The sequence below is a fragment of the Williamsia sterculiae genome (assembly GCF_900156495.1).
Classification (GTDB): domain Bacteria; phylum Actinomycetota; class Actinomycetes; order Mycobacteriales; family Mycobacteriaceae; genus Williamsia_B; species Williamsia_B sterculiae.
Genome location: NZ_FTNT01000006.1, coordinates 112,672 through 168,357, shown reverse-complemented (window position 1 = coordinate 168,357; position 55,686 = coordinate 112,672). Strand labels below are relative to the sequence as shown.

Here is a 55,686-nt window from a genome sequence, read left to right as displayed (position 1 = left end):
TCGGCCAGCAACACGAATTCTGGTTGGTGGTCGCCGATCTCGCTGGTGCTGATCGTATTGTTTGCTACTTGGAACCTCGGCTTACGGCAAGGTCGTACAGGGTCGTCAATTGGTAACAAGTGACTAAAGCCTCAGTCGACGCGAGACGCTACTACCGGTTGGGCGTGCCAAAGGCCTACTTAGAGTCATCATACATCCAGTCGATTTGATCTTTTTCGCTGGCGTAATCTGTGCCGTCATTGACGTTGAGAACCAAACGTTCACAGACGACTTGCTCAAAACAATTAAATTGAACCCTATTGACCTGGAGTGTTACCACTACAGGTCGTCTGCGGGACCTTCTTGAGCGGCATGTGGACTAGAGGTTGGTGCGGTAGTTCGGATAGGTCATTCGGCGCCGGTCCGCGCGAGCGCCGTGTCGGGCCCGTCGGTTGTGGGCTTGTTTGGTCCGGTGGTGCGGGCGCCACGCAGCACCGAGGCGAGCGCGGCGAGCATGGCGAGGGCGGCGGCGAACGCGAACACCACGACGAGTCCGGAGTGGAAAGGCCCGGAGATCAGGGCGGGGAAGAACTCACGGCCGGTGAGCGCGTGCTGCTGCGCTGCGGGCAGCTGGGCCAGGGTGGCGTGGCCGAGCAGGTGCTGGATGGGGTTGACGCCGAGTTGGGCGGCGAACAGTGAGGACACCGGTGGCAGTGAGCCGGCGTGCGCGGCGGCGGCGTGGGGGACGCCGTGTTCCTCGAGCCCGCGGGTGAGGGTTTGCGGCAGACTGCTGGCCAGCCCGGCGATCATCAGAGAGAAGAACACGGCGATCGACACCGCGGTGCCGCTGTTCTGAAAGGTGGCGCGCATGCCGGACGCGACCCCGCGCTGGTGGGCGGGGACGCTGCCCATGATCGACGATGAGTTTGGGGAGGCGAATATTCCGGACGCGGCACCGTTGAGCGCGATCAGCGCGGCGAAAACCCAGTAGGAGAAGTTGATCGGGACGAACACGAGGCCGAGGAAGCTGGCGCCGAACAGCAGCGCGCCGGCGGTGGACAGCCCACGGGAGCCGAACCGATCGGACAGGTATCCCGATACGGGGCCGGCGGCGAGGAACCCGGCGGTGAGCGGCAGCATGAAGATGCCGGCCCACAGCGGGGTGTCGCTATAGGCGTAGCCGCGCAACGGCAGCCAGATCCCTTGCAGCCAGATGATGAGCATGAATTGCATGCCACCGCGGCCGATAGAGATGGCCAGCCCCGCGAGATTGCCGGCGGTGAAGGCGCGCAGCCGGAACAGGCTGAGCTCGATCATCGGTGCCGCGACGCGGCGTTCGATCAGCACGAACGCCGCGAGCAGCGCCAGACCGGCCAGAAGCACGCCGACGACCAGCGGGCTGGTCCACCCCATGGTGTGACGCCCGTAGGGTTGCAAGCCGTAGGTGGTGGCGATCAGCACGGCGCTGAGCCCGACGGCGAAGGTGAGATTGCCCCACCAGTCGATGCGGGCGCGTTGCCGTTCGCCGGTCTCGCGCAGCGTCCGGTAAGCCCAGACGGTGAAGAACACGCCGACCGGGACGTTCACCCAGAACACCGAGCGCCAGTCCAGCGCGGCGAGCAACCCGCCGGCGACCAGGCCGATGAACTGCCCGGCCAGTCCGGCGACCTGGTTGACACCGAGTGCGAACCCGCGCTGCTCGGCCGGGAACGCGTCGGTCAGAATGGCAGCGGAGTTGGCTTGCAGCATCGACCCGCCGATGGCTTGCAGGAGTCGCCAGCCGATCAGCCACATCGCGGCGTGGCCGCCGTGGAGCGGGTCGAAGGACAGAAGGATCGAGGCCACGGTGAACACTGCGAACCCGGCGTTGTAGATCCGGACCCGGCCGAACATGTCCCCGAAACGGCCCACCGTCACCACGAGCACGGCCTGCACCAACCGGTATCCCATGATCATCCACAGCAGGTAAGCGATGTTGCCGGCTGCCAGCGGATCGAGACCGATGCCCTCGAAGATCGCCGGTAGAGCGATCAACACGATGGACCCGTCCAACGCCGACATGAACACCGCCGCCGTGGTGTTTGTCAACGCCGTCCACTTGTAACGGTCACCGCTACGGTGCGGCACCAACGCCTGCTCAGCGTCGGATGACGGCGGCGAGATGCTCATCGGAGCCGGTCCTTTCATGGGGACGATGGCGCCCGGTCTGCCTCAGGTGTCGGTGCGTGGCGGACGGTCAGGGCGTGGTGGGGATGCTGCGGCCCAGCCGCTCCAGCAATGGTGCCGCCGCAGCGAGCTGACGTATTTCCCGCTCGGTGAACTGCTCGGTTAATACGTGGGCCAACTGCTGGCCGCGGGTATGGCGTTTTGCATCCAGTAGGGCGAGACCGGCAGTGGTCACCGAAACGATCACTCGCCGACCGTCGCCGGGATCACGTCGCCGCTCGACCAAACCTTGCCCGACGAGACCGGCAACCGTCGCGCCCATGGACTGCGCAGTGATTTGCGCCGCCCTGGCCAACTCCGCGGAACTGGCCGGGCCGTCACGATCCAACCGCGACAACACCGACCGCTCCGGCATCGTCAGTCTGTCCTGCACCGGCAACTGACGCACCCGCCGAACCAACACGCCGACCCCGGAGAGCAGTGCCTCCGCCACCTCGTCGACATCAGGATCTTGACGCATGTGGGAAGGCTACCTGATAAGGCTGGCTTAGTATATGCTGTCAAGCCGTGACCCGCGGGAGTCAGAGCGCAGGCTGCGCCGAATGGCCCATCAGAGGTTCGAGAACCTCATCGCCCAGGGGCGAACAGTGGCCGGCGTTCCTGGCGGCGATCCGTGACCAGGGGAGCTGGTGCCCGTGCTCGCTACCCGCGACGAGTCGGGTCGGTTGGCTTGGCGCTTCGTTTCGCCACCGGTGACAAGACAGTCTGATCATGTTGCTTGAGAACGCAATCGACGATGACGGTTACTACGTCAAGGAAACGCAATGTTCGGCAAGTCAGCCACTTAATCGCGCTATCTCCGCGAACGTGTCACGTGCTACTTCTTGAGCCAGTGGCGTGTCCGGGATGGGCGGATGGCTGTCCGGCCCGTATTCTCGGGCTTTCAAGCTGATTCAGCAGCGTAACCGGTTGTCACAGGTGTGTTCCCGGCCCAGCGTCATGTGATCAGACACCCTGTGCGGCAGACGGAATCTGTGTCCTGCGTCCGATCGGCGTCGGCGAATGTCGCAGCTATGACCTCCGGGGTAATTGTCGAGCTCGATGGTGCGTGGTTGTCTTCGCAGAAATACTGCCGGACGTCGAAGGGAATTCGCACCCGTGACTGCTTACGCTATTGCGCACATGCACAACATCCATCCCGGCGAAGGTGTTGGTGAATATCTGGGGGCCATCGATGCAACCCTCGCGCCTTTCAGCGGCCGATTCATCGTCCACGGTGGACGTCAGAGAGTCGTCGAAGGGCCTGTGGATGGGATCGTGGTGGTCATCGAATTCCCGGACTTCGCGACCGTTCAACGCTGGTATGAATCTTCCGCGTATCAAGACATCGTCGGTCTTCGCGCCGCAAACACCTGCAGCGTCGCGGTGCTTGCAGAACGATGCGCGAGTGATCACCGCGCGACCGATGTCCTCGCCGAGCCCGATCATTATCGGTGAGAGCCGTACGCCGATGCGCTGCCGGGCGGCGATTCCCCGGGCGCGTCAGAGCGACGTTCCATTGCTCGAGTGAGGCTGACGTACTCCGCCGATCGGGCTCTCGTCGAGTTCGGCTACGACTCCGTGTATTTCGGGGCAACAACCCGGACAGGCGGTCGGGATCCGCGAGTGACTCTGGGTCGAGCTGGGGCGCGATCAGGAGGGCGCGGACGTGGTCCGACTGAATCTGCGGGGTTGGTGACGCGGTGCGGTGTCACAGTGCCCAGACGAGCGCGAGGCCGGTGAGGCAGGCTCCGATGGTGCAGGTGAGGGTGCCGATCGTATTGACGAGGGCCAGGAGTGGTCGCCGTTGTTCGAGGAGCCGGACGGTTTCGAAGCTGGCGGTGCTGAATGTTGTGTATCCGCCGCAGAACCCGGTTCCGAGGATTGCCTGCCATGCGGTGGGGTGGGCGTGGAACAGCACCAGCCCAGCCAGTACACCGAGGAACAGCGAGCCGGTGGTGTTGATGATGGCGGTGGCCCAAGGGAATACCGTTGTTCGGCGTGTCTTGAATGCGGCGTCGACGAGGAACCGCAGCACGGATCCCACGGCTCCGGCGAGGATGGTCAGCGCGGTGATCACGAGTCGCCCCATCGTCGGTGGATGGTGGTGGCGATCGTGATGCCCGCCCAGGCGGTGATGGTGCCGGTGACGACGGATGCCGCGGCGTAACCGATGGCGAATGCGTAATGACCGGCCCTACCGAGGAGGGATGTTTCCAGGGCCAGGGTGCTGTAGGTGGTGAACGCACCGCACACCCCGGTGCCGACGCACAGGCGGGTTCGTTGCCGCCAGCCGGAATCGTCGCCCATGCGGGTGAGCGCTTCGAGTAACGCACCCAACACGAAGGCACCACCGAGATTGATCAGGAACGTTGCCCATGGCCAGCTTCCTGTGCCAGCAGGTAGTAAAGCCTCGATGAAGTACCGGGCGGTGGTGCCGACGATGCCGCCGACGAACACAGCGACGATGGCTGTTGGGCGGTGATGCAAGGCCCGGGTGTCGGTGGGGAGGTCTGGGTCGATGGGCAACTCGGAATGACTGTCGCCGAAATTGATCGCACCAGAGGGCTCGGGGATGTCGTCGGTCATCACCGTGCTGCCTCCGCCTCGTCGCAGCGGGTGTCACCGCGAGCCGGTTGGGCGGGGTGGGGTGCGCAGCCCATGGGGTACCTACCTCGTTTGATCGACGAGTAGGAACTATCAGCCGAGAGGGCGGTTCGACCTCAGCTCAGATCAGCAAGGTCCGGCGAGATCCATCGCCAGAGACTGAGACTAGACCCCTGCGTTCCGCGATGGGACCGTGGGTCTCGGCCATGGCCCGATCAGCCGTACGTCCGCCCGTATGTGCGCTACGCTCAGCAGGTGCGGCGATGGATCTCGCCGGATTTCCTGTTCGGGAAATCGAACCGCCTCTCGGCTGATAGTTCCTGCTGATGACACCTTGTTGACAGTAGGAGTGATGATGTCGCATCAATGTTCCCGTCCGGTGGCGTGGCAGTCCGCGCCGTGCGCCCTCGGTTCCCTGCCCACCGCGTTCGCGCCCTCTGGCCGACACTGCCGCCTCGGTGAGGGAACGTCATGACTGCCGAGGTGATTCTCGTCCGCCACGGCGAGACCTCCCTGAACGCCGACGACTGTATTCGGAGATTGGCTGATCCACCATCGAACGAGACCGGCGGTCAGCGGGTTACCGCGTTCCGAGCCGCTCGATCAGCTACGGCCGCCCTCATGAGCACCGGCCGGCGCTGGGGTAGTGGCACCTCGAGGCGCGCGGCACACACCACGAAGGGACTCGAGAGATGAATGTCGTCATCGGATACGACGAGCACCCCGCGAGTCTCGCAGCTCTGCGCACCGGCGCTACGTTGGCGCGCGGGCAGGGAGCAACGATCTGGGTGGTGCATGTCGCAGACATCAACGACGAACCGGTGGATCCAGATTCGGCGGACTATGAGGGCGACACCGCAGACAGATTGGCGCACCATCGTGCCACCGTCTCCACCCTTCTCGACGCCGACCGCCACGACTGGTCCTACCAAGTCGTGCACGGGCCACCCGCTCCCGCGCTGATGCGCATTGCTGAAACCCTCGACGCCGCATTGTTGGTGGTGGGCCGACCGGAACACGGTCTGACCGCCCTCCTGGATCACACCATGAGCGGTGCGGTGTCCCGCGAACTACTTCGACACGCGACATGCCCCGTGCTCATCGTTCCCGAAAACCGCTCATGGCAGTGAGCGCACCGACTCGGCGCACACAGGTTCACCCAACAGCGAACGTGTTGATAGCGGACCCGTCATGCTCGAACATTGCATAGTCCTGTGGGCGACGGTCGACTCCACCCAAGTTGTGGCACAGTGCCACTGATACCTGCACCGCTCACCTGATGACGGCGAGAAGGCAGGTAGCGGTCTACTCGGTCGCCGTCACACTGCGCTCAATACGATCACGCGAATGATGCAAGAACAATGTGATGTCGCCTTCCGCTCCGTGGAGAAATCGTCTCATTTCCGATTACGCGAAAATGAGGCGGCGCGGTGATTCGGAGTGCTTTACGGGGCGTTTACCGTCTGGGTCAATCAGTGGTTGGTGGTATCGGGAGGCGCGCAAGAGTCCCCGAGACAGTCGCACTGCCGGCCACGCCGGATCCACCGAAGGATCGCGGTGATGAAGGGACCCAGCACAAGCATGGACGTGTCCATTCGCAGCCATTCCCGCCGCTGCGCCGCATGGACTCGGAACCTCCGTCCGGGACCAGCAAGGACCGAGAACCGGGTCCCGACCACCCATGTCGCGACCGCCCCGGCGAGGGTGGCGGCATCATCTTGAGTTGGTGATCGCTGCACTGCCATCGCGTCCTGGCTGGCAGAACTGGCCACGGTAACCCTCCCGTTTCGCGGCGTTAGTTGGTATACACATTAATTGTGATGGACGCGCGAGCGGTCGAGGGGGTGTGGCACAACGGCGGGACGTTTCATCTCCTGCGCCGAGTTCTGCAACGCCACAACGCGTTGTGGCGTCAACGGCTACCCGCGTTGACACCGGTGCAGTTCAGCGTGCTGTTGAGCGTGCACAACATGCCGGGTGCCGATCAGAAGGCCATCGGTACGGCGGCCGCGGTCGAACCGACCACGATGGCGAATCTGATGGGCCGCATGGAGCGGGCCGATTTGATCGAGCGGTCGACCGACCCCGACGATCGGCGTCGGCAGTCGGTGAACCTGACCCGACACGGGCGCAGGCAACTCCGTGCCGCAGCACCGATCGTGCGCTCGATCCGCGACGAGTGCCTCGGTGTCATCCCGACGCGCGACGCGCAACGCTTGCAACACCTGCTCGCCGCACTGGTCCGAGCCGGTGAGTTCAAGGAATCGTCTGACGAAGCAACCGATAAGGAGAACTGATTGTGACTGATCAGCACACCGGTGTCGATGCCACCGTGTCGAATGCGGCCGAGTTGGCGAAGGCGATTGCCGACGGCGCACATCGCATCGCGGTGGACGGCACCATCAGCGGCTCACCGATGATCACACTGCCCCCTGGGGTGAGCCTGCGCGGCGGCACTCTGCAGTTCGGAGCGAAGGGCGTGCGTCTCACCTCAGACAACACCTTGGAGGATCTCACGATTGAGACCGTCGAAGCTGAGGTCGCCATCTCGAACGACACCAGTGTGGAGGATTTGGGGACGCTGACACTGCGTAACCTCACGACCCGCGGACAGATACTCCTGCTGGGTGAAGACCGGGTGCGGGCCGGGCACGTCTCGGTGGACAATGTCCGAGTACTTGCCGCTGATGTCCGTGGCCGCTCAGACCGCCCGCACGGCTTCGGTGTGGACGCCCTGCAGGGCGCTTTCACCCTGTGGAACCGCCAGCCAGACCCGTCAAGTGAGCTCACCGCGCAACTGCTCGACATCTCCGCCGGGACCGCCGACGAGCCGGTCCGCGGTAGCGGTGTGTTCGTCGGCGGTCATGGTGACTGGGCCGGCAAGGCCGACGGCGGTACCGTGCGAGTGAACGAGCTACGCACCGGAGAGATACACAGCGACGGCGGGATCCCTGCCGGGACACCTGACCTGATCTCGGGTGGGGTGTTCGTGATCTCCGGTGCCACCGTCGACACGGTCACCGCGGCCGGCCCCACCACCACCTACGGCCAGAACGACATGGTGCTGGACAACTGGGGCGTCGTCACCACCTGGATCGCCACCGCACCGGTCACCTCCCACGGTCCCAGCGGTATAGGGTTCGTCCAGTTCGGCGATATACAAACCCTCGACGTCCAGGCCCCCATTGTCACCACCGGTAAGGGTGCGCGTGGATTCAATCTCTACGACGGCACTCTGCAGACCGCAAGCTTCGCCGGCATCGCCACCACCGGCGACGGATCCGTCGGCGTGCAGATCAGTAAACCGCTGGGTTCGCTGACCGTGCACGGCGACGTCACGACCACCGGCGGCGAAGGCCTCAGTCTGGTCAAGGGCGTCCAGGTCACCCTGCAGGCCATCGCGCTGAGCGTCAAGGGCGGCGGCGTGGTGGACACCGTCAACGTCGGAGGCAAGCTGGCCACCGCAGGCGACAACGTCGTCACCATGGAGATCGAAGGCCAGGTCGGAGAGTTGAACGTTGCCGGTGGGATTGAGGCCACCGGTCAGGACTCCGACGCGGTCCACGTCGGCAGTCGTGCGGCGGTCCCGACCCTGGATCACATCGCCGTGACGGCATCACACGGCGCTCCGATACGCGTGACGCCAACCGCATGACCCAGACCGCAGATCCCTTCGCATGGTGGGTCGACAGCGGACAATGAGAATCCTTCGAACTGCTACTCCCGCGGTCCGATCTCGTCGGCGGTGGCGTAGTAGGGGCCATGTCAGCGACCGATTGCTGCCGTTCTGCGATGTGCTGTGGGGATGGCTCCAGGGGTGGGCTGGTGCGCGTCGCATCGTCGTCGGGGATCAGCATCTCAGACGCTGTCGTCCGTGCGTGCTGGTTTCTGGACGAGGACTTCGCCCTCGAGCCCATCGGGATCGCGGAAGAACACGCTGAGCACGGCACCGAAGTCGTTGACCGCGCCATCGCTGGCCCCGCGTGCCACGAGTCGTTGTCGGATGGTCTCGAACGCCCCGGTGGTGGCCGCCTGCAACCCGAAATGATCTATTCGCCCACGCCCCCACATCGGGGTCTGCCGGTCCGGTTCATGATTGCCGTCGATGGTGACGACGTTGAGCTCGGTGTGCGGACCGATGGCGATGACGGTCATCGTTTCACCACCATCGTCACCATGTGGCTTCGTCGGACCCACCTCGGCGTCGAACACGCCGCGATAGAAGTCACCGAGCCTCTCGACGTCGCCCGAGATGAGGGCAAGATGATTGATTCCGTTCAACAGCATGCTCACTCCTGCAGTGGTGGGGAGGTGTCACCGTCCGGTGCGCCAACCGGTTCGGACTCACACGTCTGATTGTCACCGAGTGCCTCGGCGAGCTCCGCTGACAGAATGATCTTCATCATCAAGGCCCGAAAGGCACGCTGCTCCGTGGCAGTCAGGACGGAGAAGAACGACGCCTGGGATCGCGCCGCAGACGAGCTGACGTCCTCGACGAGCCGCCGGCCGGCGTCGTTGAGGGTCACCGTCACCCGACGCCGATCATTGACGTCGGGCGTCCGGGTCACCCACTCACGTCTCGCCAACGCCTCGACATAGGTACTGATGTGACTGCGGTCGGTGGCTAATCGGGTGGACAGTTCATGTGGCGCCAGCGGGCCGAAGTCCGACAAGGCCACCAACACCGCGAATTGCTGTAACGCCAAGCCGCGCTCCTTGAGCATGTCGACCAGCGGCTTGTTACCCAGCCGAGCGACGCTGCCTGCCAGATACGACGGCAATGCCAACAACGTCGGCGGTCGCAGTGACGCCGATGCATTCTCCGAGACGTGCATACTCTGATAATAGCACTGTGTATCTATTTGATGATCTCTGTGAAAGGTCGGCACCTGCGCGTTTCAAGCCTTCTGTCTCGGGTGATACGGAGATCACCACCGATCCGTCGTGTAGCGTTGTATCCACAGTGTAATTACGTACTGCCACTAGATGGCGGGTTGGAAAGGAGGAAGCCATGTCGAAGACGGTGCTCGTGGTTGGTGCGACCGGGAACCTGGGTAGTGAGATCGTTCGCAAGCTGGTCGATCGAGGTGCGGACGTGCGAACTCTGGTCCGGAAAGGCCGCGAGGACGGCGGGGAGAGGCTGCGCGATGAGGTCACATCGGGGTCGGTGACGGTGGTGGTCGGGGATCTCAACGACGACGTCCAGACTCTCGTACCTCACCTCGATGGTGTCGACGTCATCGTGTCTGCAGTCCAAGGCGGCCACCACGCGGTGACCGACGGTCAGGTGAATCTGATCCACGCCGCCGAGGTGGCCGGTGTACCGCGGATGATCCCCTCCGACTTCAGCGTCGACCTGCACTGCCTCGACTACGACGACAACGTGGCCCTGGATCTGCGGAAGAAGGCCGACGAGACGTTCGTCGGCAGTAGCGTACGGCCGACGTCCGTGCTGAACGGTGGGTTCATGGAGGTGATGTTCGCGCCGTTCATGGAGATCGTCGACCTCGATGCCGGCACCTTCTCCTACTGGGGCGACGGCGAGCAGCCCATGGACTTCACCACTATTCCCGATACCGCCGCGTATACCGCTGCCGCTGCGCTGGACGACAGCGCCATCGATCGGACGGTGCGCGTCGCCGGTGATGTTCTCACCCTCACACAGCTTCACACCGTCATCGAGAAAGCCACCGGACGCACCCTGCGCGTGCACGAACACGGATCCATCGCCGCGCTCGAAGCCGAGATCGATCGACGAAAGTCGACCGCCACCGGCCCCGGTGACTTCGTCGCCCTGCAATACCAGTGGGCCATGATCACCGGCAAAGCCAAACTGCGCGACCTCAACAACGGCGATTATCCGGACATCACGCCCACCTCAGTGGCCGAGTTCCTCGCCACCCGATGACCCGTCCTCTGTTACTGGGACCGGTGTACCCCACGATCGGTCTCTGCCGACAACTACGCGAAAGGGCGCCGCATGCCCGCTCTCACAGGTAAACGGGCATTGGTCACCGGTGGTGGACGAGGCATCGGTGCCGCCATCGTCCGTCGCCTCGCCGCCGACGGTGCACACGTCGCGATCAACTACCGCGCCGGCAAAGAAGCCGCTACCGCACTGGAGCAGGAGATTTCCTCCTGTGGAGGGACATCCGTGGCTCTCCAGGCAGATCTGAGTCAAGACGGTGCCGCTGCCGACCTGGTCGGGCGCACCGTCGATGTGCTCGGCGGGCTGGATATCCTCGTCAGCAATGCGGGAATCGAACACTTCGGGGCCCTGGAAACGATCACCCGCGCCGACGTCGACCGAGTGTTCGGTATCAACGTCGCCGCCCAGCTGTTCGTCACCCAAGCCGCGGCAGCGGTAATGGGGCAGGGCGGTCGAATCGTACTGACCTCATCGGTGAGTGCACGCATCGCCGTCCATCACCACACCCTCTATGCCGCCAGCAAGGCAGCAGTGTCGGCAATCGCGCTCAACCTCGCTCCGGAACTGGCCGGTCGCGCCATCACCATCAACGCCATCGCACCCGGTGGTACCAACACTGACATGGCCGCCGACAACGCGGTGCGGTACACCCGTCCACAACTCCGACACCTCCCGCAACAGACCCGAGCATCCCTCCTCGGTGCCATCGGACGACTGGCCGAGCCGTCCGAAATCGCTGCAGCAGTGGCGTTTCTCATCTCTCCGGACGCGTCCTACATCACCGGATCCACCCTCGCCATCGACGGTGGATGGATGTGAACCGGCAGGGTAGAGGCGAGTTGCGGAGCCACGCGTCGAGCATCTCGCGCCCAGTCCGGGCGCCCCCGTCGGATATCGATGTGTGCCACGGGGGCAGGCAGCCGCTCAGCGCACCGGCGGCGGCGTCCCGAAGGCCGAGTCCGTGAGCGTGGGGTCCCACTCGCAGGCTCCGCACGAGTACCGCAGTGCGCCACGCAGGAACTCCAGTGACGTCCGCTGCGGATCGTCGGAGGCCTCCACGTCGGACCACGGCAGCACGTACTCGCCGAGATCGTCGTGCCACGCCGCGGGCGACAACTGCGCGGCCGAGTAACCCGCAGGGGCGGGGTGGGCGTAGGCGTAGAACGCAGCCCTCGGATACCGCGCGTCACCGGGCCACCAACCGACGGCGACTTCCTGCGCGTCCATCGCGTTGCGCTCGATGAACCCCTCGCTCGACGGGTTCGCCGCTGCTCCGGAGAACAGGCTCACGGCGAGATCGAAACTGCCCCACCAGGCGTTCACCGGCGTCGACCGGCCGCGGTACGGGGCGCGGTAGATCGCCAGCGCCGTGGCAGCCCGGGTGGCAGCGTCGAAGTACCGCTCCACCGCGGCGACGTCATAAGTCGCATGCTCGTGATCCTTGTCGAGAGGAACCGACCAGGGAACCTCCTGTGCGGTGGTGTCGATCTGCACCTGCCCGGCAAAGCTCCCGACGCGGTCGAGAATGGCGGCCGTGACATCGGCGACGGACCGACCGGGGGTGAGCGGGAACGCCGCCAGCGCGCCGCTGCTGTGTTCCACCACGGCCTGATGAGAACGCAGATCGAGGAGCACACCGAACACACCGGAACCGTCGGGCGCGGGCAGCACCGGAGTCTCCCACCCGCGGACGGTCAACTGCAGCGCCGCATGTTGCAACTGCGGTTGTGGTGCAGCGAGTTTGACGGCGAGCTTCCCGAGTATCTGGGTGTACCCGTGCAGGGTGTCGCATGTCGCGGCCCAGTTCGGATAGTCGATCATCGAGGATGACGGGCGTGCGTCGACATCAGTCATGTGACCAGTGAACCAAGTGGTGGCGGCAACCACCAGGGGAATGGTCGAGCGGGCGCACGGTCGTGTACTCGTCTCAGCGTGACTCGTGGTGCCACCGGCGGATACGCATCGCGACGTCACGGGCCTGTCCCGAACCACGCTGAAACGCCGTGCGCCACGCCGTCGATGGCGGCACCGTCGCGTCGAGGAATTCCCGACCCTCCGGCCCGGGGCCGATGACGAGTGTCGCACCCGCGGTCATCACGGCGGACTCGGCGTGGGTCCGGATGTCAGGAACAACGCCCGCCAGTGGGCGCAGGACCAGCACGCGGTCAGTGTTCAGCGCGACATCGGCGTTGATGTCGGAGAACAGTCCGCCGTCGACGTGACGGTGTCGACAGAGTGCGACGGGCGGGAACGCGCCGGGAAAGGCATGACTGGCCGCCACCACCGACGCGACGGGGATATCGTCCGCCCGGGTCCACACGCGTCGATCCGTGGTCGTGAGATCGGTGCTGACGATGCGAAGGTCCGCGTCCGGCCATCGGCTCACGCCGATCAGCGCCTCGATGCGATCGAGCTGCCGATCGGTGGCGGATGCGACGTCGGCGACGAGCTGCGCGATGCGGCGAACGTGCTCGTGACCGTCCATCGATGGCGTGCCGAGAATGCGGATTGTCTCGCGTTGCATTCCCGGGTCGGGCGGCGGCGCGTCGGCGGTGCCGGGGGTTCGCGGGTCGTCACCCAGAGCGTCGATATCTCGTGCGCCGCCGGCCAGGATGACCGCGGCGAGCGCGCCCGCCGACGTCCCGATGATCACATCGGCATCGAGTAGACCGACGCCGTGCGAGGTCAACCCGGACGCGAGACCCAACAACCAGGCGGTGCCGCCGACGCCACCTCCGCCGAGGACCAGCGCGGTGGTGGGGTCGCCTACCAGTGCCACGCGTCGCCGCCGACGTTGGCGATGGTGCGCTGCAGTACCTCGATGGTGGTCACATAGTCGTCGTCGGAGATGCCGTGACGGCGTTCGTCGTTCAACTCGCGTTGGACGGTGGCCGCCGAGTGGAAACGTTCCGTACCCGTCGCGGTCAGCAGAATGCGGTCGTCATCACGGACGACCCAGCCCTTGTCGATGCTCGACGCGATGGCCTCGGTGATCGCCCCGTCGGACTCGTTGGGGCCGATCGTCGCGACGACGTCGACGTCGTGCGCGCCCGCGAGGTGCAGGGAGAGCTGATGCAACAACCACCATTCGGGTTGCGTCACATCCAGTTCCGCCAGGCGTCCGCGGGTCCGGGCGCGGATCGCCTGTCCTGCACGTGCGGTCCAGAACCCCAGCGGCTGCAGCGCGGCTGGTTGCATCTCTCGGGTCATGCTTCGAACGGTAGAACTGCAACCAATGTTGAGGTCAAGAGGACATGATCAGTCCACGCTCGTCAACGGGTGGACGGTGACGTCGGCCAGATTGTCGCTCTGCGATGCCAACGCTTCGGTGACGTGCGGCGACTTCATGTGCGCGTCGAGATCGGACTGATCCTTCCAGCGCTCGACCGTGACGAAGGTGCCGGAGGCGGACGCCGATTCGAACAGGTCGTAGGCGATGCAACCGGACTCGCCACGGGTGGCGGTGGCCAATGTGCGCAGTGCCGCGGCGACGTCCGTCTCGGTCCCGGGTTTGGCCGTCAGCGTCGCCACCACGTGCAGTTCGCTCATGCGTCAACTCTCCTCACCGCCTCGACGCCGGTCGTCGAGCGCTCGTCTGCGACGGTACTCGCGCCCGATGAGGCTCACCGTTGTTGTCCGAACTCCTCCGCAGCCTCGTCGCAGACCTTCCACGACTTGTCCTCCTCGCGGAAGAAGAGTGTTCCTTCTCCACCTGGCGTGCTGACCACACGCGCGGAAGCGACCTGACCCCGAATCTGGACGTTCTGCACGGTCACTCGATGTCGGGATCCGTTGTCGTTCCCCGTCTCGCTATCGCTGCCGGCACCTTCGGGCACCAGATTCTCCTGCAACGCATCGTCGCGCTGTGCGTCTGCCTCCGGGCCGCAGAGCAGGGAGACCACCGTCGCGTTGTCGCCGTTGCCGACCGCGGCGACGTACTTCTGCGCCGCGGCCGTGATGCGGTCGCTGTCCGAGGGATCGCGGTGCCAGAGCAACAGTGTGGCGGTGACCGCAACCGCGGCGATGACCGCGATCGCCGCCAGGATCACCACCGGTAACACCCACTTGGGGCGGTGCCGCGTGGGTGACGGGCCGCGGTGGTCGAAGGGCGGGGGAGGCGGGTTGGGTATGAACGGGACCTGGCCTTGTGGTGGCCACGGACCCGACGGGGCGGACCCCTGCTGCGGCCACGGCCCGGCCGGGGGCGGACCCTGTGGTGGCCACGGACCCGTCTGTGGTGGGCCCTGGTACGGCCAGGGGGGAGGGCCGGGCGGTGGGACATGAGGCGGTGGGAGATAGGGCGGGGTCTGAGGATACGGCGCAGCCTGCTGTGGTGGAACGGGTTGATGGGACGGCCCTGCTAGTGGCTCGGTGGGGCCCTGGGCCTGCCACGGCCGGGGATCCTGTGGGTACCCGTCGGGCGGAGGATTGGTCACCGGACGTTCCTGCCTCTCGCGTCGTGGGGGGTCGACGCCGTACCGACAGAGTTCGATCGTAGGCGCCGGCCGTGCAGTCGGGTGGTAGCGTAACCCGCGTTCGGGCGTACGACGCCCACCACGGGTACGTCAAGCGAGAGCGTCTGCGAGAGTGGGGCATATGGTCGAGGCGCCGGAGTCGCCTGCCTCCCGCCGGCGAATGGTCGGCGTGGTGATGTTGCTGTTGGCGCTGTTGTTGCCGCTGTCCACCGGTGTCTCTGCCGCAGCACCCGATGGGGACCAGCAGTTCGGGTTCTGCGCCGCGCAGCGACAACGGGTCGCCGAGGCAAGTCGCAAGACAGATGAGCACAACGCACGACCGCACGACTTCCTCTTGCCGGATCAGCAGGGCGCTTACGACGCCTACAACGCGGAAGCCGCTGCGGGTAACGCGGAGAACGCTGCGGCCCGATCCGCGCTCCTGAAGTGTCTCCAGGCCATCAGTCAACTGACCGGGCAAGGCACTTCGGGTTACGACGTCAGTCCGGTCAGCCCCGAGGCACGGCGGGTGATCACGTCCCTGCAACAACTCACGCCGGTTCCGGCCGGTTGGACTCCGCCCACGGTTCCTTCGGGTCAGCGATGGACTGTGCCCGGCAATTCGCCGGTCCGGCCCTATTACGACGTGTTGCGTCGGGGAAATCCTCCCACGACAACCGCGACGACGACGTTCCAAGGAATCCCACGCCCCCGCGCGGGCGACCCCGACCCCGCTTTTCCCGGCCGATCCATCGGTGGAACGTCCAGCCTGCCGAAAGTGTCAGCCGACCACATCGTTCCGCTGAGTGAGATCGTCAACCTGCCGGGATATGCGGCGTTGACCCCGACGGACATGTATGTGGTGTCGCGCGCACCGCTGAATCTCCAGTGGCTGTCACAGCGGGCGAATGTGGCCAAGAATTCGGGCTTGGCGCGCAGGGTGGTCGGCGCGGATGAGGCCTGGGTCGAGGAGCAGGATCGGCTGTACACATCGGTACGTGAGCAGCTCATCGCGCTCATCAGCCAACTGAACGGCTCGTAGGATCCACCTATGGTCTCGGTGTCATTCGATCGCGACAGAGTGCTCGCGGCCCTCACCTTCGTCGACACCGTCGAATGGTTCGACAGTCCTTCTGTGCCGGACGATCTCAGCGTGGCGTGGCGGCGACTGGCCGCGCAGTCCGACGCCGTAGGCCGCAAGGACCATGCGCTGTCGATGTGGGGCACCGACCTGCGGGCGCGGCTCCCGCGGTTCGGCGCGGTGTTGGAACATCACCTGCTCGACGTGGTTCCGGCGCGCCTACGGTTCGACGACGAGGGTCACCTCTACCTGCTCTACGTCACCGTCGATGGAACCCAACCCGACGATCCGTACGTCGTCTGGATGGGATCCGATCCGCGGACATCCGGAACGACCGAACCCGCGTCGTGGCCGCTGCTGCCGCGGGAACTGCAGACCTTCGAGCGCCGGGTCCACCCGAGTTGGGGGTGCAACCACAGCCCCACCGACTTCGGTCTGGTCCCTCCCGCGGAGCAGGTGGATCTGTTCCGCCGCGATGGGTTCGATGTCGATCCCGGTGGCTCTCCCGAGGAGTTCGTCGTCGGTGAATATCAGGGCAGGCCGGTCGATCTCTCCGAGCTGACCGAGATCTCCCACGGCGGCGGACAACACAGCCTCGCGGTGTCACCGCGGTTCGCGCCGGGTGAGGTGGTCTACCGGTACGAGGGAGACTTCGAGGTCGGCCCGGTCTGGCCGCACCTCGATCTGATGTTCGTATCCCCCTATTACGCAGCTGCCGACGTCGAGGCGGCGATCGCGGAGATCGCCGCCCGACGAGACAGTCGCTGAGTCCTCGTTTCAGCCGACCGGAGCGGGGTCGGAGCGTCGGAGATCCGCAGGCGTCGCGTCGTGATCGATGGGGATCTCGCGGATCTTCGACCCCTCGATGTCCACGTTCGGCAGGATCCTGTCCAGCCAGCGGGGGATCTGCCAGGCCCGGTCGCCCATCAGGGTGATCATCGCGGGTACCACCAGCATTCGTACGACGAATGCGTCGAAGAACACCGATGCCGCCAGCGCGAAACCCATCATCTTGGACGTGGTGTCCGGCGCCAGCATGAACGACGCGAACACCGAGATCATGATGATCGCCGCCGACGCGACCACACGGGCACCGTGTTTGTATCCGACGATCACCGCTTGCAGCGCCGTCCGGCCGTGTACGTACTCCTCCCGCATACGGGTGACCAGGAATACCTGATAGTCCATCGCGAGGCCGAAGACCACGCCGATCAGGAAGATCGGCAGGAACGAGATGATCGGCTGGGTATGACTGATGAGGCCGAACCATCCTTCCTGGAAGATCGCGACCGTGGCACCGAAGGTCGCGCACACCGAGAACAGGAACCCCAGGGTCGCCGTCAGCGGCACGAGCAGCGAACGGAAGACCACGGTGAGGATGATGAACGCCAACCCCACCACCAGCACCAGATACGGGATCAACGCACCACTCAGCTTCGAGGAGATATCCGACATGATCGCCGTCTGTCCACCGACGTGCAGACTCGCGCCCTCTTTCTCGGTGGTCGACGAGTAGTCGCGGATCTGCTCCATCAGACGATGCGTCTGCTGACCGCTCGGCGAGAACTGCGGGGTCACCGAGATCAGGGCAGAGGTCGCACCGGCTTTCGGATTCGCGGCGTCGGGTCCGTTGCCGACCCAGGTCAACTGGTCGGGGGTGGCCACCGCGTCGAGACCTCTGATGTGGCCGACGGCGTCGTCCGCGGCGCGCGCCACATCACCGTTGTCGCTGTGCAGCACCACCATCAACTGCCCGTTCACACCTTCGCCGAATCCGCGTTTGAGCAGGTCGGTCGCGGCGACCTCGGAGTCCGTGGTCGACGACAGTCCGAGCTCGAGCTTGGCCATCGGCAGGGCACAGACCGCGAGCAACACGAGTCCGGCGATGGTGACAACCCACGGTCGTCGGCCCACCACACCGGCCACACGCTGGCCGTTGGACACCTTCTCCTCGGGTTCATCCCCATGACGCAGCAGCGGGATCCGAGGTGAGAACGCGAACCTACCGAACACTCCCAGGAGAGCCGGGATGAGGGTCAGGGCGCCGAGGACCGCGATCAGCACGGCCAACGCGGCCGCCAGTCCCATCTGCGAGATGAACGGGATCCCGACCACCGACAGGGCTGCCACCGCCACCACCACGGTGAGTCCGGCGAACACCACGGCGGAGCCCGCGGTGCCGACTGCGCGTCCGGCCGCCGACTCACGCGAGCCGCCGAGGGCCAGCTCGCTGCGATAACGGCTGACGATGAACAGTGCGTAGTCGATGGACACCGCGATCCCGAGCATCGTGATGATGCCGGTGGCGCTCTCGTTGATGTTGAACACGCCGGCACCCAGCGTCACCAGCTGGATGGTGATCATCACGCCCAGGATGCCGGTGATGATCGGGATGAATGCCGCGACCAGCGCCGCGAAGGCCACGATCATCACGATGAATGCGACGGCGAAGCCGAGGAGTTCGGCGGTCCCACCCTGTTCCTGGACCTGCATCAGCGTGCCGGTGCCCTGTACATCGAGGCCTTGCGTTCGGAATTCGCCGAGCAGGTCGGTGAACCGTTCCTTGTCGGCGGGCTTCAGATCCTCGGGACTGACGTCCTGTCGAATCTGGATCAGGCCGACGGTGCCGTTGTCACCGAGGACTTTCGATGCCGCCTGCGGCACCAGTTTCGCAGCGGTCACCGGGTTGACGATGCTTGCGGCATCGGTGACCTTCGGCAGTTCCTTGGCCTTGGCCACGAGCTGGTCCAACTGGGCCGAGTGGTTGGCCACCCCGTCGTCGGCCGCGACCACGATGCTCGTCGATGCCTTCGACTGCTCGTCGTTGACGCGCGAGAAGTCACTCTGCAGGATCGACATCGCCTTATCCGAATCGGTACCGGGAAGCTCGAAGTCCTTGGAGAACTTGGGGTTCAGCGAGCCGACCAGACCCGCGACCACCACTGCGGCAGCGATCCAGGCGACGACGACCAACCACTTGTGTCGGAATGAGAACCGTCCGACTCGGTACAGGAACAGGGCCACCCTGATCACCTCCGTGAAGAGAACTTACGGGGCGAGCGGCCGGTGAGCATCAACCTTTTGGGGGATATCCCGCCCATCCTCACGATGGAGGCGCTGGGTCGGGTCACGGGCACTGCTGCGACACCGACGTCACAATCGGTGCAGCACCACCTCACACAACTCGTCGTCGCGGACGACGGCGGTCATGTAGGTGCAGTGCGGTTGCCTGCGTCGATCGGTGGGGGATCCGGGGTTCAACAACCGCAGTCCGGTGTCGGTGGTGGTGTCCCAGGGGATGTGGCTGTGCCCGAACACCAGCACGTCGGTCTCGGGGTACGCCCCCGACATGCGACGTTCCCTCCCCTGCGCGGCGCCCGTCTCGTGGGTCACGGTGAACCGCACACCGGCCACCGTCTCGTCGGCGCGCTCGGGCATCCGCTCGCGCAACTCCGGGCCGTCGTTGTTTCCCCAGCACGCGATCAGCCTCCGCGACCGAGCAGCAAGGGACTCGAAGGTGGCCAGATCCACCCAGTCACCCGCGTGGATCACGACGTCGGCCGCGTCGACCTCGGCGAGCACGTCGTCGGGTAACACCCCGGCCCGCTTCGGGATGTGGGTATCGCTGATCAACAGCAGTCGGAGAGTGGTTCTCGCCATCGCTCAGGCGAACCGAACGATACTGATCGCACCGGCGACGAGGCAGTAGACGACGAAGGGGTAGAGCGTGCGGGTGTGGAAGAACCGGGCCAGGAATCCCACCGCTCCCAACGCGGCCGCGAAAGCACATGCCGACCCGACGAGTGTCTGGCCGCCGATCCCGTGTCCGGCCGGGCCGAACAACTCGGGGAGCTTCAGCACGCCCGCGGCCAGGATCACGGGGGTGGCCAGCAGGAAGGCGAACTTGGCCGCATCCTCGTGGTCGAGGCCGCGCAGGATGCCGCCGGAGATGGTGGCACCCGACCTGGAGATCCCGGGTAGCAGGGCCAGGATCTGACAGGCGCCGACGATGGCCGCGCCGCGGTAACCGAGGCGAGTGGTGACGTCGGTGGCGACGGTGGTGTTGGCGACCGTATCCGGACTCGTGGAGGCGACGTGGTGTCGGCCCGCGCCGCCGACGGCCCGACGGCGGAGTCGTTCGGCGGCGAACAACAACCCGCCGTTGAGGAACAGGAAGATCGCGGCGGCCAATGGTGTGGCGAAGACCTCACGCAGCGGGTGCTCGGCCACGAGTCCGACGATGCCCACCGGCACCGTACCGATGATCAGCATCCAGGCCAATCGCTCGTCGGAGGTCTCGATCCTGCGGTTGCGGACGCTGCGGACGAAGCCGGTCACCACCCGTGCCCAGTCTCGCCGGTAGAAGAGGATCAGCGCCACTGCGGTTGCGACGTGCAGTGCCACGATGAACGCGAGAAAAGGGGTGTGACCTGCGCTGTTGGACTCGGTGACCAGCTTCTGCCAGCTGCCGCCGATCCAGGCCGGCACCAGCAGCGAGTGTCCGAGACTCGATACCGGGAACAGTTCGGTGACGCCCTGCAACAGGCCCATCACCACTGCCTGGGTGTAACTGAGATCGGCCACGGATCCTCCCCTGTCCGACGCCGGTAGCTCCGGCGTCGGACCACGCTAACCGAAAATCAGGCGACAGCCGATCGGTCCTCAGCGCACTCTCAGCTACAGGGCTGCAAGGGATTCGGGCGATGAGCTAGGCATTCACGGATCAGGCAGGGCGCAACCCGTCCAGCACGATGCTGATCAGCCGCCCGTTCACCTCGGGGGTGTCGTCGGGATTGCAGGCCATCGACAGCCCGCCGGCGATGCGTTGTAGTTCGATGGCGGTCACGTCGGTACGGAACAGTCCTTGCTCCTGACCCGCCGTGACGATGGCCTCCATCAGCTTGCGGCTGTTCTCGCGCGATTCGAGGAACACGGGGGCGTCACCTCCGGAGGCGGCGAGGATCGCCTCCTTCATCCCTCGTTTCGTCGCGGCCGAGCGCATGTAGCTCTCGATGACCCCGGCCAGCGCAGCGTCGGCGGGGCCGTTCTCGACCAATTGCCAACCTTGCGAGACGATCTCGGTGGCCTGCTCCCGGAAGGCGGCCTCGACGAGGGCGGTGCGGTTGGGGAAATGGCGGTACAACGTGCCGATCCCCACCCCGGCGGCCCCGGCCACCTTCTCCATCGCGACCTCGATGCCCTCGTCGGCATACAGCGCGCGGGCGGCGGCGATGAGCTTGTCGTAGTTGCGTGCGGCATCCGCCCGGGTGGGGCGACACGCGGCCTTGGGGGCGGACGCTCCCGCGGATCGAGCTGTCACCGCCGACGTATCCGCTGCCATCACGGCCTCCTGCTCGGTGTTCGTACTGCCCACGACTCGTGTTCGTCCTCTGCCCGTCGATGCGGTGCGCGCACCACGGCTTGCTAAGCGGAGGATTCCTCCGTATATTAACTGGAGGAAGCTTCCGTTTCTTCGCTGAGTGTACTCCGACTTCTAGGGAGACCGCACATGTCCAACTCTTCTGTGGCCGATCGCGCCGTGGTCACGGGCCGCATGCCCGATCTGCGCCGACGGCTGCCCCGGATCTCCGGTGGCGCGCTGGTGCTGTTCGCCGTGCTCGGGTGTCAGCTGATGGTGGTGGTCGATGCCACCATCGTCAACGTCGCACTTCCGAATATTCAACGTGCACTGGATTTCTCGCCGACAAATCTGTCGTGGGTGTTGAACGCCTACACGCTGACCTTTGGCGGGTTGCTGCTGTTGGGGGCGCGCCTGGGTGACATCCTGGGACGCCGACGCACCTTTATGGGCGGACTCGCGCTGTTCGTGGTGGCGTCGATGATCGGTGGCCTGGCCACCGACAGTCTGATGTTGCTGCTGGCCCGCGGACTGCAGGGGATCGGGGCCGCGGTCGCCGCACCCGCGGCGCTGGCCCTGCTGATGACACGTTTCGGCGAAGGTGCCGAACGTACTCGCGCCCTCGCGCTGTTCACCGCCGTCTCCATCGGCGGCTTCTCGCTCGGGCTGGTGCTGGGTGGCGGCCTGGTGCAGTGGCTCGACTGGCGGTGGGTGTTCTTCGTCAATGCCCCGATCGGGTTGGCGGTGCTGATCGCCGGATTCGTGTCCCTTCCCGCGGGCGTGCGCCACATCGGTCGATTCGACCTTCCGGGTGCGCTGACCTCGACACTCGGGGTCGGGGCCCTCGTCTACGGCCTGGTCGGCGCGGCCGAACACGGGTGGACGTCGGCGTCGGCGCTGACCGCGCTGGTGGTCGGCGGCGCTCTCCTCGCCGCCTTCGTGATGGTCGAGCGGCGCGCGGTGCAGCCGATCACCCCGCTTCGACTGTTCGCCAGCATGCCGCGTAGTGCCTCGTTCCTCGGTCGCCTGGTGGTGGTCGCCGGCTTCATGAGCACGATGTTCTTCCTGACGCAGTACATGCAGGACGTGTTGCACTATGGTCCGCTGGCCACTGGACTGGCGTATCTGCCGATGACCGCTGCGACGTTCGCGGGTTCGCAGTTCACCGCGCGCTGGGCGATGGGTCGGTACTCCAACCGGTCGCTGCTGGTGGTCGCGTTCGCGATCGCGGCATCGGGGCTGTTCTGGCTCAGCTCCATCGGGACCGGGTCGAGCTTCATCGACATGGTGGGTCCGCTGGTGCTGATCGGTTGGGGCGGCGGGATGTCATTCCTGTCGCTGACCACGGCGTCGCTGCGGGGTGTGCATCCCGACGACGCGGGTGCCGCGTCGGGTCTGGTGAACGCCGCTCAGCAACTCGGCGGCACCATCGGTCTGGCCGTGATGGTCGCGGTGTTCGGGGCGGCGGTCCCGGCATCCCAGCACGGGGTGCAGGCCTTCACCACCGGTGTCACCACCACCTTCCTGGTGGCCGCCGCTCTCATCACCGGTGGCATGGTGTTGATGGCGCTCACCCAGGGCGAACGCGAGACGCAGGGACCGGTCGCCCTGATCGGTGACCGATCCTGATCACTGACCGACCCGCGACTGCCGGCTCAGCCGGCGACGGGCGGGACCGCCGGTTCCGGCGTCGGTGACGGATCCGGCGGTGCCGGACTCGGCACCGGCTCGGGAGTCGGTGACGGAACGGGTGTGGGTACGGGTTCCGGATCCGGGATCGGTTCGGTGCCGGGTTGGCCAGGTGGCGGGGGTGTCGGGGGAGCGGGAACGGGTTGTCCCATGACGTCGGTCCCTTCGCTGATGGGCGGTCGCGCCGCGGCGATCACGCAACCGTTCGGCTCACGCTACCGCTGATGTGACGACGACCACCCCGGTGCGGCGCGATTCGTTGTCGCCGCACCGGGGTGGCCTATGTGTACGACCGGTCAGACGACACCGCCGGAGCGGACCGCGAGACCGCACCGCAGCACGCCGTCGGGGTCGTGGCGATCGGCCAGTTCGGCCAGGCGCGTACGGGTGTCGTCGTCGTAACTGCGTGCCACTCGGTCGGGGTCTGCGGCCGAACCGAAGTTCGGCAGCGCTCCACCGGTGGACCAGGGTGCCATCGCCTGCAGCACCGCCGTTCCGTGCACTCCGACGGCGTCGGCGATCGGCGGGGCGAGTACCCCGATGGCCAGCAGGCTGTACTCCGCGTCGCGGTGGCAGAACGCGCTGGGATGTGCCGTCGGACGGTTCAACGCCCCGCCCAGCAGTCGGAGTTCGACGATCACCTGGGGGGATTCGGCGCGCGGGCCGGCCACCTCCAGCAGGGTCTGCACGGTCTCCGGGGTCAGCTCGCGCAGCAGGGCGGTGTGCTCCCGGGTCGGCATCGGGTCCACCGGATCGGCGTGGATGGCTGCCATGGCCGCGTAGGGCATCATCCCGGCGGTGTCGATCAGCGCGGGTGCGACCGCGCGCATCGGCGCCAGGACGGCCGCGGCGGTCTCGGCGTCGGCGACCGATGCGAACCGCACCGCGACGGTGAACCGTCCGGCCAGCGGAGCGGGTACGTGCGGCAACGGCGGCAGTTGCAGCAGGGCGAGCGAGGTGCTCGCGTGGTGGGGCATCTCGGCGGTCCACCGGCGCCAGCCCTGCACCACCACATCCGCGTCGGCGCCGTCGAAGAACAGCGTTCCGGCGTAGAACTCGCTGATGGCCGGCATCGAGAACTCGACGGCGGTAACGATCCCCAGCGTCGACTTGCCGCCCCGCAGGCCCCAGAACAGCTCGGGTTGGGTGTCGGGGGTGACGTGCACCATCTCGCCGTTGCCGGTGACCAGATCGAAGGACAGGACATGGTCCGACGACAGGCCGTGGGTACGGACGAGCGGCCCGATACCGGCTCCGGTGAGGAAGCCGACCACACCGACGTCGGGGGACGATCCGGCCAGCGGTGCGAGACCGTGCGGGGTGGCCTCGTCCATCACTCGCTGCCATGTGACGCCCGCACCCACCCGCGCGGTGGCAGTGGCCGGGTCGACGACGCACTGGTCGAGATCCGCCGTGAGCACCAGGATGGTGTCGTCGGCGACCGGGGAGGCTCCGTGTCCCGTTGTCTGAACGGCCACCCGCAGACCGGCGGCACGGGCGAAACGCACGGTCTCCGCGACGTCGGTCGCGTTCGCGGCGGAGATGACCGCGGCCGGGGTGACCGGCACGGCGACGTTCCAGGGGGTGCAGCGGTCGTAACCGGGTTCACCGGGCAGGGCCACGGTTCCGGTGATGATGCCGGAGAGGACGGTGAGATCGGCGGCGAGGGGCTGGGCATTCGGGGCGATGGTCATCGTGGGTGTCCTTGTCGAAGGTGGTCGGGTTCTCGATTGCGAGAACAGTGCGCCACCGCACTGGGAGGACACTGGGAACGGCTTCCCAGGGGCTTGGAGCGGACCAAAAACCGGGTCGCCGTGCCCTTGGTGGACACGGCGACCCGGAAGTGCGCATCCCGTCGGTGGGATGGCTGGTCCGATCAGTCGAATGTACGGTCGGTTCAGCTGACCGGGGTCAGCCGTCGTGCTGGGGTGCGGGTCAGAGGTTGGCGCCGCACACCGGCCATGCGCCGGCTCCCTGGGTGGCCAGCACGTTCTCGGCCACGCGGATCTGCTCATCGCGCGATGCACCGGCGGGGCTTCCGGAACCTCCGTTGGCCGCCCAGGTGCTCTGGTCGAACTGCAGACCGCCGTAGTAGCCGTTGCCGGTGTCGATGCTCCAGTCGCCGCCGCTCTCGCACTGTGCGACCGCGTCCCAATCGTGGGTGTCGGCCGAGGCGGTGCCCGCCATCAAGCCGAGGGGGGCCATCGCGAGGGCACCGACGAAGGTGGTGCGGACGGCGAGCTTCTTCAGGTTCAGGTTGGTCATCGTGCTTACTCCTCACTCCATCCGGGGTATGCCAGATGGCCGATCGTGGACCGGTGGCGACCATACAAAAGGGTCACGGATAGGTCACGTCGGTTCGCTGACCTGCGCGATAGCTCGCCGGGCCGCCGACAACGTTCTGCGAACCCGCGAATACGCAGCGCACGACGGCGAGTCGGAAAAGTCCGAAGCCGGTGTCGCGACGACCGCGCTGTGACTCAGAACACCGGTCAGAAGTGACCCGGGACACCGCTCTGCGGCGACTGAAACGGGCTGCGGACAGCAGACGGGCGGGACATCGACCCCTCGTCGACATCCCGCCCATCGGTGGTGTTGGTTGTCAGCTCATTTCAGCTCGGCGCTGCTCTTGTCGAGCACACGACGGGCGATGATGAGCTGCTGGATCTGCTGGGTGCCCTCGAAGATGTCCAGGATCTTCGAGTCGCGAGCCCACTTCTCCAGCAGCAGCCGCTCCGAGTAACCCAATGTGCCGGTGAGCTCCACCGCCTTGGTGGTGGCATCCACCACGGTGCGTCCGGCCTTGGCCTTCGACATCGAGGCTTCCTTGGAGTTGGGCAGCTTGTTGTCGGCCATCCACGCCGCACGCAGCGTCAGCAGATAGGCGGACTCGAAGTCCGACTCCAGACGGAGGAACTCGGCCGCGGCCCCGGTCTGGGTGCTGATGGGCTTGTCGTAGTCGATCTCGACTCCGGCGTCGGTGAGTTGTGCACGCAGTTCCTCGAGCGCGGCTCGGGTGATCCCGATCGCCATCGCGGCGACCAGCGGGCGGGTGTTGTCGAAGGTCTGCATGACCCCGCCGAAACCCTTCTTGGTGTCCACCTCGGGTGAACCCAGCAGGTGGTCGCTGGACACCCGGCAGTTCTCGAAGCGGATGGCCGCGGTGTCGGAGGCCTTGATACCGAGCTTGTGCTCCAGTCGCTCGACGGTGACACCGGGGTGGTCGCGCGGGACGAGGAAGCTCTTGATCGCGGCCCGGCCCAGGCTCTTGTCCACGGTGGCCCACACCACGACGTGGTCGGCGCGGGCTCCGGCGGACACGAAGATCTTCTCGCCGTTGATGATGTAGTCGTCACCGTCGCGGGTGGCCGTGGTGGAGACCGCGGCCGAGTCGGAACCGAAGCCCGGCTCGGTGATGGCCATCGAGGCCCACACCTTGCCGAAGTGTTCGAGTTGCTCGTCGCTCGCCACGGCGGCGATCGCGGAGTTGCCCAGGCCCTGATAAGGGATGGACAGCATCAGACCGACGTCGCCCCAGGACGCTTCGATGGCGTTCACCACCGACTGCATGTTGCCGCCGTTCGCGATGACGCCCTCGGGCCGCTCCTTTGTGGCGGTCTTGCGACCGCCGTCGGCGCCTGCTCCCGCAGCGCCCGCCTCGCTCAGCCCGTCGAACAGGCTCGCGAGCGTGTCGAGCTCGACGGGGTAATCGTGTTCACGGAGGTCGTACTTCCGCGAGATGGGCCGGAAGATCTCCGCAGCCGCCTGATGGGCCTGGTCGACGGTGACCCGCAGCTTCTTCGGGAGTTCGAGATTGATGGGCATGGTGAGAGTCCTTTCTGGTCGGATGTCGGTCGTCAGAGGACGACGACGCCCTCGCCGATGCCTGCCGCGCGCAGATCGCGATACCAGCGCTCCACCGGGTGCTCCTTGGTGAAACCGTGTCCGCCGAGCAGTTGCACACCGTCCGACCCGATCTGCATGCCCTTGTCGATGGTGAGTTTGCGGGCCAGTGCCGCTTCGCGGGCGAACGAGAGACCCTGCTCGGCGCGCGCGGCGCCGCGCCAGGTGACCAGCCGGAGACCGTCGAGTTCGGTGGCGATGTTGGCGACCATGAAGGCGACCGCCTGTCGGTTGGAGATGGGCTCGCCGAAGGCCTCACGCTCGTTGACGTACGGGATCACGTAGTCGAGCACCGCGTGCGCGGTGCCCACCGCCAGCGCCGACCAGCCCAGCCGCGACAGCCGCACCACGTCGCGATAAGCCGCGATCGGGGCGTCGCCGCCCTCCTCGCCCAGCAGCGCCGACGTCGGCACCGTGACGTCGCTCAGCAGCAACCTGCCCATACCGGCGGCGCGGACGCCCATACCCGGATCGGCCTCCACGACCAGACCCTTGCTGTCGGATTCGACGATGAACAGCGCGGGGCGGCCGTCGAGCTGCGCCCCGACGATGAACAACTCGGAGGATCCGGCGGCGGGGACGAATGATTTGACGCCGTCCAGGCGGTAGCCGCTGGGTACCCGGGTGGCCTTGGTCCGCAACTGGAACGGGTCGAACAGGGCGCGCGGCTCGGCGACCACCACCGCCGCCTGCGGCACGTTGTCACCGGCGAAGTCGGGCAGGTAGGTCTGCTGCTGCGCCTCGGAGCCGAAGTCGGTCAGGGTCGCGGCGACACCGCTGGACGCGAGGAGTGGCAGGGCCAGGCCCATGTCGCCGTAGGCCATCGCCTCGGCGACCAGCGCGTTGGTCACCACACCGCGTTCGCCGGCCGCGCCGTCGAGTTCCTCGGGGACGTTGATCAGCGTGATGCCCAGCTCACCGGACCGGGTGCGGATGCTCTCCGGGGTGGCGGCCGCGGCGTCGGCGTCGTGGGCGGCCGGGCGGAGGATCTCCGTGGCGAACTCGCGCACCGTGTCGGCGATCAGCTGCTGATCGTCATCGGGGGTGAGGTTGAAGTAGTCCTTGGGGGTGGTGGCCAGTCGCGTGGCGCCTCCGCCCCCGCCCTGCACGGTCTTGAATGCGCGGCTGGCCGCGCCGAGGGTCTGGAAACCGGTCTTGGTGCCCTGATAGGCGACGCGGTTCAGCGGTTCGCGGAGGTTGTACTTCTCGGCGAACTCCGAGCCGGTGACTGTCGACAACAGCCGCATGGCGATGCCGATCGCGTTGCGGGGATGCGGGTTCTTGCCGACCGCAGACGTATCCCGGGGGGACGTATCGCGGGGTCGGGTGTCAGTGCTCATGGTCACCAGCCGTTCTGCTCATCGGTGTCATCGGACTGTCGAGGGTGGTCACACCGGCCGTCGCGGGCCGTCGCTCATGACCTTACTCAGCGGTAAGTTCGATATTACTGCGCAGTAAGAACAAAGTCATCAGAGCGATGAAGATCACAGCGGGTGAGGGTGATCACGACGAACGAGCTCAGGGGAGTTCGACGTCGTTCTCGTCGGGGAGCACGCGGAACTCGGTGCCCGCGGGCTTCATCTCGTCGAGGCGGGCATGGTGCACACCGACGCCCGCACCGGACAGCACGGCCTGGTGGATGGGCACCGCGACGGTCGGTGCCACCGCGCGCAGATAGTCGACGGACTCGCTGAGCCGCATCCACGGCGCGCTGGCGGGGAGCGCCAACACCTCCACCGGCGTGGTGGGGGCATAGAAGTTGTCACCCGGATGCAACAGCCGCGACGGGTGCTCGGCGTCGCCCAACATGTAGGCGACGTTGTCCACCACCGGGATCTCGGAATGGATCACCGCATGTTTGCCCCCACCCACGCGGGCCGTCACCGACCCGATCGCGAACTCGTCTCCCGACTGCGCGGCCACCCAGTCACCGCCCACGTTGTCGTCTCGCAGTTGAGCGCTGGTCTGCGGATCGGCCCGTAACAGGGCGTGCGGGTTGCCGGACAGCAGGTCGGGCAACCGCTCGACGTCCACGTGGTCGGGGTGCTGATGGGTGATCAGGATCGCATCGAGCCCGGTCAACCCCTCGAAGCCGTGCGACAACGTGCCGGGATCGAAAAGGATCCGGCTGCCGTCGATCTCGACCAGGATGCAGGAGTGTCCGAAGTGAGTGATGCGCATGAATCCGAGTATGCCCCGATGCGCATGGGTTGACGACGATCGAGCAGACGGTCCTCCGGCGTCAGCCCAACGCGGCGACGACGGCGGTGTGTAGGTGTCCGTTGCTCGCGACCGCGTCACCATGCTGTGGGCCAGGTGCGCCGTCGAGCCCGGTGAACCGCCCACCTGCCTCACGGACCAGGATGTCGAGGGCGGCCAGATCCCACAGCGACACCTCGGGTTCGGTCGCCACATCCACCGACCCCTGGGCGACCAGGCAGTAGCTGAAAAAATCGCCGTACCCGCGGACCCGCCACACGCTGTCGGTGAGATCGAGGAACTGTTCGCGGATCCCGCGCTCCTTCCACCCGTCGAGGCTGGAGAACGCCAGGCTGGCCTCGGCCAGATCGGTCACCCCCGACACCCGGATCGACCGCGGTGGCCCACCGAGCTCGGCGACGAACGCGCCGAGACCGTCGCCGGCCCACCAACGCCGGCTCAGCGCGGGGGCCGACACCACGCCGACCACCGGCACCCCGTCGACCAACAGTGCGATCAACGTGGCCCAGACGGGTACACCCCGGACGTAGTTCTTGGTGCCGTCGATCGGGTCGATCACCCATTGCCGGCCCGCGATCACCTGATCGCCGCCGAATTCCTCGCCGAGGATCGCGTCGTCGGGGCGAACGGTGGCGAGTTCGGCACGGACCGCACGTTCGGTGGCGAGGTCGGCATCGGACACCGGTGTGAGGTCCGGTTTCTGGTCGACGTGCAGATCCAGTGCACCGAAGCGCTCGGTGGTGATCGCGTCGGCGGCATCGGCGATTCGCAGCGCCAGCGCCAGGTCGTCGTCGAGGGAGAACGCGCTCTGCACCATGCCCGGTAGGCTACGGGTAGCTCTCGACACCGACCGACCTCGACCGATACGGATCATTCTCCCGATGCTGCTGACCCTGACCTTCGTCGTCATCCTGGCCGGATTGGCGGTGGCGATGATCGTCCGATGGCGGCAGGGCAGACAGGCCGGTGGTCCGCAACGGTTCGACCCGAGCCTGGTGCAGGGCACGTTGACGGTGACCGGGGTCAGCGACCGACCGGAGGTCGGCGACAAGAACGGTCAGATGTTCTGCACCATCTCCGGCACCGTGCTCGGACCGCAGACCGCACCCACCGACGTCTACCAACGCATGGTGCTGCCCGACGACCAGCCGTGGCCGCAGGTCGGTGACGATCTGCCGGTGGTCTATCGGGCGGGCAAGGTGGAGACGAGCTGGCGCATCGGAACCCTCGCCCCGCCGCCATCGGATGAGCCCCCGTCGCAGCTGCCCTGAGCACGCGTGTGGTGAATTCCCGTCGCGGAAGCCGGTAGCCTGGACCACCGTGCATCCGGATGTAAGTGCTGATCTGACCGACCTCGAGACGACGTTGACCACGGTCGAGAAGGTCCTCGACCTCGACGAGCTGCGTCGTCGCATCGACGAACTCGAACACCAGGCCTCCGATCCGGATCTGTGGAACGACCAGGCCAATGCCCAGCAGGTGACGAGCGAGTTGTCGCATGCCCAGGGTGAGCTGCGACGCGCCGAATCGCTGCGCCAGCGCCTCGAAGACATGCCCGTGCACTATGAGCTCGCCGAGGCCGAGGACGGCGAGACCCGGACCACGGCCCTGGCGGACGCGGACACCGAGCGCGTCTCTCTGCGCCACGACATCGAGGCGATGGAGGTCAAGACCATGCTCGCGGGGGAGTACGACGCCCGCGATGCCCTGGTCAACATCCGGTCGGGTGCCGGGGGCGTGGACGCCGCGGACTGGGCCCAGATGTTGATGCGCATGTACATCCGGTGGGCCGAGAAACACGACTACGGCGTCGAGGTCTACGACACCTCGTACGCCGAGGAGGCGGGTCTGAAGAGCGCCACCTTCGCGGTCAAGGCGCCGTACATGTACGGCACGTTGTCGGTGGAGATGGGCACCCACCGCCTGGTGCGCATCAGTCCCTTCGACAACCAGGGTCGTCGGCAGACGTCGTTCGCCGAGGTCGAGGTGCTGCCCGTGGTGGAGACGACCGACCACATCGACGTCGACGAGAACGACGTCCGCGTCGACGTGTACCGGTCGTCTGGTCCGGGTGGGCAGTCGGTGAACACCACCGACTCTGCGGTCCGATTGACCCATGTGCCGACCGGCATCGTCGTCACGTGTCAGAACGAGAAGAGCCAGTTGCAGAACAAGGCGGCCGCGATGCGCGTGCTGCAGGCGAAGTTGCTGGAGCGCAAGCGTCAGGAGGAGCGTGCCGAACTCGACGCACTCAAGGGTGACGGCGGCTCGAGCTGGGGCAATCAGATGCGTTCCTACGTGCTGCACCCCTATCAGATGGTCAAGGACCTGCGGACCGAGTTCGAGTCCAACAACCCGACCGCGGTGCTCGACGGCGAGATCGACGGATTCATCGAGTCGGGTATCCGCTGGCGGATGAACGAGGAGGGCGGGGTCGACTGACCCTGTCCTGATCCGGTGACCGCCGGATCTCACGGCGTCGTGACGACCTGACCGGCGCCGCTCGTCGACATCCAGGTGCGTCCGGTACACAGGGGTGCCGAGGAACCGACGACCGACAAACCATGTGAGGGGCAACCATGGTGACACGACTGGCCGCGTCGCCCGCGGGCGTCGACACGGCGCAACGCTGGCTCGCGCTCAACGGACTGAACATCGTGCTGTGGCTGCTGGGTGCGGCCCTGTTGATCCGGCTGATCAACTGGTCGACGGCACGCATCCTCAGGCGCATCGACCAGGGGTTCCAGGAGAGCGACGAATTGGTTCGCTCCGAGGCGACCAAACACCGGCATGCGCTGGCCCAGGTGTTCGCGTACGTGGCCATCGGCCTGGTCTGCATCATCGCCGCGTTCTACATCGTGCGCGCGATCGGTGTGCCCATCTCCGGTTTCGCGGCGCCGGCGACCGTACTGGGTGCTGGCCTCGGTTTCGGCGCGCAGCGGGTGGTGCAGGACTTCCTGGCCGGGTTCTTCGTCATCACGGAGAAGCAATACGGCTTCGGCGACGTGGTCGAGCTGGCGCTCACCGGCGGCACCGAAGCCGAGGGCACCGTGGAGGATGTGACATTGCGGGTCACCAAGTTGCGCAACACCGACGGCGAGGTCCTGACCATTCCCAACGGTCAGATCGTCAAGGCGACCAACCTGTCCAAGGACTGGGCGCGTGCAGTGGTGGACATCCCGCTGCCGGTCGGGTCGGACATCACCCGGGTGACCGAGGAACTGCAGAAGGTGGGTGCCGCCGCCTTTGCCGATCCACGGCTCGAACCACTGCTGCTCGACGAGCCGACCCCGATGGGTGTGACCGACGTCGGTATCGACTCGCTGACCATCCGCATCGTCGCCCGCACCCTGCCCGGCAAGCAGTTCGAGGTGGCGCGCAGCCTGCGCGCCCGCATCGTCCGCGACTTCGCCAGGGCTCGGATAGCGCTGGCGCCCAGCAGCACCATGGACACCACCGAACTCAACGCCGACGCCGAGGAGGTCACGCGATGAGCACCCCGCCCAACGACCCCGACGGCACCCCGACGCAGACGCCGTCGACCGCGGCCACCCAGCGGATCGAGCTCGGCCGGACCGGGCGCGGTGGTGCGCACCGCGAGCCTGCCACCTCGGAGGCGGCGCCGCCCGACTCGGGTCCCCTCGACACCGCGATCGAGTCCGCGGGTGCCCCCGCCGGTACGACCTCACCGACCACCGGTCCGAACCTGGTGCAGGAGTCGCACCCGGAGAAGACGTCACTGTGGCATCGGATTCCCCGGACGCTGTTCCGCGGACGGGTGCGGACCACCACGGCGGTGATGTTGCTGGCATTCGTCGGCTGCTTCCTGCTGTACGGGCAGACGTCGGCGCACTACCAGGAGGTGGATCGTGACCGTCAGGCCGCGGAGATCCAGCGGTCGGCCAACCTGCTGACCCCCACGTCCAAGACCCCCACGTCGACCCCGCGTTACACCTCGACCCTTCCCTCGACCCCCGAGTCGTCCACCTCGGAATCGAGTACGGACGAGACCACACCGACGACCACCCCCGACGAGACGTCGCAGCAGACCGACGTGCCCACCACCACGGCGCCGACCACCACCCGGAACCAGAACCCGCTGGCGCCGTTCCTGAACCAGGGCACCACCACGCCGACGACGCAGCAGCGACGCTGACCCTCCGACGGGCCGTGTCGGCCTGCCGGGAACGCTCAGCTCGCGTGGTTACACTGGCTTCCCGTGATCAGGCTCGAGAAAGTCACGATGAAGTACAAGGCCTCCTCGCGTCCGGCCCTCCAGGACCTGAGTCTCGAGGTCGACAAGGGCGACTTCGCGTTCCTGATCGGTCCGTCCGGGTCGGGCAAGTCGACGTTCTTCCGGTTGTTGCTCAAGGAGGACCGTCCCACCAGCGGGTCGATACGGGTGGGTCAGTTCGAGGTGAACAAGCTGCCGCGGCGCAACGTCCCCAAACTGCGCCAGTCGATCGGGTGCGTGTTCCAGGACTTCCGACTGCTCCAGCAGAAGTCGGTCGCCGACAACGTGGCCTTCGCGCTCGAGGTGATCGGCAAGCCCAAGACGACCATCAACCGGGTGGTGCCGGAGGTGCTCGACTACGTCGGACTCGGCGGTAAGTCCGACCGCATGCCCAACGAACTCTCCGGCGGGGAGATGCAGCGCGTGGCCATCGCCCGCGCGATCGCCAACCGACCGTTGGTGCTGCTGGCCGACGAGCCCACCGGCAACCTCGACCCCGACACCAGCGAGGAGATCGTGGACGTCCTCGACCGGGTGAATCGCCGCGGCACCACCGTGGTGATGGCCACCCACGACCGGCACATCGTCGACGCCATGCGTCGCCGGGTGCTGGAGTTCGACCTCGGCCGTCTCGTCCGCGACGACGCGCACGGGGTCTACGGACTCGACTGACCCACTCCCGTCCGGGTCCGCGACCCGGGTGTCACCTGCCTCGACGAGCCGTAAGGACGCCGCCGCACACATGAGAGCAAGTTTCCTTCTCCGCGAGATCCTCAACGGACTGCGCCGTAACGTCACGATGACCCTGGCCATGGTGTTGACCACCGCGATCACCCTGGCCATGTTCGGCGGTGGTCTGCTGGTGGTGCAGATGGCCGACAAGTCGCAGAAGATATTCCTCGATCGCGTGGAGATGCAGCTGTTCCTCGCCGACTCGGTCTCCGGCTCGGATCCGTCGTGCCAGCGGGCACCGTGTTCTGTCCTGCTGAACGACTTGAAGAAGGAGCAGGGCGTCGAGTCGGTGCGGTTCATCGACCGCCACGAGGCCTACGAGACGGCCAAGCAGACGTTCAAGGACAACCCCGACATCGCGTCCAACATCCGTGAGGGCACCCTGCCCGCGTCGTTCAAGGTGCGGATGGCCGACCCGAACCGGTTCGGCGCGGTGCTCGACGAGTACCAGGGCAGACCGGGGATCGACGGGGTGCTGGACCAGCGTGAGCTGGTGAAACGCATCTTCAGCGTGCTCGACGGTACGCGCAACGCGGCCTTCGCCATCGCCACGGTGTTGGCCATCGCGGCCATCCTCCTCATCGCGAACACCGTGCAGGTGGCCGCCTTCACCCGGCGTACGGAGGTGGGGATCATGCGCCTGGTCGGTGCGACCCGGTGGTACACCCAGCTGCCGTTCCTGCTGGAGGCGGTGGTCGCCGCGTTGGCCGGTGCGGTGCTCTCGATCGCGGGGTTGTTCGCGGCCAAGGTGTTCTTCTTCGACCGTGCCCTCAACGACCTCTACGGGGTGAACATCCTGGCGCGCATCACCAACGCCGACGTGCTGTTCGTGTCGCCGTGGTTGGTCATCGGCGGGGTGCTCCTGGCGGGGGTCACCGGCTATCTCACCCTCCGGTTCTACGTCCGCGAGTAGACGCTCAGATCAGCAGCAACTCCAGAAGGGTGATCGCGACGACCTCGCGGTGCCGGAACTGTGCCGGCAGCACGGATTCGCCGACCTCGCGGAACCCCTGCAGGGCGTAGAACTCACGGAGTCGGCGGTTGCCTGCCACACAGTCCAGACGCAACCGGTCGTGACCGCGGGCGCGGGCCTGCGGCGCACACCACGCGAGCAACTGCTCACCCCAACCGTGACCGGCGAAGCGCCGGTCGACCATCAACCCGTGCACATAGCCCGCGCGGTCGTCCACACCCCAGAAGTCGGGGTCGGTGTCGATCAGCCGCACCGCGGTGACGATCTCCCCGTCCACCTCACCGACGTGCCACTCGCCGCGCGCGGCCTGGTCGGCGATATCGGCGGCGGTGATCTCACCCGGCTGCCACTGGCCGGTGTTGCCGCGGGAGAGCATCCAGCGCGCGCTGTCGTCGCGGAGGGCGACGATGCCGTCGGCGTCGGCGGGGGAGGCGACGCGCGGCGCGGGCATGTCGCCCGTGTCCCGGGTGGGAGGGTCCGGGGTGGGAATGTTGCGGGTGGGAGTGCTCTGGCCGGGAATGTCTGAGCTCACGCATCCCTTGTACACCGTCGGTAAACGATTTCCGACGTCGCGGCGGATCTCCTAGAGTTGGGGGTTCCGCCAGCACGCACCGAGACATCTGAGAGGGGTGACGATGAGCGCGCAGAAGACGAGCAAGCCCCAGAGGAGCACGGAGAAGTCCTCGCGTTCGGTGATCGCGACCAACCGTCGCGCGCGCCACGACTATGCGGTTCTCGACACCTACGAGGCGGGTGTCGCGCTGGTGGGGACCGAGGTGAAGAGTCTGCGGCAGAGCAAGGCGTCGCTGGTGGACGCGTTCGCGACCATCGATGACGGCGAGGTGTGGCTGCACGCGCTGCACATCCCGGAGTACGTCAACGGGTCGTGGACCAACCACCCGGTGCGACGCAAGCGCAAGCTGCTGCTGCACCGCAAGGAGATCGACCGGCTGATCGGTCGTATCCGGGAGTCCAACCTGACCCTGGTACCGCTGTCGATGTACTTCAGCGACGGCAAGGTGAAGGTGGAGATCGCGTTGGCCCGCGGTAAGCAGGCTCACGACAAGCGCCAGGACCTGGCCAAACGCGACGCCCAACGCGAGGTCGCGCGGGAGCTCGGTCGTCGGGTGAAGGGTATGCCGGGTTAGCAGCCCGACTCGGCCCGCTGCCGAGAAAAGGGGAATGCGTCAGACGCGACGACTGTTAGACTCTGGTGTCCGCCTCACACAGGGCGGTCTCGACGGGGCTGATCGGTTTCGACTGCGCACGTCGATGTAGGGGAAGCGTGTCGGTGCAGGCAAGAGACCACCGTCAAGCGTCGTTGCAACCAATTAAGCGCCGATTCCAATCAGCGCGACTACGCCCTCGCCGCCTGAGCGACGGCTAGTCTGTCGGCCCGGAGATGCTCCCGCTCCGGATCCCGGCATCAGCTAGGGAGCTCACCGTCCTACGCGGTCGCGGCGTAGGACGGGACAAACAACAGCGACTGGGATCGTCATCCTGGCTTGTTCGCGTGACCAGGAGATCCGAGCAGAGGCTCAGCGGACTGCACACGGAGAAGCCCTACTGAAGCGGCGAAGGACCCGGGTTCGATTCCCGGCAGCTCCACCGTCAGCAGCGGAGAGGTTCGGACCGCCGAACCTCTCCGCTGTCTTCGTCTCCGGCCCGTGCCGCCGCCCACACCCGCGCCTCGCGGGGGCTGGGCGACAATGGCCGGTATGACATCCGAGTGCCCGGAGTTCGCTGCCACCCGAGGTCTACACCCGGTGTTGTCCGACCGTTTCAGTCCGCTCGACTTCGACGCCGGGTCCGAGGTGAGCGACGCCGAGGTCGACACGCTGCTCGACGCCGCGCGGTCGGCACCATCGGCGGGGAACTCGCAACCGTGGTCCTTCGTCGTCGCCCGCCGCGACGACGCCGTGCATCGACGGGTGCTGCCGTACCTGGCGTCGAGTTCGGCAGGCTGGGCGGGACGGGCCGGACTGTTGGTCGTCCACCTCTGCCATCTCTTCGTCGAGGACACCCCGGACTGGCCGTACTCCGAGTTCTCCCACTACGACGTCGGTCAAGCGGCCGCGTACATGACCGTGCAGGCCCTCGCGCTCGGTCTGTCGGTGCGCCAGTTCCGTGCATTCGATCGGGACGGGCTCGCGCGTGAGTTCGACGTCCCCGACCACTGGGAGGTCGCGACGATGAGCGCGTACGGAATCGCCGGCCACGGTATCGGCGAGTCGCTCCCCGGGTCGCGGTCCCGGCGAAGCCGTGCCGACATCACCTGGGCCAGAGCCGGTGTGGCGACGACACGGGAGTGACCGCGATGCCGAGCTCGCAGGCTCCGTGTCACTGCTCGGCGATCATGGACTCGCGGACGGAGTCGGCCAGCTCGGCGCGTACCCCGTCGGGCATCTGTAACCACGAGTTCCGCACCTGCCAGTCGTAGCAGGCATCGTCGAGGCGATGTCGGAACGCGTGCTCGTCGAGGTGCGGCTCCGCCGACTGGTCGGGAAACCGCGCTCTGATCTCGTCGGTTGTGGTGCCCTCCGGTGCGTGCAGCGCGGCGACCACCGCGGGTGGTAGGCCGGCGAGGTCATCGGTCATCGGACCCCGTCATTCCCTTGTCTTCCGGTCGAATTCCGGATCGGGCGCCTGTTGCCCGTCCGCATAGAATTCGTCCCACCCCGACCAGTGTGGTGTGGCGATCCCACCGACCACGTCCCGCCAGTGGTTGGCCCCGTCCTTGTCGGCGAACACCTTCTGCCAGTCCAGCGCCCCGTTGGCGTCCGTCCACTGCGGATTGTCCCGCAGCACTTCGGGATGCTGCTCGGTGTACCCGACGAAGCGTTGAAACGTCAGGTATTCGGGATCGTCCTCGACAAGGATGGCGGTGTTCCTGAGGGCTTGCATGGCGGCTGAATCGGTGGTCCGGGGATCGGGCTCGTCGCCGATGACGGATTCCTTGAGGTAGTCCTGCGGGATGTCCAGATAGTCGCCGACGACCGGGATCTTGCTGCCCAGGTTGACCGACAGGCTGTAGAGCTTCTCGGCGCTCTCGTACGCCTCCTTGTCGTGATCGTAGGCCTGGTCGTGCAGCAGGTCGTACTGCTGGTGGTAGCCGCTGCGCAGACCCTTGTCGAGCATCCCGGCGGCCCTGGCCAGAGATGAGGAGTGCGACGGATCCGCGCCGAACTGTTGTGCCATCGCTCCCTTCCACTCGACGGCGGCGTGGTTGATGGTCGACGCCGCGGTCGGATCGGAGTCCAGCCCGGTGAACAGGTGGCGGAGTTCGTCGGGTCGCATCGGCTCGACGTCGTGGTCGCCGAGACCATGACCGTCGGATATGCCGCTGAAACCGCCGAGGTAGGGGGCCATGGAAGTTGCGAGGGTCTGGGTCAGCATCGGGCTCCGGCCGCCGAGATCCTGCGTGAAAGCCTTGTTGGACCCGTCGCCCAGGAAGTGACCCACCACATCGGCGGACTCATGCGCCTGACCCGCCCGGAAGGCGTTGCCGTCGCCGTCGGCATGGCCCAGCCAGTCGACGAGCGAACTCGCACCGGCGCTGTGCGTGCCCCAGTGATGTTGCATGATCCCCGCCAGATGCGAACCGGCGACGTAGTGCCCGCCGTCGTCACAGGTCACCTTCATGTTCTGCCCGGTGATGACGTCATGCGCGGCGATCTCGTCGGTCCCGCTGACCAGCAGGGTGCGGTCGAGCATGGCGGTGAGCCCGTCGGATCCACCCGACGGCCCACCGCCGCCGAACACCCGAGGGAGGTCGGGATCGCTGGTGTCGCCTGCGATCTCGGCGACCTGTTTGGTGAGCCCCCGGTCCACGTCGGTGCCGACGCGCAGGTCACCACCACCGGAGGCCATCAGATCGGTCAGCCGTTCCAGATCCTTGGTCCGGCGAATGGCGACGGCCTTCACCTCACGCACCGACCGCTGCGCCGTGCCCACGGGTTGTACGACCGTGGTATCGGCGGTCAGATCATCCGTCAACAGACTTCGCACCGACGAGGGCAACGACGCCATACCCCCGTGATCGCCTGCGGCGGTGCCGATCCGGGGGTTGCTCATCAGTTGCAGACCGTCGGCGAGACTCTTCTGCACCACGTCGTGGTCGGGTCCCGGCCGCGACGGGTCACCGTCGACGTCACGGTTGTTCTCGGCCAGACCGGCGATCTCGGCGATGCTCTTGCCGTCGAGGTGACACATCAGGGTCCTGAGGAAGTCGTATTGCCCCTGGGGCAGATCGGCCGGTGCGCCGTTCCTCAGCGCCGCCAGCTGGTCCGGGGTCAATGTCGTGGCGGCTCGCAACTGATCGCGCTCGTCGGGCGACAGATGGCGACCGGACTGCAGTGCGTTCCAGATGTCGTCGGCGGCGGCGCCACCGAGCGAGGACCGAACGGGGGTCAGCGCGACCAGGCGTTCGCTCGCGGCGTGAATCGCTGCCGCGCACCGATGGTCGGCGTCGGCGAAGTGCACGGTCAGCCGGTGTAGGTCGACCGAGCCGTGCTCGGCGTGCGCGGCGCGCCGCTCCGCCAGGCGGTCGAGTCGTGCGGTCGCCGTCTCGTCTCCCGCGCACACCGCCCGGGCGAGTGAGTAGTTGTAACCGTCGCGCACCGTCCAGTCGTCGGCGACGACGTAGCCGTCGGTCTCGTAATCGTGCGCCGCGGTGAGCAGCCGGCATCTCATCGTGGACAGCGAGGTGTTCGCGTCGGTGATGGCCCGGCTCAGCGCCGTGAAGGCGCCACCGACGCGGATCAGTGCCGCGCGATCCCTGCCGACGCGTACGTCGGCCGCCTCGCGGGCCGACCCCGACCAGTCGAGCCCGCCCACCGTGGACGACACGACCTGCGCCACATCGTCGACCGCGCCATGCAACACCGTTGTCCGTGCCGCGGCTGCCGGTAGTTCGTCGAAGTGCAACGCCTCGATCCACGGCCGGGACGGAGAGTTCACCGACCCGAGTTTCGCGGTGACGCGTTCAGTTCACCCATCCCCGCCAGGCGGGCGGCCGCGGTGGCATCGGTGTCGATGTAGTCGTCCGCGGCGTGGTCGAGAACGGTCTTCCACTCGCCGACACGGTCGTGCAGCACCTCGAGAGCGGAGGCGACCGCACGCACCGCCTCGGTCATCGCGTGTCCCGTCGCGATCCCGGCGAGTCCCGGCACAGGGTCCTGCAGACCGGTGACGAACCCGGGATGGTGCACCAGACCATCTGCCAGCGCGTCGATCGCGGAGGCCGCGGTACGCAATTCGTCGGGCGTCACGCGCATATCGGACATTGCTCACCTTTCCCGGTCGCGAGACGTCGATGTGAGAGATCGTATCGGCGACGTGTCAGGGGAGAGGTTGTCTGTCATTCGCACGCGCGACGCTGACCAGCGCCGACGCTGCCATGGAATTCAACCCCCCACGAAGGTGTTGAACCCCTCTGTGCCCAGGGGAGACACCGACCCCGGACTACGACGTGACGAGGAGAATTCAGCCACATGACGACAGTTCCGACCATCACCCTCAACGACGGTCATCAGATCCCGCAGCTGGGTTTCGGTACGTTTCAGATCGAGCCGGATCAGACGGCCGATGCCGTGCGTGAGGCGCTCGAAGTCGGGTATCGACACATCGATACCGCCGAGATGTACGGCAACGAGGCTGAGGTCGGTGCGGGTATCCGCGATTCCGGTGTGCCTCGCGACGACATCTTCATCACCAGCAAGTTGAACAACGGTCTGCACCGTCCCGACGACGCACGTAGGGCGTTCGACGAGACGTTGCAGAAGCTGGGTGTGGACACCATCGACCTCTTTCTCATCCACTGGCCGTTGCCGACCCGCTACGACGGTGACTACGTGTCGACCTGGAAGACGTTGATCGACTTCAAGAACGAGGGTCGCGCCGCGTCGGTGGGTGTGTCGAATTTCCAGACCGATCACCTCGATCGGTTGGCTGCGGAGACCGACCTGGTGCCCGCGGTCAACCAGATCGAGGTGCACCCCTATTTCACCAACGAGTACGTGCGGGCCCACGACCAACGGCATGGCATCGCGACCGAGGCGTGGTCGCCGATCGCGCAGGGAGCCGTGCTGGACGACCCGGTGATCGGCGCGATCGCCGAAAGCGTCGGTAAGTCACCGGCTCAGGTGGTCTTGCGTTGGCATCTGCAGCGTGGCGACATCGTCTTCCCCAAGTCGGTCACCATCGAGCGGGTGAAGCAGAACTTCGAGCTGTTCGACTTCGAGCTCACCTCGACCCAGGTCTCGGAGATCGCCGAACTGGACAAGGGTGAAGACGGCCGGACCGGTCCGAACCCGGACTCCTTCGACTACATCCCGTCCTGACGACCCGACCGGACGCCCGGCGCCTGTCCATGCGGCCGACGCCGGGCTCCGGCGTTCTCGGATGTTTCTGACGTGGTCAGCGGAGCGCGCTCATGAGCCACGGCAACACGTCGACGAATGCGTTCGCCCCGTAGGCCCAACTGTGTCCGCCCGGCGTCCCGCGGAACACCGTGCGGATTCCCACCCGCGCAGCGGTGGTGGACAGTGAGTGCGCGGCCCGGATCTGCGGGGTGCTGCCACCGCGCGGCGAATCAGCCCAGCGGCCCTCGGACTGGAACCACCCGTTGAGTCGACCGTCGTAGTTTCCGTGGCGGACCATCACGGTGGTCGGGTCGAATCGGTCGAGGGCCGCGGAGTTCCCACCGAACAGCGCCCGCACGCTGCCGGCGTGGTCACCCGCGTTCGGGACCAGATCGCCGGAGATGTCGGCGAAGGCTCCGAACATGTCGGGGTGACGCACCGCGAGATCCACCGCGCAGGTGCCCCCCATCGACCAACCCACGACGCCCCAGTGCCGCGCGAACGGCGACGCACCGAAGTGGGAGATGACATAGGGCCGCACCTCGTCGACGACGTGGGTGTCCACATTGCCGCGTGGACCGTCCACGCACTCGGTGTCGTTGGTCAGGCTCCCGGTGGGGTCGATCAACACCATGATCGGCGCGACGCCACCATGTGCCGACGCGTACCGATCGGCGGTCGCCGCCGCGTTGCCGCTGCGTACCCAGTCCTCGGGTGTGGTGACCACCCCGCCGATCATGATCACCGCGGGGAGCGCGGTCGGCCGAGGCGTGTGGAACCATGCCGGCGGCAGGTAGACGTATTCGGTGCGATGCCGGAAGTGACTGCGGTTTGCCGGGACGGCGATGGGCACGATGACCCCGGTGGGCGTGTTGGTGCCCTGGAACGCGACCAGCTTGGCCGGCGACGTCTGGTGCGGCAACGGCCCGGCGGTCAGCCCGTCCCAGGCGCGGTCGACCGAGGTGTAGTACCCCGACCACTGATCGGCGGCCAGCGCGACGCCGATGGCGACCAGCGGTAACGCGACCACCGTCAGCGTGCGTCGCCACCAGCGTGCGCTGCGCCAACCCACCACGGCGAGCAACAGACCGGCCGCCAGAGCGCCGGCGAAGAACCAGAACGTGACCGGCGCGGTCTCGGGCATCCAACCCTGGGTGTCGAGCCAGAACCACGCGCCTGCACACACCGCGCCACCGACGCTGACCGCCATGGGAATCCAGAACCAGTGCCTGCCATCGTCACTACGTCGCCCCAGCGCAACCACCAAGGCGAACACCGCCAACGCCTCGAACGCAGGACTGAACCACCCGTGGAGCAGGGAAATGTCCAGCGGGGGCGCCGTGGACACCGTGCCGGGCGCACCCACCGTTACGGTGTGCACCTGCCAATGATGCCCGCGCCGCCTGACACGTTGCTGTGAAACCCGGTTCGATGCCGAGTCGTGATCGCCCGGGCCCGGGTGGCCGGGGTCGAAGGTCGGCCCGACGGCTGACCGAGGTGGCAGAATCCGGGTGGAGACGGCAACGGGCCACACCGGAAGCGAGAGAGGACCATCGCAGGATGACTCATGAACGCGCGGGAACACCGGCACTGCCGGAAGACCTGATCGACGTGGCCGCGGTCGAGGACGCGTACTACTCGTTGCACCCGGACCCCGCCGACCCCGGTCAGCGCGTGACCTTCGGCACCTCGGGACACCGTGGCTCGAGTCTGGACACGGCGTTCAACGAAGACCACATCCTGGCCACCACCCAGGCCATAGCGGAGCATCGCACCGCGGCCGGGATCACCGGTCCGTTGTATCTGGGCCTGGACACCCACGCCCTCTCCCGGCCCGCCTGGCGGACCGCCATCGAGGTGCTCGCGGCCAACGGCGTCCGGGTGGCCGCCGAACTGGAAGGTCGCTTCACCCCGACACCTGCGGTGTCGGTGGCCATCCTGACGCACAACGCGAGCGCCGAGGCGGTGGGGGATCAGGCGGACGGCATCGTCGTCACCCCGTCGCACAACCCGCCGAGGGACGGTGGCTTCAAGTACAACCCACCCAATGGCGGGCCCGCGGGCAGCGACATCACGTCCTGGATCGCCGACCGCGCCAACGAGCTGCTGGCCGACGGATTGACCGGGGTACAGCGCGTTCCGTTCGACGAGGCCGTTGCCTCGGATCTGGTGTCGAACTTCGACTTCACCGCCCACTACGTCGACCAACTGCGGTACGTGGTGGACATGGCGGCCATCCGCGACAGTGGGGTACGTATCGGCGCCGACCCGCTGGGCGGCGCCTCGGTGGGCTACTGGGCCGATATCGGCTTCATCTACAGCCTGCAGAACCTCAGCGTGGTGAACCCGACCGTCGACCCGACGTTCGGGTTCATGACCCTCGACGGTGACGGCAAGATCCGGATGGACTGTTCGTCGCGGTACGCGATGGCGTCGCTGATCTCGGCGCGTGATTCCTACGACGTGGCCACCGGCAATGACGCCGACTCCGACCGGCACGGCATCGTGACCCCGGACGGTGGACTGCTGAACCCCAACCACTACCTCGCGGTGGCCATCGATTATCTGTTCACCCACCGCCCCCAGTGGTCGGAGAACGCCGCAGTAGGCAAGACGCTCGTCAGCTCCTCGATGATCGACCGCGTGGTCGGGGGGTTGGGGCGGCGTCTGGAGGAGGTGCCGGTCGGATTCAAGTGGTTCGTCGACGGACTGCTCGACGGCAGCATCGCCTTCGGCGGGGAGGAGAGCGCGGGAGCGTCGTTCCTGCGGTTCGACGGCACGCCGTGGTCGACGGACAAGGACGGCATCATCATGGCGTTGCTGGCCGCGGAGATGATCGCCACGACCGGCAAGACCCCCTCGCAGCGCTACGCCGAGCTGGTGGCGCAGTATGGCGACCCGGCCTACGCGCGGATCGACGCGCCCGCCACGCGAGAGCAGAAGGCGGTGTTGGCCGAGTTGTCGGCCGATCAGGTGCACGCCACCGAGTTGGCGGGCGAACCGATCACCGCGATCCTCACCGAGGCGCCGGGAAACCATGCGCCTCTCGGCGGGCTGAAGGTGACCACCGAGAACGCCTGGTTCGCGGCGCGGCCGTCGGGAACCGAGGACGTCTACAAGATCTACGCCGAGTCGTTCAAGGGGCCGGAGCACCTCGCCAAGGTGCAGCAGGAGGCGCAGCAGTTGGTGGACGCCAGTCTGCAGGGCTGACTGGGCGCCCGTGTCGGGGCCGCGCGGTGGTGGTGCGGGCGTGGGCAGGGTCGAACCTGGTAGAAATGCGACCCGACAGTCGGGATGACCCGGTGGCCCGCGAGCCCGCGTCCCGATCACCGCGAGCGAAGAAGACGACACCACTGTGATGGCCAGAGATCGACACCAGCCCCGACCCACGTCCAGCACCGCCACCTACATCCTCGGTGGGCTGGCGGCGTTGGTGATCGTGGGGCTGGTGATCGGTGGTGTGATCTGGAACAACCAGCGCGGCAAGGGTGAGGTGGACGAGAACGTGTTGGCGCAGAACGCGGCGCTGATCGTCGGTGATCAGCAGGCTCCGGTGACCGCGGACGTCTTCGAGGACTTCCAGTGCCCGTACTGCAAGCAACTCGAGGCGGCCTCGGGTCAGGCGATGGTCGACGCCGTGAAGGCGGGCAAGCTGCGCATCCGGTTCCACCTGTTGACGTTCCTGAACTCCCAGTCCGGCTCGGGTGACTACTCGTCACGGACCGCCGGCGCGGCCCTCTGCGTTGCCGAGGGTGAGAACCGCGACGTGTTCTGGAAGTTCCACACCTCGTTGTTCGCGCAGCAACCGGCCGAGCACTCCACCGACCTCGACAACAAGCGGATCGCGCAGATCGCGACCGACTCGGGGGCACGTCCGGCGACCTCGACGTGCATCGTGGACGGCGCGAAAGTCGGGCAGGCGAACAAGGCGGCGCAGCAGTCTCAGATCCAGCTCGACAAGGCTCTCAACGGACAGGGTGGGACCCCGTCGGTGCTCGTCGCGGGCAAGCCCGTCGAGAACATCCTGGACGGGCCCCAGTGGATCGACGGGCTGCTCACCAAGGCGAGCACGGCGGGTTGAGCGATTTGGTCGCGCCTCCGGCGATGGTGTAATTTCGACCGAGTCCGAAAAGGACGCGGGGCTATGGCGCAGCTGGTAGCGCACCACACTGGCAGTGTGGGGGTCAGGGGTTCGAGTCCCCTTAGCTCCACTTCGATGGACAGGTCAGACAGGACCTGACTTCCCCTGTTTCGCCGATCTTTGCACTGTCGGTATGTCTCGGCCGTCATCAGCAACCGATCCGACTCGCGGCACAGGCCCGACCGTAAGTAGCGAGCCGTCGGCGCAATCGCCGGACCACAGGCTGGTGTTCGTCGACCTGACGTAGTCGGGCCAGACCATCGACACTCGCTGAGACACCTCTACGTCAACTGATCCCGCAGTGACGCGGGGTCGAGATACTGGCGGTCGTCGGTCACCTTGCGGTCACTGTTGAACACGAGGACCTTCGCGTAGTGCAGCTCGAAGTGTGCACCCGGCGAATGGCGCGCCAACGTCTGACCCAGGAAGGTGAGGTCCGCCTCCGAGCTTCCGGTTCCGATGAGCTCGTAGGCCACCGCATCGTCTGAGCTGTACACCGCGCGGACCTGCTCCCGGTAGTCGGGGAAGGCTTCGAACCACGCGCGACTCCAGGTCAAGGTGTGTTCGACACCGAGGTGAACCGTCGGTGTCAGCTGGAACCGATAGTCGTCAGCACACGAATGCAGCCACTCGTGCCAGCGCTGATCGGTCCAGGACTGGTGTACCCGACGTTGTAGAGCAATAAGATCCATCGTTTACCTCTCACCCGCTCGCTATTTCTGCGAACGGTAGAGCGATGCAACGTTCCCGTCAATAGCGGCCATCTGTCAGCTATTGTGGTGATATGCCTCGGAGCAGTGCGACAGACGCGGCCCTGACCCGCGAACGAATTCTCCGCGCGGTTGTGGACTGCGCATCGCACGAGGGGTTGAGCCACGTCAGCACGCGGTCCATCGCCCGTCGGGTAGGGCTGAGCAGCTCGGGTGTCCTGGGTCCCTTCGACTCTCGTGAGTCGTTGTTGCACGAGGCGCTCGACGTGGCGGTGGGGGAGTTCGTGGAACAGGTCGTGACGCCGAGCCTGGGTCACCGCGTGGGTCGTGCCCGACTGGACGCGATTGCTGAGCGGTGGACTGCCTACCTCACGGACTGTCCCTTCCCCGGTGGGTGTGTGATGACCGCTGTCTCCGTGGATCTGGACGGGCAGCCCGGTGAGCTGCGTGATCGTGCACGCGCGGCTGTGAAGCACTGGCGAGCGTTCCTGGTCGATCAGTTCCGCGCGGCGGGGCGATCCGATGTTCACGCCGTGGACGACGCCGTGGCGCTGATCGGGATCGCCATGGCAATGAATCAGGAGGTCCAACTAGTCGGCGAATCGGACGCCGCGCTGGAACGCGGGCGACGCATGATGCGATCGATCATAGAGCGCGACCGAACGGGCTCACCGAACGAGAGGCGTCTGACGACATGAACACTGCGGCAAGGTCATCCGCGACATCCGGCTGGACCAGCCGGTTGAGCGGGACCGTCTGGGGCGTGACGCACGACGAGATCTTCATGCACTACCCCTGCGATGACCTGGTGAGCGACCCTGACATCGAGGCCTGGCGCGGTGTCTCGGTCGCCGCCCGACCGGAAAGGGTCTGGCCATGGGTCGCGCAGATCCGGCTGGCGCCGTACTCGTACGACTGGATCGACAATTTCGGGCGACGCTCACCCCGTGTGCTGCGTGGTCTTCCCGAACCGGCCGTCGGCGACTCGTTCACCGCGAGTGGCGGGCGACCGCTGGGACGTATCGTGGCCGTGGAACCCGGTGTCCAGCTCACAGCGACCATTCTGGGCGTCCTGATGTCGTATGTGGTGGTCCCCGACGGTAGCTCGACTCGATTGTTGCTCAAGGTCGTCGCTGAACGTGGTCGGTTGTGCGCGCGGCCGCTGATCCTGGGTGACCTGGTGATGGCGCGCCGACAGCTGTTGAATCTCAAGCGGTTCGCCGAAGAGTGAGGTGTTCGGTGCTCCAGCCCGGTCGACCCGCGGATCCGTCATGATGCGCACCCTCTGATCGGGAGGCCCTCCGGCCCTCACCGACCGTCGCCACGTGCGCGGTGGTCGCGGACGCGGGTGCGATTGAGGCAGGTCGTGGAGCAGTATCGGCGGTGCGCGCGTCCCCCGTCGTCGATGAAGACATCGACGCAGTCGGCCGCTCCGCACACGCCGAGACGGTCCCACCCGACGAGCCGCACGGCGTCGAGTGTGGTCGCCGTGAATCGCGCCAGCAGAATGCCCGCGACGCTCCGCGCAGGGGAGTGCCACCGCAGATCGCCGGCGAGCGTGAGCCGCGGTTGAAGACGCGTGCGCGCCAACAGCGCGTTCAGTCGTTCGGCGCGATCCGGCGCGTCGAACACCTCCCACACCTCGTCGGCAGCCGCTTGGACGACGGCATCGTCCGGCAGCCACTCGATATCGCTGAGCGGGGCCGGGCGCTCGCGCGCTGTGGCAAGAGGTATTCGCGCGCGTCCGTTGACGATCCTCGTAAAGGAGTCGAACGGAATCGAGTCAACCCGGTCCATGATGCGACGGTAGCGCGAGGCGCCGCAATCACACATGTAACCCAAATTAGCTGAATTGCGGTTACCCTGTCTGCAGTCCGCGGCCGACAGCGGTGAATGGATCAACAGGAGGTGATCGACGATGAGCCTTCGGATCATCGGGGTTCCCGACAGCGCCGGTGCGTACTGCGTCGGAGTGGAGCACGCCCCGGCTGCGTTACGTCAGGCCGGGCTGATCACCGAGATCGTCACTGCGGGAGGGACGGTGCACGATGCGGGAGATCTCACGGTCCGCCGATGGCGGCCCGATCGCGTCTCGCCGCGCGCGCAGAACGTCGATGACGAGGTGTCATCGCTGCGTGAGGTGTCCGATGCCGTCGCCGACGGCTTGACGGCGGGCGACCGTGTGCTCGTGGTCGGTGGTAGCTGCACCGTCGCGGTGGGCGTCTGTGCGGCGCTCGATCGAGTGGTCGGAAGGGCGCGTCTGGTCTACATCGATCGGCACCTGGACCTGAACACGCCGTCGTCGACGGAGGAGGGATCGCTGAGCTGGATGGGTATGGCACATGCGTTGAACATTCCCGGAGCCGTGCCCGAGGTCGCCGGCTTCGCCGGACCGACGACCATCCTCCGCCCAGACGATCTGGTCTATCTCGGTGTCCAACCTTCGGCGACAACGGAGTGGGAACGTGCACAGCTCGATCGCCTCGGGGTGGCGTTGATCGATCAATCCGAGCTGGTCGCAGCTCCACACCACGCGGCTGCCTCCGCAGCGGAGGTGCTGTCGCCGGGGCCGTTCGGTGTGCACCTGGACGTCGACGTACTCGACTTCCTCGACGCTCCCCTGGCCGAGAACGTCAATGGGCGAAACACCGGTCCGACCCTCGAACAGCTCGAACCTGCGCTCGACGAACTCTGGAGCCGGGATGGCTGCAGAGTGCTCTCGATCGGACAACTCGTCCCGGCGCACGCCGAATCCGACCCCACCGTTCTGCCTCGCTTCGTGCAGATGCTCGGTCGAGTGCTCCCAGAGTCGTCGTGAGCACAGGCTGGTGGTCTCGACCGCCCGCTGACATCGTTGCGTGATGTGGACTCGCAACACCTCATCCGCTCTGGTGTCTGCCGTGGTACTCGCGGTCGGTGCATCGTTGCTCCTCGCCCCGAGTGCCTCGGCGCGGCCGGTCACGCCCGATCCGGTGCAGCTACCCAACGGCGTGTCGTCACCTGGCAACCGCACCGAGCATCCGCTCACCCCGCCGTTCTCGCCCGTCCAGGTCCCACGTCCCATCGTGACCGGTGGCGATGGAGTCTCTCGGGTCGTCGTCTACCGCGCCTATCCGTTTCTGGCGCCGTGGCTCCACACCGCGATCGGGCGCAATCCCTGGGAGGTACAGGGCGCCGCGCGCCTCACCTTCGTCGACCCGATCGGTGGACGGACGGTGGTGGTGAATCCGAACGGGCATTGTGACTTCACCGACGGCCGGTCTGTCGGCCCCGGGACACCACTGCGCCCGATCGTGGTCGACACCGGCGGTTTCGCGGTCACCATCGAGCCGCGGTTGCACCGGCCGGGCTGAGAGGCTTTTCGAGTCGCCGCCCGTCGCCCGAACGAGGTGCGGTGGGTGGGTATTCCGCGGAGATCCCATCCGAATCGCCGTGACGAAAACTCTGGCAGGCGAGCGCTCTCCATCGTTACCGTCGGTCCGGCCGTCGTAGGGCGACCACGCCATCACTACGGCCGACAAGAAGGAGTTCGGTTGTGCCCTCGTCACGGCAGATCCATCTGGGAGTCGCGCTCGACGGTGCCGGGTGGCATCCGGCCGCCTGGCGAGATCCCCACTCACGGCCACGTGAGCTGTTCGCCGCCGAATATTGGGCGGACCTCGCCGCCACCGCCGAACACGGGTTGCTGGACTTCGCGACGATCGAGGACACGCTCGCATCACCTGGCCCGCCCGGGGCGGCGTCGGAACCCGCCCCGACCGATCGGGTGCGGGCACGCCTCGACGCGAATCTCGTCGCGGCTCGAATCGCTCCGACGACAACACGTCTCGGCCTGATACCGACGATCACCACCACCCATACCGAACCCTTCCACGTCTCGAAGGCACTCGCGACGCTCGACTACACGTCGCGAGGGCGCGCGGGATGGCAGGTCAGGGTGTCGCCGTCTACCCAAGAGGCCGGTCACTTCGGTCGGCGCCAGATTCCCGAGCTCGACTTTCGCGATCCCGCATCACTGCTGGCGGCGCCGGTTCCGGAATTCGTGACCGATCTGTTCGCCGAAGCTGCCGACTTCGTCGAGGTGGTGCGCCGGCTCTGGGACAGCTGGGAGGACGACGCCGAGATCCGCGACGTGGCGACCCGGCGGTTCATCGACCGCGGCAAGCTCCACCACGTCGACTTCCAGGGCAGGTTCTTCAGCGTGCGCGGTCCGTCCATCACGCCGCGACCGCCGCAGGGGCAGCCGGTCGTGACGGCACTCGCGCATCGCGACTTCGCCTACGAGCTCGCCGCGCGGACGGCCGACCTGGTGTTCGTGACCCCGGGCCGGGAAACTGCGGCCGAACTGCTGACCGAGGTGGGCACCGCTGCCGAACGCGTCGGCCGCGCCGGCGAGCCTCTGCGGGTCTTCGCCGACGTGGTCGTCTTCCTCGACACCGACGAGCAGCGAGGCGAGGCACGGCTCCGCCGGCTCGATGACCTCGCAGGCCATGCGCTGACCTCCGACGCCGTCGTCTTCGCCGGCAGCGCGGCCGAACTCGCGGATCTGCTGGCCGTCTGGTCCGAGCAGGGAGTCGACGGCATCCGCTTGCGACCCGGCGTGGCCGTCGACGATCTCACCGCAATCTCGTCGAAGCTGGTACCGGAATTGCAGCGTCGCGGCCTCTTTCGGACCGCATACACCGCCTCCTCGCTGCGCGGTCTGCTGCGTCTGCCCGTCGACGTGCCCAATCGCTACGCGGCGACAACATCGAACGGAGTACAACCAGCACGATGAGTACCCCCAAGAAGCAGGTCATCCTCGGCGCGTATCTGGGCGGAGTCAATCACCACACCGCGTGGTGGCATCCCGAGGCCGGCAGCCAGATCGACTTCGATTCCTTCGAGCACACCGCGCGCACCGCGGAGCGAGGCAAGTTCGATTTCTTCTTCCTCGCCGAAGGGCTCGCTCTTCGCGAACGGGCGGGCGAGATCTTCGACCAGGACATCATCGGCCGCCCCGACACCCTGACCGTCTTGGCATCTCTCGCCGCGGTCACCGAGCACCTCGGCCTCGCGGGAACGATCAACGCCACCTTCAACGAACCGTACGAGCTCGCGCGCCAGTTCGCGACGCTCGATCAGCTCTCCGGTGGCCGCTCGGCGTGGAATGTGGTGACATCCTTCGACGCCTTCACCGGCCAGAACTTCCGCCGCGGCGGGTTCCTGCCGCACGCTCAACGCTACGAGCGCGCCGAGGAGATGGTGGCGGCCGTCCGTGCGCTCTGGGACTCCTGGCGCGACGACGACCTCGCAGCCGACCCTGAGCGCGGACGGTTCGTGGCGCGACCCGACGCGGGAGCGTTCGATTTCCACGGTGACCAGTTCGATATCCGTGGCACCTTCACGGTTCCGCGGAGTCCACAGGGACGGCCGGTGTTGCTGCAGGCCGGCGTGTCGCCGCAGGGGCGAGATTTCGCCGCCGCGAACGCCGACGCCATCTTCTCGCCGTACGGCAAGTTGCCGGAAGCGGCCGAGTACTACCGGGACGTCAAGGCGCGTGCCGTGGCGTCGGGCCGCAGGCCCGAGGATCTCAAGATCCTGCCCTCCGCGAGCTTCGTCATCGGCGACAGCGAGGAGGACGCGTGGGATCGCTACCGGACGATCCGCGACGAACAGGTCACCGGCCAGACGGCACTGATCCTGCTCGAACAACTGTGGAACCGCGACCTGTCGGCGTATGACCCCGAGGGGCCGATCCCCGAGATCGATCCTGATCCCGACGCCGCGCCGATCATCCAGGGTCGAGCGTTCCTGTACCAGGACCGATTCGATACCGCGGCGCGACTGCGTGAGGTATCCGAGCGTAAGAAGTTGTCGCTTCGCGAGACCGTGGCCGACCAGTTCGAGCGCGGCCCGCTGATCGGTACAGCCGCCCAGATAGCCGAACAGATCGATACTTTCGTCCAGAACGACGGCTCCGACGGATTCATCGTCGGATCACATCTCGTGCCGTCGGGCCTCGACGAGTTCGTCGATCGGGTGGTGCCGCTGCTACAGGAGCGGGGTGTGCTGCGCACCGACTACGCCGGAAGCACCCTGCGCGACAACCTGGGGCTCCCGATCCCGGCTGCCGCGGCTCCGGCCACACCCTAGGCGACTCCACACATCCGTCGGGAGCGACCTTCGACCACCGGTGCGCAGCGTCACGCCAGATGGTCACGCACCGTCTGCGGCTCGCGGTCGATCAGACTGCCCAGCAACGGATCCGTCCCGGCGAAATAGCCGCCCTGCGCGGCCTCGTACATGCCGAGGAGGAACCGCGCCATCGGTTCGGGGGATCCCGCGCCCACCTGGCCCGCGACCCATTCGTCGGGGTCCACCACATCGAATCCGATGGTGCGGCCGGTGGTCTCAGAGGCGATGTCGGCGATCTCGGCGAATGTGGGCGCCGCGCCTGCGGTGATGGTCGTCGGACCGTCGTACGCCCCGGGGGAGAGCAGGATGGTCGCCGCCGCGTCGGCCGCGTCGGTGCGCGAGGTCCACGAAACCGGCCCTTCGGCGGGGACGATGATGCGGCCCGTGTCACGCCACGGACCGAGCAACCAATCGAGGCTGTGCAGGTAGAACCCGTTGCGGAGCGACGTCCATGGCAGTCCTGACTCCGCCAGCAGTTGTTCGGTGGCGGCGTGGTCGCGTCCTGGCTTGAACGGGGTGTCGGTCGCGGCACCCTGATGACTGGTGTACAGCACACGGCCCGCGTCCACCCGGACCGCCGCATTGATCGCTGTTCGATGCAGCGACACGGCGTCGGCGGACGGGTCGTTGGACGAGACGAGGAGTAATTGGTCGGCTCCCTCGAAGGCCGAGGGCAGCGACGCGGCGTCCCGGTAGTCGCCGTACCGGACCGTCACTCCGCGATCGGCGAGATGCTGCGCCTTGGCGGTGTCGCGCGTGACGACGGTGATGTCGCCGGGCGGCAACTGCTGCAAGAGGCGTTCGGTGGTGGCGCCGTTGAGGGCACCGGTGGCACCGGTGATCACGATCATGAGGATGCTCCTAAGGTGTTTCCGACGGAATCAATCAGATGGTATCATTGATATCAATGCTGTTATCAGAATGGCGTTATCGTTGATATATGACACCTACGACGGGCACCTCACGGGATCGGATCCTCACCGCGGCCGCCGCGTTGCTGGACGAGGGTGGACAGGCCGCGATCACCACCCGTGGCGTGGCCGAGCGCGCCGGTGTGCAAGCGCCGACGATCTATCGGTTGTTCGGTGACAAGGAGGGGTTGCTCGACGCGATCGCGGAGCACGTCATGGCCGCTTTCGCGGCCGAGAAGGCGGCGGCCGTCACCGCTGATGCACCTGCTGACCCGATTGAGGACCTACGTCGGGGTTGGGACATGACGATCGGTTTCGGCGTGTCCAACCCGGCGCTGTTCGCACTGCTCGCCGATCCCACCAGGGGGCGGGATTCTCCTGCCGCACAGGAGGGGATACGGCTACTCGCCCAGCGGGTACATCGCGTCGCGCTGGCGGGGCGGCTCCGGGTCGGCGAGGGCGAGGCCGTGGAGATCATCCATGCCGCGGGGACCGGCGCGATCTCGACCATCATCGCCCGCTCGGAGGGCAATCGTGATCTGCGTCTCGCCGACGCGATGTTCGCGGCCACGCTCGACCAGATCCTTACGCGTGCGGACGAACCGGCCGGAGTGACTTCTGACCCGGACCGTAGCCACGCGATTGCGCTGCGCGCGCGAGTGGAGAACGTCACCGCGCTCAGCCCCGGCGAACGCGCGTTGTTCGCCGAGTGGCTGGACCGCATCATCGGCGCCGAGGCATCGCAGCGCACCTGCTGACGGTGCGGACGGCTCGTCGGGTTGTCCGTGAATACCACCTCCGCGGGTGGTCCGATGGGGTCGGAGCTGGTCCGCCAGCCATCATATGGTTAGGCTTTCCTAAATCGTCGGCGTCGACATCGCGATCGCAGTTCGCGCATAGACGCGGAGAGTCCACTGGGAGGCATAGACCATGACACAGAGTGACCCGGATGGAACCGACCATCGTGCCCCGTTCGCGGCATATCGCGATCAGTCGTCACCCGGGACGGATCAGCCCAGCGAGCCGCCGGATCACGAGGATCGGCCCGTGTCGCGGAATGCATCGACGGTGAACATCCCGACCATCGTGGCGTCGGCCGGTGTGGCCGCGGTCGTCTCGGCCCTGATCGTCACCATCGGCGTGGTGGGCCTGATGATCTCCAACGGGAGCGCCGGTCGAAGCGCCGCTGTGGCGGAGACCCCGACGGTGGTCAATCTGGGTGCGGCTCAGGGCGCGACGGGTCGCGCGACGGTGTCCGGGGGCGATGTCGGTGTGCCCTCGTCCGGCGCTGCCGCTCCGACCGCGGAGCAGGTTCCCGACGGGGGAGGGGGCGCGGAAGGGTCGCAACCGGCCGCCGCGCTCACTCAGTCCGACAACGGCGGAGCCGGGTCGGATCATTCGTCGCTTGTCGGGACGCAGGAGGGTGGAGGATCCGTACAGGCAGCTCCACAAAGCCGACAACAAGCTGTTACTCCTGCTCCGCTGAGTCCGGCGCAGCTCAACACCAAGATCTCGGTGATCATGAACACGTCCGCCTCCAGGTCGGTCCGCGCCGATGAGCTCGAAAGCGGGGCACGAGGTCTCACGTCGATCGATCGAGTGGCGCAGCTGCTGCGGGTCAGCGGTGCGGGATTCACCTACCAGATGGTGGGGCCGGTACAGCAGCGCGGCACCACCTTGTCCGCCAGGCTTCAGATGTCGCTGGTGGGCAACGGTTCTCGATACCGCGACTTGAGCTGGGTGTGGACGGGTGACAAGTGGAAATTGAGCCGCAAGAGCGTGTGTGACGTCGCCGCCTATGCCATGATCCCGTGTTCGGCCTGACGCCGGTGGTGCGTCGTCCGACGAGGCGACGCCCTCGAGGGTCGATGTCGGTGGTCGTCGCACTGGCCGTGGCGCTGGCCGGTACCGGTTGTTCGACAGCCGACGACACCGCGGCGGCGGCGCCGGTACAGATCAACCTGCCCGACGGCAGACAGATCACCGTGCCGAAGGCTCCGAGGCGTGTCGTCACATTGGG

The 55,686-nt window shown here is 66.6% G+C and carries 59 protein-coding genes, 1 tRNA gene, 1 other RNA gene, 1 pseudogene and 2 riboswitches (1 of these 64 only partly in view); of the genes and pseudogenes, 33 read left to right on the top strand and 29 right to left on the bottom strand.

The window, feature by feature from the left end; all coding sequences use genetic code 11:
- Nucleotides 1-387: 387 nt before the first annotated feature.
- Together BW971_RS11670 and BW971_RS11665 are read right to left on the bottom strand one after the other, a co-directional pair.
- Nucleotides 388-2,148 (bottom strand): MFS transporter, encoded by a 1,761-nt coding sequence (locus tag BW971_RS11670; protein WP_076479697.1) that lies wholly within the window; start codon nt 2,146-2,148, stop codon nt 388-390.
- Between the two features lie 67 nt (nt 2,149-2,215).
- Nucleotides 2,216-2,665 (bottom strand): MarR family winged helix-turn-helix transcriptional regulator, encoded by a 450-nt coding sequence (locus tag BW971_RS11665; RefSeq protein WP_076479695.1) that lies wholly within the window; start codon nt 2,663-2,665, stop codon nt 2,216-2,218.
- A 581-nt stretch (nt 2,666-3,246) separates the two neighbouring features.
- On the opposite strand from BW971_RS11665, the gene BW971_RS11660 reads away from it, so the two are divergent.
- A complete protein-coding gene (locus BW971_RS11660) occupies nt 3,247-3,642 on the top strand; it encodes a DUF1330 domain-containing protein (RefSeq protein WP_268811123.1) in 396 nt (131 codons plus the stop codon).
- A gap of 253 nt (nt 3,643-3,895) precedes the next feature.
- On the opposite strand, the gene BW971_RS11655 is transcribed toward BW971_RS11660, so the two are convergent.
- Nucleotides 3,896-4,276: a fluoride efflux transporter FluC gene (locus tag BW971_RS11655; protein WP_076479691.1), complete on the bottom strand. Its 381-nt coding sequence runs from the start codon at nt 4,274-4,276 to the stop codon at nt 3,896-3,898.
- On the bottom strand, nt 4,261-4,773 hold the full coding sequence (locus BW971_RS11650; protein ID WP_076479689.1) for a fluoride efflux transporter FluC: 513 nt from the start codon (nt 4,771-4,773) through the stop codon (nt 4,261-4,263). The genes BW971_RS11655 and BW971_RS11650 overlap by 16 nt, the downstream gene beginning before the upstream one ends.
- 95 nt (nt 4,774-4,868) lie before the next feature.
- Nucleotides 4,869-4,954, bottom strand: a riboswitch (Fluoride riboswitch).
- Between the two features lie 87 nt (nt 4,955-5,041).
- Nucleotides 5,042-5,121: riboswitch (Fluoride riboswitch) on the top strand.
- 141 nt (nt 5,122-5,262) lie between these two features.
- Between BW971_RS11650 and BW971_RS22240 the strand changes: the two genes are divergently transcribed.
- The 4 genes from BW971_RS22240 (at nt 5,263) to BW971_RS11635 (ending at nt 8,446) form a co-directional block, all read left to right on the top strand.
- On the top strand, nt 5,263-5,487 hold the full coding sequence (locus tag BW971_RS22240; RefSeq protein WP_143690317.1) for a histidine phosphatase family protein: 225 nt from the start codon (nt 5,263-5,265) through the stop codon (nt 5,485-5,487).
- Entirely contained in the window at nt 5,484-5,921 is a 438-nt protein-coding gene (locus BW971_RS11645) for a universal stress protein (protein WP_076479687.1), read from the top strand. Before BW971_RS22240 ends, BW971_RS11645 begins: the two co-directional genes overlap by 4 nt.
- A 690-nt stretch (nt 5,922-6,611) precedes the next feature.
- Nucleotides 6,612-7,088 (top strand): MarR family winged helix-turn-helix transcriptional regulator, encoded by a 477-nt coding sequence (locus tag BW971_RS11640; protein WP_083709802.1) that lies wholly within the window; start codon nt 6,612-6,614, stop codon nt 7,086-7,088.
- A gap of 2 nt (nt 7,089-7,090) precedes the next feature.
- Nucleotides 7,091-8,446 carry a hypothetical protein gene (locus BW971_RS11635; protein ID WP_200799417.1) on the top strand — a complete coding sequence of 452 codons (1,356 nt, stop codon included), beginning with the start codon at nt 7,091-7,093 and terminating at the stop codon, nt 8,444-8,446.
- A 203-nt stretch (nt 8,447-8,649) separates the two neighbouring features.
- On the opposite strand, the gene BW971_RS11630 is transcribed toward BW971_RS11635, so the two are convergent.
- Together BW971_RS11630 and BW971_RS11625 are read right to left on the bottom strand one after the other, a co-directional pair.
- Nucleotides 8,650-9,078, bottom strand: coding sequence for a VOC family protein (locus BW971_RS11630; protein WP_076479685.1), 429 nt, complete (start codon nt 9,076-9,078; stop codon nt 8,650-8,652).
- Nucleotides 9,079-9,080: 2 nt separating this feature from the next.
- A complete protein-coding gene (locus BW971_RS11625) occupies nt 9,081-9,626 on the bottom strand; it encodes a MarR family winged helix-turn-helix transcriptional regulator (RefSeq protein ID WP_076479683.1) in 546 nt (181 codons plus the stop codon).
- Between the two features lie 176 nt (nt 9,627-9,802).
- On the opposite strand from BW971_RS11625, the gene BW971_RS11620 reads away from it, so the two are divergent.
- Complete coding sequence (locus tag BW971_RS11620) at nt 9,803-10,699, top strand: NmrA family NAD(P)-binding protein (RefSeq protein WP_076479681.1); 897 nt, start codon at nt 9,803-9,805, stop codon at nt 10,697-10,699.
- Between the two features lie 72 nt (nt 10,700-10,771).
- Nucleotides 10,772-11,539, top strand: coding sequence for an SDR family NAD(P)-dependent oxidoreductase (locus BW971_RS11615; RefSeq protein ID WP_076479679.1), 768 nt, complete (start codon nt 10,772-10,774; stop codon nt 11,537-11,539).
- Between the two features lie 105 nt (nt 11,540-11,644).
- On the opposite strand, the gene BW971_RS11610 is transcribed toward BW971_RS11615, so the two are convergent.
- The 5 genes from BW971_RS11610 to BW971_RS11590 form a co-directional block, all read right to left on the bottom strand.
- The gene (locus tag BW971_RS11610; RefSeq protein ID WP_234974364.1) at nt 11,645-12,574 is read right to left on the bottom strand and encodes a DUF5996 family protein; all 930 of its coding nucleotides are present in this window, start codon (nt 12,572-12,574) and stop codon (nt 11,645-11,647) included.
- Nucleotides 12,575-12,647: 73 nt separating this feature from the next.
- A complete protein-coding gene (locus BW971_RS11605) occupies nt 12,648-13,499 on the bottom strand; it encodes a patatin-like phospholipase family protein (RefSeq protein WP_076479677.1) in 852 nt (283 codons plus the stop codon).
- Entirely contained in the window at nt 13,487-13,930 is a 444-nt protein-coding gene (locus BW971_RS11600; protein ID WP_076479675.1) for a MarR family winged helix-turn-helix transcriptional regulator, read from the bottom strand. Before BW971_RS11600 ends, BW971_RS11605 begins: the two co-directional genes overlap by 13 nt.
- A gap of 48 nt (nt 13,931-13,978) precedes the next feature.
- Nucleotides 13,979-14,269 (bottom strand): putative quinol monooxygenase, encoded by a 291-nt coding sequence (locus tag BW971_RS11595; RefSeq protein WP_076479673.1) that lies wholly within the window; start codon nt 14,267-14,269, stop codon nt 13,979-13,981.
- Nucleotides 14,270-14,343: 74 nt separating this feature from the next.
- A complete protein-coding gene (locus BW971_RS11590; protein ID WP_456119721.1) occupies nt 14,344-14,781 on the bottom strand; it encodes an Rv0361 family membrane protein in 438 nt (145 codons plus the stop codon).
- A gap of 535 nt (nt 14,782-15,316) precedes the next feature.
- Between BW971_RS11590 and BW971_RS11585 the strand changes: the two genes are divergently transcribed.
- A complete protein-coding gene (locus tag BW971_RS11585; protein ID WP_143690316.1) occupies nt 15,317-16,216 on the top strand; it encodes a hypothetical protein in 900 nt (299 codons plus the stop codon).
- A 9-nt stretch (nt 16,217-16,225) separates the two neighbouring features.
- On the top strand, nt 16,226-17,023 hold the full coding sequence (locus BW971_RS11580) for a hypothetical protein (protein WP_076479667.1): 798 nt from the start codon (nt 16,226-16,228) through the stop codon (nt 17,021-17,023).
- Nucleotides 17,024-17,032: 9 nt separating this feature from the next.
- On the opposite strand, the gene BW971_RS11575 is transcribed toward BW971_RS11580, so the two are convergent.
- The 4 genes from BW971_RS11575 to BW971_RS11560 form a co-directional block, all read right to left on the bottom strand.
- Nucleotides 17,033-19,279: an MMPL family transporter gene (locus BW971_RS11575; RefSeq protein WP_076479665.1), complete on the bottom strand. Its 2,247-nt coding sequence runs from the start codon at nt 19,277-19,279 to the stop codon at nt 17,033-17,035.
- 129 nt (nt 19,280-19,408) lie between these two features.
- A complete protein-coding gene (locus tag BW971_RS11570; protein ID WP_076479663.1) occupies nt 19,409-19,915 on the bottom strand; it encodes a metallophosphoesterase family protein in 507 nt (168 codons plus the stop codon).
- A 3-nt stretch (nt 19,916-19,918) separates the two neighbouring features.
- The gene (locus BW971_RS11565) at nt 19,919-20,839 is read right to left on the bottom strand and encodes an undecaprenyl-diphosphate phosphatase (RefSeq protein WP_076479661.1); all 921 of its coding nucleotides are present in this window, start codon (nt 20,837-20,839) and stop codon (nt 19,919-19,921) included.
- 139 nt (nt 20,840-20,978) lie between these two features.
- On the bottom strand, nt 20,979-21,629 hold the full coding sequence (locus BW971_RS11560; protein ID WP_076479659.1) for a TetR/AcrR family transcriptional regulator: 651 nt from the start codon (nt 21,627-21,629) through the stop codon (nt 20,979-20,981).
- 135 nt (nt 21,630-21,764) lie between these two features.
- Between BW971_RS11560 and BW971_RS11555 the strand changes: the two genes are divergently transcribed.
- Nucleotides 21,765-23,243 (top strand): MFS transporter, encoded by a 1,479-nt coding sequence (locus BW971_RS11555; RefSeq protein ID WP_076479657.1) that lies wholly within the window; start codon nt 21,765-21,767, stop codon nt 23,241-23,243.
- 356 nt (nt 23,244-23,599) lie between these two features.
- On the opposite strand, the gene BW971_RS11545 is transcribed toward BW971_RS11555, so the two are convergent.
- From BW971_RS11545 to hisN, 6 genes are all read right to left on the bottom strand, one after another.
- The gene (locus BW971_RS11545; RefSeq protein ID WP_076479653.1) at nt 23,600-24,997 is read right to left on the bottom strand and encodes an FAD-binding oxidoreductase; all 1,398 of its coding nucleotides are present in this window, start codon (nt 24,995-24,997) and stop codon (nt 23,600-23,602) included.
- A 241-nt stretch (nt 24,998-25,238) separates the two neighbouring features.
- Complete coding sequence (locus tag BW971_RS11540; protein ID WP_076479651.1) at nt 25,239-25,568, bottom strand: transglycosylase family protein; 330 nt, start codon at nt 25,566-25,568, stop codon at nt 25,239-25,241.
- A gap of 342 nt (nt 25,569-25,910) precedes the next feature.
- Nucleotides 25,911-27,128, bottom strand: a complete 1,218-nt coding sequence (locus tag BW971_RS11535) for an acyl-CoA dehydrogenase family protein (RefSeq protein ID WP_076479649.1) — start codon at nt 27,126-27,128, stop codon at nt 25,911-25,913.
- 32 nt (nt 27,129-27,160) lie between these two features.
- A complete protein-coding gene (locus BW971_RS11530; RefSeq protein ID WP_076479861.1) occupies nt 27,161-28,546 on the bottom strand; it encodes an acyl-CoA dehydrogenase family protein in 1,386 nt (461 codons plus the stop codon).
- A 178-nt stretch (nt 28,547-28,724) separates the two neighbouring features.
- A complete protein-coding gene (locus BW971_RS11525) occupies nt 28,725-29,387 on the bottom strand; it encodes an MBL fold metallo-hydrolase (RefSeq protein WP_076479647.1) in 663 nt (220 codons plus the stop codon).
- A gap of 61 nt (nt 29,388-29,448) precedes the next feature.
- Nucleotides 29,449-30,243: a histidinol-phosphatase gene (gene hisN, locus BW971_RS11520; RefSeq protein WP_076479645.1), complete on the bottom strand. Its 795-nt coding sequence runs from the start codon at nt 30,241-30,243 to the stop codon at nt 29,449-29,451.
- 64 nt (nt 30,244-30,307) lie between these two features.
- Here hisN and BW971_RS11515 point away from each other — a divergent pair, with 64 nt between their 5' ends.
- The 6 genes from BW971_RS11515 to ftsX all read left to right on the top strand — a co-directional run bounded on the left by BW971_RS11515 (nt 30,308) and on the right by ftsX (nt 35,305).
- Nucleotides 30,308-30,697 (top strand): hypothetical protein, encoded by a 390-nt coding sequence (locus BW971_RS11515; protein ID WP_076479643.1) that lies wholly within the window; start codon nt 30,308-30,310, stop codon nt 30,695-30,697.
- 49 nt (nt 30,698-30,746) lie between these two features.
- Nucleotides 30,747-31,868 (top strand): peptide chain release factor 2, encoded by a 1,122-nt coding sequence (gene prfB / locus BW971_RS11510; RefSeq protein ID WP_076479641.1) that lies wholly within the window; start codon nt 30,747-30,749, stop codon nt 31,866-31,868.
- Nucleotides 31,869-32,005: 137 nt separating this feature from the next.
- Nucleotides 32,006-32,920: a mechanosensitive ion channel family protein gene (locus BW971_RS11505; protein ID WP_076479639.1), complete on the top strand. Its 915-nt coding sequence runs from the start codon at nt 32,006-32,008 to the stop codon at nt 32,918-32,920.
- Nucleotides 32,917-33,582 carry an Rv3103c transmembrane domain-containing protein gene (locus BW971_RS11500; protein WP_076479637.1) on the top strand — a complete coding sequence of 222 codons (666 nt, stop codon included), beginning with the start codon at nt 32,917-32,919 and terminating at the stop codon, nt 33,580-33,582. Before BW971_RS11505 ends, BW971_RS11500 begins: the two co-directional genes overlap by 4 nt.
- A 63-nt stretch (nt 33,583-33,645) precedes the next feature.
- The gene (ftsE, locus tag BW971_RS11495) at nt 33,646-34,332 is read left to right on the top strand and encodes a cell division ATP-binding protein FtsE (RefSeq protein WP_076479635.1); all 687 of its coding nucleotides are present in this window, start codon (nt 33,646-33,648) and stop codon (nt 34,330-34,332) included.
- Between the two features lie 70 nt (nt 34,333-34,402).
- On the top strand, nt 34,403-35,305 hold the full coding sequence (ftsX, locus tag BW971_RS11490; protein ID WP_076479633.1) for a permease-like cell division protein FtsX: 903 nt from the start codon (nt 34,403-34,405) through the stop codon (nt 35,303-35,305).
- 4 nt (nt 35,306-35,309) lie between these two features.
- On the opposite strand, the gene BW971_RS11485 is transcribed toward ftsX, so the two are convergent.
- Nucleotides 35,310-35,897, bottom strand: a complete 588-nt coding sequence (locus BW971_RS11485; protein WP_143690315.1) for a GNAT family N-acetyltransferase — start codon at nt 35,895-35,897, stop codon at nt 35,310-35,312.
- A 103-nt stretch (nt 35,898-36,000) separates the two neighbouring features.
- On the opposite strand from BW971_RS11485, the gene smpB reads away from it, so the two are divergent.
- From smpB to BW971_RS11470, 3 genes are all read left to right on the top strand, one after another.
- On the top strand, nt 36,001-36,513 hold the full coding sequence (gene smpB / locus BW971_RS11480; RefSeq protein ID WP_076479629.1) for an SsrA-binding protein SmpB: 513 nt from the start codon (nt 36,001-36,003) through the stop codon (nt 36,511-36,513).
- Nucleotides 36,514-36,607: 94 nt separating this feature from the next.
- Nucleotides 36,608-36,976, top strand: a transfer-messenger RNA (tmRNA) gene (ssrA, locus tag BW971_RS11475).
- Nucleotides 36,977-37,083: 107 nt separating this feature from the next.
- Complete coding sequence (locus tag BW971_RS11470; RefSeq protein ID WP_076479859.1) at nt 37,084-37,677, top strand: nitroreductase family protein; 594 nt, start codon at nt 37,084-37,086, stop codon at nt 37,675-37,677.
- A 28-nt stretch (nt 37,678-37,705) separates the two neighbouring features.
- Here BW971_RS11470 and BW971_RS11465 read toward each other — a convergent pair whose 3' ends face one another.
- From BW971_RS11465 to BW971_RS11455, 3 genes are read right to left on the bottom strand one after another with little or no spacing between them, the layout of a single operon-like run.
- Nucleotides 37,706-37,963, bottom strand: coding sequence for a hypothetical protein (locus tag BW971_RS11465; RefSeq protein WP_076479627.1), 258 nt, complete (start codon nt 37,961-37,963; stop codon nt 37,706-37,708).
- A gap of 9 nt (nt 37,964-37,972) precedes the next feature.
- Nucleotides 37,973-40,324 carry a TPR repeat domain-containing protein gene (locus tag BW971_RS11460; RefSeq protein WP_076479625.1) on the bottom strand — a complete coding sequence of 784 codons (2,352 nt, stop codon included), beginning with the start codon at nt 40,322-40,324 and terminating at the stop codon, nt 37,973-37,975.
- Entirely contained in the window at nt 40,321-40,650 is a 330-nt protein-coding gene (locus tag BW971_RS11455) for a WXG100 family type VII secretion target (RefSeq protein WP_083709799.1), read from the bottom strand. The genes BW971_RS11460 and BW971_RS11455 overlap by 4 nt, the downstream gene beginning before the upstream one ends.
- A 207-nt stretch (nt 40,651-40,857) precedes the next feature.
- On the opposite strand from BW971_RS11455, the gene BW971_RS11450 reads away from it, so the two are divergent.
- On the top strand, nt 40,858-41,706 hold the full coding sequence (locus BW971_RS11450) for an aldo/keto reductase (protein ID WP_076479621.1): 849 nt from the start codon (nt 40,858-40,860) through the stop codon (nt 41,704-41,706).
- Nucleotides 41,707-41,782: 76 nt separating this feature from the next.
- Here BW971_RS11450 and BW971_RS11445 read toward each other — a convergent pair whose 3' ends face one another.
- Nucleotides 41,783-43,108, bottom strand: a complete 1,326-nt coding sequence (locus tag BW971_RS11445; RefSeq protein WP_234974363.1) for an alpha/beta hydrolase — start codon at nt 43,106-43,108, stop codon at nt 41,783-41,785.
- 179 nt (nt 43,109-43,287) lie between these two features.
- Here BW971_RS11445 and pgm point away from each other — a divergent pair, with 179 nt between their 5' ends.
- The 3 genes from pgm to BW971_RS11430 all read left to right on the top strand — a co-directional run bounded on the left by pgm (nt 43,288) and on the right by BW971_RS11430 (nt 45,938).
- Nucleotides 43,288-44,937, top strand: coding sequence for a phosphoglucomutase (alpha-D-glucose-1,6-bisphosphate-dependent) (gene pgm, locus BW971_RS11440; protein ID WP_076479619.1), 1,650 nt, complete (start codon nt 43,288-43,290; stop codon nt 44,935-44,937).
- Nucleotides 44,938-45,085: 148 nt separating this feature from the next.
- The gene (locus BW971_RS11435) at nt 45,086-45,808 is read left to right on the top strand and encodes a DsbA family protein (RefSeq protein ID WP_076479617.1); all 723 of its coding nucleotides are present in this window, start codon (nt 45,086-45,088) and stop codon (nt 45,806-45,808) included.
- A 57-nt stretch (nt 45,809-45,865) separates the two neighbouring features.
- Nucleotides 45,866-45,938, top strand: a tRNA-Ala gene (locus tag BW971_RS11430).
- A 211-nt stretch (nt 45,939-46,149) separates the two neighbouring features.
- On the opposite strand, the gene BW971_RS11425 is transcribed toward BW971_RS11430, so the two are convergent.
- Complete coding sequence (locus BW971_RS11425) at nt 46,150-46,560, bottom strand: ester cyclase (RefSeq protein WP_076479615.1); 411 nt, start codon at nt 46,558-46,560, stop codon at nt 46,150-46,152.
- A gap of 92 nt (nt 46,561-46,652) precedes the next feature.
- Between BW971_RS11425 and BW971_RS22235 the strand changes: the two are divergent.
- The 3 genes and pseudogenes from BW971_RS22235 to BW971_RS11415 form a co-directional block, all read left to right on the top strand.
- Nucleotides 46,653-46,826 (top strand): annotated as a pseudogene (locus BW971_RS22235) (TetR/AcrR family transcriptional regulator); the annotation flags it as partial.
- A complete protein-coding gene (locus BW971_RS11420; protein ID WP_234974362.1) occupies nt 46,827-47,276 on the top strand; it encodes a TetR family transcriptional regulator C-terminal domain-containing protein in 450 nt (149 codons plus the stop codon).
- A 65-nt stretch (nt 47,277-47,341) separates the two neighbouring features.
- Nucleotides 47,342-47,809 (top strand): polyketide cyclase, encoded by a 468-nt coding sequence (locus tag BW971_RS11415; RefSeq protein WP_234974361.1) that lies wholly within the window; start codon nt 47,342-47,344, stop codon nt 47,807-47,809.
- Nucleotides 47,810-47,886: 77 nt separating this feature from the next.
- On the opposite strand, the gene BW971_RS11410 is transcribed toward BW971_RS11415, so the two are convergent.
- Complete coding sequence (locus tag BW971_RS11410; protein WP_159441853.1) at nt 47,887-48,375, bottom strand: CGNR zinc finger domain-containing protein; 489 nt, start codon at nt 48,373-48,375, stop codon at nt 47,887-47,889.
- A gap of 121 nt (nt 48,376-48,496) precedes the next feature.
- Here BW971_RS11410 and BW971_RS11405 point away from each other — a divergent pair, with 121 nt between their 5' ends.
- From BW971_RS11405 to BW971_RS11390, 4 genes are all read left to right on the top strand, one after another.
- Entirely contained in the window at nt 48,497-49,396 is a 900-nt protein-coding gene (locus tag BW971_RS11405; RefSeq protein ID WP_076479609.1) for an arginase family protein, read from the top strand.
- A gap of 43 nt (nt 49,397-49,439) precedes the next feature.
- Nucleotides 49,440-49,931, top strand: a complete 492-nt coding sequence (locus BW971_RS11400; protein ID WP_076479607.1) for a hypothetical protein — start codon at nt 49,440-49,442, stop codon at nt 49,929-49,931.
- A gap of 182 nt (nt 49,932-50,113) precedes the next feature.
- Nucleotides 50,114-51,355, top strand: coding sequence for an LLM class flavin-dependent oxidoreductase (locus BW971_RS11395; protein ID WP_076479605.1), 1,242 nt, complete (start codon nt 50,114-50,116; stop codon nt 51,353-51,355).
- Complete coding sequence (locus BW971_RS11390) at nt 51,352-52,713, top strand: NtaA/DmoA family FMN-dependent monooxygenase (RefSeq protein ID WP_076479603.1); 1,362 nt, start codon at nt 51,352-51,354, stop codon at nt 52,711-52,713. The genes BW971_RS11395 and BW971_RS11390 overlap by 4 nt, the downstream gene beginning before the upstream one ends.
- Nucleotides 52,714-52,763: 50 nt before the next feature.
- On the opposite strand, the gene BW971_RS11385 is transcribed toward BW971_RS11390, so the two are convergent.
- On the bottom strand, nt 52,764-53,606 hold the full coding sequence (locus BW971_RS11385; protein ID WP_076479601.1) for an NmrA family NAD(P)-binding protein: 843 nt from the start codon (nt 53,604-53,606) through the stop codon (nt 52,764-52,766).
- A gap of 89 nt (nt 53,607-53,695) precedes the next feature.
- Here BW971_RS11385 and BW971_RS11380 point away from each other — a divergent pair, with 89 nt between their 5' ends.
- From BW971_RS11380 to BW971_RS11370, 3 genes are all read left to right on the top strand, one after another.
- Nucleotides 53,696-54,424, top strand: a complete 729-nt coding sequence (locus BW971_RS11380; RefSeq protein ID WP_076479599.1) for a TetR/AcrR family transcriptional regulator — start codon at nt 53,696-53,698, stop codon at nt 54,422-54,424.
- 289 nt (nt 54,425-54,713) lie between these two features.
- On the top strand, nt 54,714-55,490 hold the full coding sequence (locus tag BW971_RS11375; protein ID WP_076479853.1) for an MTB12 C-terminal domain-containing protein: 777 nt from the start codon (nt 54,714-54,716) through the stop codon (nt 55,488-55,490).
- Between the two features lie 44 nt (nt 55,491-55,534).
- Nucleotides 55,535-55,686, top strand: partial view of an ABC transporter substrate-binding protein gene (locus tag BW971_RS11370; RefSeq protein WP_076479597.1) — the start only. It continues 799 nt past the right edge of the window; the window shows 152 of its 951 coding nt (coding positions 1-152); the start codon lies at nt 55,535-55,537; the stop codon falls past the right edge of the window.

Coding starts and splice junctions, on each gene's coding strand:
- BW971_RS11425 (WP_076479615.1), bottom strand. CDS start 46,560: ATGGATCTTATTGCTCTACAACGTCGGGTACACCAGTCCTGGACCGAT.
- BW971_RS11450 (WP_076479621.1), top strand. CDS start 40,858: ATGACGACAGTTCCGACCATCACCCTCAACGACGGTCATCAGATCCCG.
- BW971_RS11555 (WP_076479657.1), top strand. CDS start 21,765: ATGTCCAACTCTTCTGTGGCCGATCGCGCCGTGGTCACGGGCCGCATG.
- BW971_RS11500 (WP_076479637.1), top strand. CDS start 32,917: ATGAGCACCCCGCCCAACGACCCCGACGGCACCCCGACGCAGACGCCG.
- BW971_RS11650 (WP_076479689.1), bottom strand. CDS start 4,773: ATGACCGACGACATCCCCGAGCCCTCTGGTGCGATCAATTTCGGCGAC.
- BW971_RS11640 (WP_083709802.1), top strand. CDS start 6,612: ATGGACGCGCGAGCGGTCGAGGGGGTGTGGCACAACGGCGGGACGTTT.
- BW971_RS11595 (WP_076479673.1), bottom strand. CDS start 14,269: ATGAGCGAACTGCACGTGGTGGCGACGCTGACGGCCAAACCCGGGACC.
- BW971_RS22240 (WP_143690317.1), top strand. CDS start 5,263: ATGACTGCCGAGGTGATTCTCGTCCGCCACGGCGAGACCTCCCTGAAC.
- BW971_RS11600 (WP_076479675.1), bottom strand. CDS start 13,930: ATGACCCGAGAGATGCAACCAGCCGCGCTGCAGCCGCTGGGGTTCTGG.
- BW971_RS11645 (WP_076479687.1), top strand. CDS start 5,484: ATGAATGTCGTCATCGGATACGACGAGCACCCCGCGAGTCTCGCAGCT.
- BW971_RS11540 (WP_076479651.1), bottom strand. CDS start 25,568: ATGACCAACCTGAACCTGAAGAAGCTCGCCGTCCGCACCACCTTCGTC.
- hisN (WP_076479645.1), bottom strand. CDS start 30,243: ATGGTGCAGAGCGCGTTCTCCCTCGACGACGACCTGGCGCTGGCGCTG.
- BW971_RS11545 (WP_076479653.1), bottom strand. CDS start 24,997: ATGACCATCGCCCCGAATGCCCAGCCCCTCGCCGCCGATCTCACCGTC.
- BW971_RS11580 (WP_076479667.1), top strand. CDS start 16,226: ATGGTCTCGGTGTCATTCGATCGCGACAGAGTGCTCGCGGCCCTCACC.
- BW971_RS11570 (WP_076479663.1), bottom strand. CDS start 19,915: ATGGCGAGAACCACTCTCCGACTGCTGTTGATCAGCGATACCCACATC.
- BW971_RS11535 (WP_076479649.1), bottom strand. CDS start 27,128: ATGCCCATCAATCTCGAACTCCCGAAGAAGCTGCGGGTCACCGTCGAC.
- pgm (WP_076479619.1), top strand. CDS start 43,288: ATGACTCATGAACGCGCGGGAACACCGGCACTGCCGGAAGACCTGATC.
- BW971_RS11660 (WP_268811123.1), top strand. CDS start 3,247: ATGGTGCGTGGTTGTCTTCGCAGAAATACTGCCGGACGTCGAAGGGAA.
- BW971_RS11665 (WP_076479695.1), bottom strand. CDS start 2,665: ATGCGTCAAGATCCTGATGTCGACGAGGTGGCGGAGGCACTGCTCTCC.
- BW971_RS11465 (WP_076479627.1), bottom strand. CDS start 37,963: ATGACCGATGACCTCGCCGGCCTACCACCCGCGGTGGTCGCCGCGCTG.
- BW971_RS11615 (WP_076479679.1), top strand. CDS start 10,772: ATGCCCGCTCTCACAGGTAAACGGGCATTGGTCACCGGTGGTGGACGA.
- BW971_RS11670 (WP_076479697.1), bottom strand. CDS start 2,148: ATGAGCATCTCGCCGCCGTCATCCGACGCTGAGCAGGCGTTGGTGCCG.
- BW971_RS11405 (WP_076479609.1), top strand. CDS start 48,497: ATGAGCCTTCGGATCATCGGGGTTCCCGACAGCGCCGGTGCGTACTGC.
- BW971_RS11610 (WP_234974364.1), bottom strand. CDS start 12,574: ATGACTGATGTCGACGCACGCCCGTCATCCTCGATGATCGACTATCCG.
- BW971_RS11400 (WP_076479607.1), top strand. CDS start 49,440: ATGTGGACTCGCAACACCTCATCCGCTCTGGTGTCTGCCGTGGTACTC.
- BW971_RS11380 (WP_076479599.1), top strand. CDS start 53,696: ATGACACCTACGACGGGCACCTCACGGGATCGGATCCTCACCGCGGCC.
- BW971_RS11525 (WP_076479647.1), bottom strand. CDS start 29,387: ATGCGCATCACTCACTTCGGACACTCCTGCATCCTGGTCGAGATCGAC.
- BW971_RS11620 (WP_076479681.1), top strand. CDS start 9,803: ATGTCGAAGACGGTGCTCGTGGTTGGTGCGACCGGGAACCTGGGTAGT.
- BW971_RS11625 (WP_076479683.1), bottom strand. CDS start 9,626: ATGCACGTCTCGGAGAATGCATCGGCGTCACTGCGACCGCCGACGTTG.
- BW971_RS11585 (WP_143690316.1), top strand. CDS start 15,317: ATGGTCGAGGCGCCGGAGTCGCCTGCCTCCCGCCGGCGAATGGTCGGC.
- BW971_RS11435 (WP_076479617.1), top strand. CDS start 45,086: ATGGCCAGAGATCGACACCAGCCCCGACCCACGTCCAGCACCGCCACC.
- smpB (WP_076479629.1), top strand. CDS start 36,001: ATGAGCGCGCAGAAGACGAGCAAGCCCCAGAGGAGCACGGAGAAGTCC.
- BW971_RS11655 (WP_076479691.1), bottom strand. CDS start 4,276: ATGGGGCGACTCGTGATCACCGCGCTGACCATCCTCGCCGGAGCCGTG.
- BW971_RS11505 (WP_076479639.1), top strand. CDS start 32,006: ATGGTGACACGACTGGCCGCGTCGCCCGCGGGCGTCGACACGGCGCAA.
- BW971_RS11385 (WP_076479601.1), bottom strand. CDS start 53,606: ATGATCGTGATCACCGGTGCCACCGGTGCCCTCAACGGCGCCACCACC.
- ftsX (WP_076479633.1), top strand. CDS start 34,403: ATGAGAGCAAGTTTCCTTCTCCGCGAGATCCTCAACGGACTGCGCCGT.
- BW971_RS11410 (WP_159441853.1), bottom strand. CDS start 48,375: ATGGACCGGGTTGACTCGATTCCGTTCGACTCCTTTACGAGGATCGTC.
- BW971_RS11390 (WP_076479603.1), top strand. CDS start 51,352: ATGAGTACCCCCAAGAAGCAGGTCATCCTCGGCGCGTATCTGGGCGGA.
- BW971_RS11530 (WP_076479861.1), bottom strand. CDS start 28,546: ATGAGCACTGACACCCGACCCCGCGATACGTCCCCCCGGGATACGTCT.
- BW971_RS11630 (WP_076479685.1), bottom strand. CDS start 9,078: ATGCTGTTGAACGGAATCAATCATCTTGCCCTCATCTCGGGCGACGTC.
- BW971_RS11455 (WP_083709799.1), bottom strand. CDS start 40,650: ATGTCCGATATGCGCGTGACGCCCGACGAATTGCGTACCGCGGCCTCC.
- BW971_RS11470 (WP_076479859.1), top strand. CDS start 37,084: ATGACATCCGAGTGCCCGGAGTTCGCTGCCACCCGAGGTCTACACCCG.
- BW971_RS11515 (WP_076479643.1), top strand. CDS start 30,308: ATGCTGCTGACCCTGACCTTCGTCGTCATCCTGGCCGGATTGGCGGTG.